General features: G+C 72.8%; 51 protein-coding genes (2 of these 51 running past the window's edge). 33 read left to right on the plus strand and 18 right to left on the minus strand.

The window, feature by feature from the left end; translation table 11 throughout:
• Positions 1-720, minus strand: partial view of a lipase family protein gene (locus AB0C17_RS20685; protein WP_357479900.1) — the 5' portion only. 663 nt of this gene lie to the left of the window's left edge; 720 of the gene's 1,383 nt are visible here — the first part of the coding sequence; it begins with the start codon at positions 718-720; the stop codon falls past the left edge of the window.
• A gap of 180 nt (positions 721-900) precedes the next feature.
• On the opposite strand from AB0C17_RS20685, the gene ung reads away from it, so the two are divergent.
• The 7 genes from ung to AB0C17_RS20720 all read left to right on the plus strand — a co-directional run bounded on the left by ung (position 901) and on the right by AB0C17_RS20720 (position 7,695).
• Positions 901-1,593: a uracil-DNA glycosylase gene (gene ung, locus AB0C17_RS20690; RefSeq protein ID WP_357479903.1), complete on the plus strand. Its 693-nt coding sequence runs from the start codon at positions 901-903 to the stop codon at positions 1,591-1,593.
• A gap of 117 nt (positions 1,594-1,710) precedes the next feature.
• Positions 1,711-2,388: a tRNA (adenosine(37)-N6)-threonylcarbamoyltransferase complex dimerization subunit type 1 TsaB gene (gene tsaB, locus AB0C17_RS20695; protein WP_357389047.1), complete on the plus strand. Its 678-nt coding sequence runs from the start codon at positions 1,711-1,713 to the stop codon at positions 2,386-2,388.
• On the plus strand, positions 2,385-2,828 hold the full coding sequence (gene rimI / locus AB0C17_RS20700; RefSeq protein WP_357479906.1) for a ribosomal protein S18-alanine N-acetyltransferase: 444 nt from the start codon (positions 2,385-2,387) through the stop codon (positions 2,826-2,828). The genes tsaB and rimI overlap by 4 nt, the downstream gene beginning before the upstream one ends.
• 5 nt (positions 2,829-2,833) lie before the next feature.
• On the plus strand, positions 2,834-3,880 hold the full coding sequence (tsaD, locus tag AB0C17_RS20705; protein WP_357479909.1) for a tRNA (adenosine(37)-N6)-threonylcarbamoyltransferase complex transferase subunit TsaD: 1,047 nt from the start codon (positions 2,834-2,836) through the stop codon (positions 3,878-3,880).
• A gap of 17 nt (positions 3,881-3,897) precedes the next feature.
• Positions 3,898-4,152, plus strand: a complete 255-nt coding sequence (locus AB0C17_RS20710; RefSeq protein ID WP_357389053.1) for a hypothetical protein — start codon at positions 3,898-3,900, stop codon at positions 4,150-4,152.
• 70 nt (positions 4,153-4,222) lie between these two features.
• On the plus strand, positions 4,223-5,929 hold the full coding sequence (locus tag AB0C17_RS20715; protein ID WP_357479913.1) for an ABC transporter ATP-binding protein: 1,707 nt from the start codon (positions 4,223-4,225) through the stop codon (positions 5,927-5,929).
• On the plus strand, positions 5,926-7,695 hold the full coding sequence (locus AB0C17_RS20720) for an ABC transporter ATP-binding protein (RefSeq protein WP_357479916.1): 1,770 nt from the start codon (positions 5,926-5,928) through the stop codon (positions 7,693-7,695). The genes AB0C17_RS20715 and AB0C17_RS20720 overlap by 4 nt, the downstream gene beginning before the upstream one ends.
• Positions 7,696-7,746: 51 nt before the next feature.
• Here the strand turns inward: AB0C17_RS20720 and AB0C17_RS20725 are convergent, their stop codons facing one another.
• The 7 genes from AB0C17_RS20725 to AB0C17_RS20755 all read right to left on the minus strand — a co-directional run bounded on the left by AB0C17_RS20725 (position 7,747) and on the right by AB0C17_RS20755 (position 15,037).
• Complete coding sequence (locus AB0C17_RS20725) at positions 7,747-8,484, minus strand: DUF4142 domain-containing protein (protein ID WP_357471960.1); 738 nt, start codon at positions 8,482-8,484, stop codon at positions 7,747-7,749.
• A 100-nt stretch (positions 8,485-8,584) separates the two neighbouring features.
• Complete coding sequence (locus AB0C17_RS20730; protein WP_357479919.1) at positions 8,585-9,760, minus strand: ROK family protein; 1,176 nt, start codon at positions 9,758-9,760, stop codon at positions 8,585-8,587.
• A 28-nt stretch (positions 9,761-9,788) separates the two neighbouring features.
• On the minus strand, positions 9,789-11,048 hold the full coding sequence (locus AB0C17_RS20735; RefSeq protein ID WP_357471966.1) for an ABC transporter permease: 1,260 nt from the start codon (positions 11,046-11,048) through the stop codon (positions 9,789-9,791).
• A complete protein-coding gene (locus AB0C17_RS20740; protein WP_357389065.1) occupies positions 11,045-11,854 on the minus strand; it encodes an ATP-binding cassette domain-containing protein in 810 nt (269 codons plus the stop codon). The genes AB0C17_RS20735 and AB0C17_RS20740 overlap by 4 nt, the downstream gene beginning before the upstream one ends.
• Before the next feature lie 109 nt (positions 11,855-11,963).
• Positions 11,964-13,067, minus strand: coding sequence for a substrate-binding domain-containing protein (locus AB0C17_RS20745; protein WP_357389067.1), 1,104 nt, complete (start codon positions 13,065-13,067; stop codon positions 11,964-11,966).
• A gap of 203 nt (positions 13,068-13,270) precedes the next feature.
• Positions 13,271-13,750 (minus strand): Cys-tRNA(Pro) deacylase, encoded by a 480-nt coding sequence (gene ybaK / locus AB0C17_RS20750; protein WP_357389069.1) that lies wholly within the window; start codon positions 13,748-13,750, stop codon positions 13,271-13,273.
• Between the two features lie 54 nt (positions 13,751-13,804).
• Entirely contained in the window at positions 13,805-15,037 is a 1,233-nt protein-coding gene (locus AB0C17_RS20755; RefSeq protein WP_357479922.1) for a methyltransferase domain-containing protein, read from the minus strand.
• A gap of 254 nt (positions 15,038-15,291) precedes the next feature.
• Between AB0C17_RS20755 and groES the strand changes: the two genes are divergently transcribed.
• The 3 genes from groES to AB0C17_RS20770 all read left to right on the plus strand — a co-directional run bounded on the left by groES (position 15,292) and on the right by AB0C17_RS20770 (position 19,171).
• Positions 15,292-15,606, plus strand: coding sequence for a co-chaperone GroES (groES, locus tag AB0C17_RS20760; protein ID WP_018222648.1), 315 nt, complete (start codon positions 15,292-15,294; stop codon positions 15,604-15,606).
• A 70-nt stretch (positions 15,607-15,676) separates the two neighbouring features.
• Positions 15,677-17,320 (plus strand): chaperonin GroEL, encoded by a 1,644-nt coding sequence (groL, locus tag AB0C17_RS20765; protein WP_318335674.1) that lies wholly within the window; start codon positions 15,677-15,679, stop codon positions 17,318-17,320.
• A gap of 123 nt (positions 17,321-17,443) precedes the next feature.
• Complete coding sequence (locus AB0C17_RS20770; RefSeq protein WP_357479925.1) at positions 17,444-19,171, plus strand: molybdopterin-dependent oxidoreductase; 1,728 nt, start codon at positions 17,444-17,446, stop codon at positions 19,169-19,171.
• A 185-nt stretch (positions 19,172-19,356) separates the two neighbouring features.
• On the opposite strand, the gene AB0C17_RS20775 is transcribed toward AB0C17_RS20770, so the two are convergent.
• A complete protein-coding gene (locus AB0C17_RS20775; protein ID WP_357388882.1) occupies positions 19,357-19,740 on the minus strand; it encodes a WhiB family transcriptional regulator in 384 nt (127 codons plus the stop codon).
• Between the two features lie 252 nt (positions 19,741-19,992).
• On the opposite strand from AB0C17_RS20775, the gene AB0C17_RS20780 reads away from it, so the two are divergent.
• Entirely contained in the window at positions 19,993-20,811 is an 819-nt protein-coding gene (locus tag AB0C17_RS20780; RefSeq protein WP_357479928.1) for a response regulator transcription factor, read from the plus strand.
• An 18-nt stretch (positions 20,812-20,829) separates the two neighbouring features.
• Here the strand turns inward: AB0C17_RS20780 and AB0C17_RS20785 are convergent, their stop codons facing one another.
• Positions 20,830-21,234, minus strand: coding sequence for a DUF5319 domain-containing protein (locus AB0C17_RS20785; RefSeq protein ID WP_357471978.1), 405 nt, complete (start codon positions 21,232-21,234; stop codon positions 20,830-20,832).
• 197 nt (positions 21,235-21,431) lie between these two features.
• On the opposite strand from AB0C17_RS20785, the gene guaB reads away from it, so the two are divergent.
• The 4 genes from guaB (at position 21,432) to AB0C17_RS20805 (ending at position 27,185) form a co-directional block, all read left to right on the plus strand.
• Positions 21,432-22,994, plus strand: coding sequence for an IMP dehydrogenase (guaB, locus tag AB0C17_RS20790; protein WP_357388876.1), 1,563 nt, complete (start codon positions 21,432-21,434; stop codon positions 22,992-22,994).
• Positions 22,995-23,025: 31 nt separating this feature from the next.
• Complete coding sequence (locus AB0C17_RS20795) at positions 23,026-24,144, plus strand: GuaB3 family IMP dehydrogenase-related protein (RefSeq protein WP_357388874.1); 1,119 nt, start codon at positions 23,026-23,028, stop codon at positions 24,142-24,144.
• A gap of 97 nt (positions 24,145-24,241) precedes the next feature.
• Positions 24,242-25,636 (plus strand): M1 family metallopeptidase, encoded by a 1,395-nt coding sequence (locus tag AB0C17_RS20800; protein ID WP_357479931.1) that lies wholly within the window; start codon positions 24,242-24,244, stop codon positions 25,634-25,636.
• Positions 25,637-25,727: 91 nt separating this feature from the next.
• Positions 25,728-27,185: a M1 family metallopeptidase gene (locus tag AB0C17_RS20805; protein WP_357479934.1), complete on the plus strand. Its 1,458-nt coding sequence runs from the start codon at positions 25,728-25,730 to the stop codon at positions 27,183-27,185.
• A gap of 4 nt (positions 27,186-27,189) precedes the next feature.
• On the opposite strand, the gene AB0C17_RS20810 is transcribed toward AB0C17_RS20805, so the two are convergent.
• Positions 27,190-28,296, minus strand: coding sequence for an LCP family protein (locus AB0C17_RS20810; protein ID WP_357479937.1), 1,107 nt, complete (start codon positions 28,294-28,296; stop codon positions 27,190-27,192).
• Between the two features lie 139 nt (positions 28,297-28,435).
• Here AB0C17_RS20810 and AB0C17_RS20815 point away from each other — a divergent pair, with 139 nt between their 5' ends.
• Positions 28,436-30,118: a GMC family oxidoreductase gene (locus tag AB0C17_RS20815; protein WP_357479940.1), complete on the plus strand. Its 1,683-nt coding sequence runs from the start codon at positions 28,436-28,438 to the stop codon at positions 30,116-30,118.
• Positions 30,119-30,237: 119 nt separating this feature from the next.
• Positions 30,238-31,794, plus strand: a complete 1,557-nt coding sequence (gene guaA / locus AB0C17_RS20820; protein ID WP_357388864.1) for a glutamine-hydrolyzing GMP synthase — start codon at positions 30,238-30,240, stop codon at positions 31,792-31,794.
• A 6-nt stretch (positions 31,795-31,800) separates the two neighbouring features.
• Here the strand turns inward: guaA and AB0C17_RS20825 are convergent, their stop codons facing one another.
• Positions 31,801-32,172: a PspC domain-containing protein gene (locus AB0C17_RS20825; RefSeq protein WP_357388862.1), complete on the minus strand. Its 372-nt coding sequence runs from the start codon at positions 32,170-32,172 to the stop codon at positions 31,801-31,803.
• A gap of 144 nt (positions 32,173-32,316) precedes the next feature.
• On the opposite strand from AB0C17_RS20825, the gene AB0C17_RS20830 reads away from it, so the two are divergent.
• From AB0C17_RS20830 to AB0C17_RS20840, 3 genes are all read left to right on the plus strand, one after another.
• Positions 32,317-33,264 carry an NUDIX domain-containing protein gene (locus AB0C17_RS20830; protein ID WP_013288532.1) on the plus strand — a complete coding sequence of 316 codons (948 nt, stop codon included), beginning with the start codon at positions 32,317-32,319 and terminating at the stop codon, positions 33,262-33,264.
• Positions 33,265-33,380: 116 nt separating this feature from the next.
• On the plus strand, positions 33,381-34,292 hold the full coding sequence (locus AB0C17_RS20835) for an NUDIX domain-containing protein (RefSeq protein ID WP_357388860.1): 912 nt from the start codon (positions 33,381-33,383) through the stop codon (positions 34,290-34,292).
• 345 nt (positions 34,293-34,637) lie between these two features.
• On the plus strand, positions 34,638-35,552 hold the full coding sequence (locus tag AB0C17_RS20840; RefSeq protein ID WP_357388858.1) for a CDP-alcohol phosphatidyltransferase family protein: 915 nt from the start codon (positions 34,638-34,640) through the stop codon (positions 35,550-35,552).
• A 57-nt stretch (positions 35,553-35,609) separates the two neighbouring features.
• Here AB0C17_RS20840 and AB0C17_RS20845 read toward each other — a convergent pair whose 3' ends face one another.
• From AB0C17_RS20845 to AB0C17_RS20855, 3 genes are all read right to left on the minus strand, one after another.
• Positions 35,610-36,857, minus strand: a complete 1,248-nt coding sequence (locus AB0C17_RS20845; protein WP_357388856.1) for a phosphatidylserine decarboxylase — start codon at positions 36,855-36,857, stop codon at positions 35,610-35,612.
• Positions 36,858-37,011: 154 nt separating this feature from the next.
• Complete coding sequence (locus AB0C17_RS20850) at positions 37,012-37,431, minus strand: hypothetical protein (RefSeq protein WP_357388891.1); 420 nt, start codon at positions 37,429-37,431, stop codon at positions 37,012-37,014.
• Positions 37,428-39,353: a PspC domain-containing protein gene (locus tag AB0C17_RS20855; protein ID WP_357479942.1), complete on the minus strand. Its 1,926-nt coding sequence runs from the start codon at positions 39,351-39,353 to the stop codon at positions 37,428-37,430. The genes AB0C17_RS20850 and AB0C17_RS20855 overlap by 4 nt, the downstream gene beginning before the upstream one ends.
• A gap of 176 nt (positions 39,354-39,529) precedes the next feature.
• On the opposite strand from AB0C17_RS20855, the gene AB0C17_RS20860 reads away from it, so the two are divergent.
• The 7 genes from AB0C17_RS20860 (at position 39,530) to AB0C17_RS20890 (ending at position 47,879) form a co-directional block, all read left to right on the plus strand.
• A complete protein-coding gene (locus AB0C17_RS20860; protein WP_357388889.1) occupies positions 39,530-40,780 on the plus strand; it encodes a PspC domain-containing protein in 1,251 nt (416 codons plus the stop codon).
• Between the two features lies 1 nt (position 40,781).
• Entirely contained in the window at positions 40,782-41,459 is a 678-nt protein-coding gene (locus AB0C17_RS20865) for a response regulator transcription factor (RefSeq protein WP_357388852.1), read from the plus strand.
• 583 nt (positions 41,460-42,042) lie between these two features.
• Positions 42,043-43,686 carry an ABC transporter substrate-binding protein gene (locus AB0C17_RS20870; protein WP_357388850.1) on the plus strand — a complete coding sequence of 548 codons (1,644 nt, stop codon included), beginning with the start codon at positions 42,043-42,045 and terminating at the stop codon, positions 43,684-43,686.
• 144 nt (positions 43,687-43,830) lie between these two features.
• The gene (locus AB0C17_RS20875; protein WP_357388848.1) at positions 43,831-44,757 is read left to right on the plus strand and encodes an ABC transporter permease; all 927 of its coding nucleotides are present in this window, start codon (positions 43,831-43,833) and stop codon (positions 44,755-44,757) included.
• 75 nt (positions 44,758-44,832) lie between these two features.
• Positions 44,833-45,816, plus strand: coding sequence for an ABC transporter permease (locus tag AB0C17_RS20880; protein ID WP_357388846.1), 984 nt, complete (start codon positions 44,833-44,835; stop codon positions 45,814-45,816).
• Between the two features lie 25 nt (positions 45,817-45,841).
• Entirely contained in the window at positions 45,842-46,870 is a 1,029-nt protein-coding gene (locus AB0C17_RS20885) for an ABC transporter ATP-binding protein (RefSeq protein WP_357388887.1), read from the plus strand.
• Complete coding sequence (locus tag AB0C17_RS20890) at positions 46,863-47,879, plus strand: dipeptide ABC transporter ATP-binding protein (protein ID WP_357388844.1); 1,017 nt, start codon at positions 46,863-46,865, stop codon at positions 47,877-47,879. Before AB0C17_RS20885 ends, AB0C17_RS20890 begins: the two co-directional genes overlap by 8 nt.
• Before the next feature lie 85 nt (positions 47,880-47,964).
• Here AB0C17_RS20890 and AB0C17_RS20895 read toward each other — a convergent pair whose 3' ends face one another.
• Complete coding sequence (locus AB0C17_RS20895) at positions 47,965-48,318, minus strand: chorismate mutase (protein ID WP_357388842.1); 354 nt, start codon at positions 48,316-48,318, stop codon at positions 47,965-47,967.
• 289 nt (positions 48,319-48,607) lie between these two features.
• Here AB0C17_RS20895 and pcrA point away from each other — a divergent pair, with 289 nt between their 5' ends.
• The 3 genes from pcrA (at position 48,608) to AB0C17_RS20910 (ending at position 53,073) form a co-directional block, all read left to right on the plus strand.
• Positions 48,608-51,001, plus strand: a complete 2,394-nt coding sequence (pcrA, locus tag AB0C17_RS20900; RefSeq protein ID WP_357388840.1) for a DNA helicase PcrA — start codon at positions 48,608-48,610, stop codon at positions 50,999-51,001.
• A gap of 105 nt (positions 51,002-51,106) precedes the next feature.
• Entirely contained in the window at positions 51,107-51,637 is a 531-nt protein-coding gene (locus AB0C17_RS20905; RefSeq protein ID WP_357388838.1) for a SigE family RNA polymerase sigma factor, read from the plus strand.
• The gene (locus tag AB0C17_RS20910) at positions 51,634-53,073 is read left to right on the plus strand and encodes a hypothetical protein (protein ID WP_357388836.1); all 1,440 of its coding nucleotides are present in this window, start codon (positions 51,634-51,636) and stop codon (positions 53,071-53,073) included. Before AB0C17_RS20905 ends, AB0C17_RS20910 begins: the two co-directional genes overlap by 4 nt.
• Before the next feature lie 58 nt (positions 53,074-53,131).
• On the opposite strand, the gene AB0C17_RS20915 is transcribed toward AB0C17_RS20910, so the two are convergent.
• Both AB0C17_RS20915 and AB0C17_RS20920 read right to left on the minus strand, forming a co-directional pair.
• Positions 53,132-53,899 carry a M23 family metallopeptidase gene (locus AB0C17_RS20915; RefSeq protein WP_357479947.1) on the minus strand — a complete coding sequence of 256 codons (768 nt, stop codon included), beginning with the start codon at positions 53,897-53,899 and terminating at the stop codon, positions 53,132-53,134.
• A gap of 250 nt (positions 53,900-54,149) precedes the next feature.
• Positions 54,150-54,860 carry a M23 family metallopeptidase gene (locus tag AB0C17_RS20920; RefSeq protein ID WP_357388832.1) on the minus strand — a complete coding sequence of 237 codons (711 nt, stop codon included), beginning with the start codon at positions 54,858-54,860 and terminating at the stop codon, positions 54,150-54,152.
• A gap of 404 nt (positions 54,861-55,264) precedes the next feature.
• On the opposite strand from AB0C17_RS20920, the gene AB0C17_RS20925 reads away from it, so the two are divergent.
• The 3 genes from AB0C17_RS20925 to sucD form a co-directional block, all read left to right on the plus strand.
• On the plus strand, positions 55,265-55,669 hold the full coding sequence (locus AB0C17_RS20925; RefSeq protein WP_091426178.1) for a cobalamin B12-binding domain-containing protein: 405 nt from the start codon (positions 55,265-55,267) through the stop codon (positions 55,667-55,669).
• Between the two features lie 437 nt (positions 55,670-56,106).
• Positions 56,107-57,285 carry an ADP-forming succinate--CoA ligase subunit beta gene (sucC, locus tag AB0C17_RS20930; RefSeq protein ID WP_210896351.1) on the plus strand — a complete coding sequence of 393 codons (1,179 nt, stop codon included), beginning with the start codon at positions 56,107-56,109 and terminating at the stop codon, positions 57,283-57,285.
• 2 nt (positions 57,286-57,287) lie between these two features.
• Positions 57,288-57,294, plus strand: the 5' end (the start) of a protein-coding gene (gene sucD, locus AB0C17_RS20935) for a succinate--CoA ligase subunit alpha (RefSeq protein ID WP_210896349.1). Its footprint extends 881 nt past the window's final position; 7 of the gene's 888 nt are visible here — the first part of the coding sequence; it begins with the start codon at positions 57,288-57,290; its stop codon lies off the right edge, out of view.

Consider the following 57,294-nt stretch of genomic DNA (forward strand, 5'->3'; position numbering starts at 1 on the left):
CTGGCTGTAGCCGTACAGGCCGACCCGGGACCGGTCGGTGACCGACGCGCCCGGCACGGCCCGGGCGGCGCGGGCCGCGTCGAGCAGGGCGCGTCCCTCGTCGAGCCGGTTGACGTAGGTGTGCAGCCGGTCGGTTGCGCCCAGACCGACGTAGTCGGTGACCACGACGGCGGCGCCGGTGGCGAGCAGGCGGTAGACGGCCAGCGCCTCGTAGCCGACGGACAGGGTGTCGCCGGTGAGCGTGAGCGGGTGTTGCAGGGCGAACGAGGGCGCGCACTGGTCGCCCTGCCCCATGGTGCCGGAGGCGAGGGCCACCAGCGGACGCGGCCCGGTGCCCCGCCACTGCGCCCACGGTTCGATGTAGGCGCCGGTCACGCCGACGGCCTGGCCGTTGGAGTCGGTGGACCGGTACATCAGCCGGGTGGCCGTGCCGGGCATCGGGCGGCCGTCGAGCCCGGGGATGCTCAGGCCGAGCGGCAGCGGCTCGGTGCGGATCAGCGTGCCGTTCGTGGTGGGCAGGTCGGCGGGCGGTTGGTAGAAGGCCGGGATCGTCACGCCTCGGGAGACCACCGGCGTGGCGCCGTCGGCCGCCGCGGGGACGCCGGATCCGGCCAGGTAGGTGGCTACCGCCGCGGCGACGGCCAGCATCCGGAGGCCGACGGTGCGGCGAGGGGAGAGGGCTGCGGAGGGCGTACGGGGACGGGTGTTTCTGCTGCTCACGGGCACTCCTAGCAAGCATCGATGGTGGTGGATGCAAGCTAACAGTGGTGGTGTGGCGTAAGTAACTTGCCGGTAGGTTACGCTCCGGTAACTTTTCCCGCCAGTGCCCGGCCCCGCCGCCGCCGGGGAGTGTCGGTCGAGGCTGGTATGAAGAGGGCGACCGACTAGGAGAGGTTGCCGATGCCCGACGCCCCCACCCTGGACCTGCCGGCCCTGCTGCCGGAGGACTGGCGTGCCGTGCTCACCCCCCACCTCGACCCGGCCCGCACCGCGGCGCTGGCCGAGTTCGTCGCCCGGGAGTACGCGACAGCCACGGTCTTCCCGCCGCTGGAGGACCTGTTCTCCGCCTACCGGCTGTGCGGGCCGGCCGACACCCGGGTGCTGATCCTCGGGCAGGACCCGTACCACAAGGCGGGCCAGGCGCACGGGCTGAGCTTCAGCGTGCGCGAGGGGGTGGCGGTGCCGCCGTCGCTGCGCAACGTCTTCAAGGAACTGGGCGAGGACCTGGGCGTACCGAAGCCGCGCAACGGCAACCTCGACGGCTGGGCCGCGCAGGGCGTCCTGCTTCTCAACTCGGTCCTGACCGTTCGGCAGGCCACGCCCGGCTCGCACGCCAACCGGGGCTGGGAGGAGTTCACCGACGCCACCATCCGGGCGCTCGACGGGCTCGACCAGCGCGTGGTCTTCCTGCTCTGGGGCGGCTACGCCCGCAAGAAGGCGGCGCTGGTGACCAACCCGCGGCACGTGGTGCTGGAGGCCGGGCACCCGAGCCCGATGAACCCGCGCGGCTTCCTCGGCAGCCGCCCGTTCAGCGCGGCGAACAAGGCGCTGGCCGACGCGGGGCTGCCCACCATCGACTGGGAGCGCTCATGACCCAGAGGCACAAGGCTCTCACCTCTTCTCTTTGATGCGGGGCGCTACGCACCGTGACCGGGCGCGCGGCGAGGGCGTGCCGGAGGCGGGCGGGGCGGACGGCTAGGCTGGCTTACCGTGCTCGTACTCGTGGTGGACTCCTCGACGCCCGCGGTGACCGCGGCGCTGGCCGAGGTCTCGGCGGACGGCGTCGCGGTCCGCGCGTCCCGGTGCACTGTCGACGCCCGCGCCCACGGCGAGCTGCTCGCGCCGCAGGTCGACGCCGTCCTGGCGGACGTCGGCGCGCGTCCCGCCGACCTGGCCGCGATCGTCGCCGGTCTCGGCCCCGGCCCGTTCACCGGACTGCGGGTCGGGCTGGTCACCGCCGCCACCATGGGCCAGGTGCTCGGCGTGCCCACGTACGGTGTCTGCTCGCTGGACGGGATCGGCCACCCGGCGGCCGCCGGCGAGCCGGTGCTGGCGGCGAGCGACGCGCGGCGCCGGGAGATCTACTGGGCCGTCTACGACGGCACCGGCCGGCGCCTGGCCGGGCCGGAGGTGGCGGCCCCGGCGGTGGTCGCGGAGCGGGCGCGCGACCTGGCCGTCACCGTCGCGGTCGGCGACGGCGCGCACCGGTACGCCGAGGTGCTCGGACTGCCGGTACGCGACGAGCCGCGCTACCCGGACCCGCTGGCGCTGGCCCGTCTCGCCGCGCCGCGGATCCGCGCGGGCGCGCCCGGCGAGACGCTCACCCCGCTCTACCTGCGCCGCCCGGACGCGGTCGCGGCCACCGGCCACAAGCCGGTCCTGCCATGAGGCTGGGCCGGTTCCGCTGGTGGCACATCGACGAGGTGCTGCCCATCGAGGCGGACCTCTTCGGCGCCGAGCAGTGGTCGGCGGCGATGTTCTGGAACGAGCTCGCCAACGGGCACTTCTACCTGGTCGCCACCGACGACGACGGCGCCGTGCTCGGCTACGCCGGGCTGGCCGTGTCCCCGCCCGACGAGGCGTGGGTGCAGAACGTCGCGGTCCGCCGGGACGCGCACCGCCGGGGGATCGGCCGGCTGCTGCTGGAGGCGCTGCTCGCCGAGGCGTCCCGGCGCGGCGTCCGCAGCACGCTGCTGGAGGTCGCTGCCGACAACGCGCCCGCCCAACGGCTCTACGCCACCTACGGGTTCGAGCCGATCGGCGTACGGCGCGGCTACTACCAACCGAGCAACACCGACGCGCTGGTCATGCAGCGCAACGAGGACTGACGCGCATGGCTGACGAACCCCTGATCCTCGGCATCGAGACCTCCTGCGACGAGACCGGCGTGGGCATCGTGCGCGGGCACACGCTGCTCGCCGACGCGCTGGCCTCCAGCGTCGAGGAGCACGCCCGGTTCGGCGGCGTGGTGCCCGAGGTGGCCAGCCGCGCCCACCTGGAGGCCATCGTGCCGACAATGGACCGGGCGCTGCGCGAAGCCGGCGTCACCATCGCCGACATCGACGCCATCGCGGTGACCTCCGGGCCGGGACTGGCCGGCGCGCTGCTCGTCGGGGTCGCCGCCGCCAAGGGGTACGCGGTGGCGGCGGAGAAGCCGGTGTACGGCGTGAACCACCTCGCCGCGCACGTGGCTGTGGACACGCTCGAACACGGCCCGCTGCCCGAGCCCGCGATCGCGCTGCTGGTCTCCGGCGGGCACTCCTCGCTGCTGCGTGTCGACGACCTGGCCCGTGACGTCGTACCGCTGGGCGCCACCATCGACGACGCGGCGGGGGAGGCGTTCGACAAGGTGGCCCGGCTGCTCGGGCTGCCGTTCCCCGGCGGGCCGTACATCGACCGCGAGGCGCGGGCCGGCGACCCGGCGGCGATCGCCTTCCCGCGCGGGCTGACCGCCGCGAAGGACCTGGCCGGGCACCGGTACGACTTCTCCTTCTCCGGCCTGAAGACGGCTGTGGCCCGCTGGGTGGAGGCGCGGCAGCGGGCCGGTGAGCCGGTGCCGGTCGCCGACGTGGCCGCGTCCTTCCAGGAGGCGGTCTGCGACGTGCTGGTCGGCAAGGCGATCGACGCCTGCCGCAGCAGCGGCATCGACACGCTGGTGATCGGCGGTGGCGTGGCGGCCAACTCCCGGCTGCGGGCGATGGCCGAACAGCGGGCCGGCCGGCACGGCATCCGGGTGCGTACGCCCCGGCCGAAGCTCTGCACGGACAACGGCGCGATGGTGGCCGCGCTCGGCTCCCACCTGGTCGCCGCGGGCGTCGCGCCGAGCCGGCTGGACCTGCCGGCCGACTCGGCGATGCCGCTGACAGTGGTCAGTGTGTGAGCGGGGAGGGGACCGACATGATCGTCCGGATGTGGGAGGCGAAGGCCGAGTCGTACGGCTTCGCCGAGTTGATCACCTGGGTCTGCGAGACCGCGCTGCCTGATTTCGAGCACGACCCCATGCACGTCTCCAGCGAGGTGTTCTCCTCCACGGACCACCGGCTTGTGGTCATCTCCAAGTGGCGGAACAACCCCCGTGAGCTGCCCGAGCCGCCAGCCCGGCTGATCGCGCGCCCGCCGCACAGCTGGGACTTCACCCAGGTGGACCGCTGACGCGAGGGTCGTCACGGCGGCCGGAATTGGTTGGCGCCCGGGCCGTCCCGGCACCTAGCGTCGGTGGGTCATGCGCTTCTCACCGGCCGGTGATCCCGGCACCCCCGACGCGCGGTCGGCCACCCGGTATCTCGTGTGGCTCGCCGGGCAGCACCCCGTCTTCTTCGGCGCCGGTCTCGCGCTCGGCGTGATCTGGATGCTGGCCCAGGCGCTGGTGCCGGCCGTGCTCGGCCGCGCCGTGGAGGCCGGCCTGGCCCAACGCGATCCGGACGCGCTGGTGCGCTGGAGTCTGGTCCTGCTCGGGCTGGGCCTGGTGCAGGCCGTCGCCGGGATCCTGCGCCACCGCTGCGCGGTGCACAACTGGCTCGGCGCCGCCTACCGCACGGTGCAGGTCACAGTGGACGCCACCAACCGGCTCGGCGCCGCGCTGCCCCGGCGGGTCGCGGCCGGCGAGGTGGTGAGCATCGGCACCGCCGACATCGAGCACATCGGCAGCGCCATCGACATCACCGCCCGGGGCGTCGGCTCGGTGGTCGGCATCGTCACCGTCGCGGTGATCCTGCTCAGCGCCTCCCCGGCGCTCGGTCTCGTGGTGGTGCTCGGGGTGCCACTGCTGATGGCGCTCGTGGCGTTGCTGATCCGCCCGTTGCACAGGCAGCAGGCCGCGTACCGGGACTCCACCGGCCGGCTCACCGCCCGGGCCGCGGACATCGTCTCCGGCCTGCGCGTGCTGCGCGGTGTCGGCGGCGAGCCGGTGCTCTCCGAGCGCTACCGGCAACGGTCGCAGGCGTTGCGCGCGGACGGGCTGCGGGTGGCCCGCGTCGAGTCGCTGTTGCAGGCCGCGCAGATCCTGCTGCCCGGCGTCTTCGTGGTGCTGGTGACCTGGCTGGGCGCCCGGTTCGCGCTGCGCGGCGAGATCAGCGCCGGCGAGCTGGTCTCGTTCTACGGCTACACCGCGTTCCTGGTCAGCCCGCTGCGCAACCTGACCGAGGCGGCCGACAAGCTGACCCGCGGGCACGTGGCGGCCCGCCGGGTGGTCCGGTTGCTGCGGCTCGCGCCGGAGTTCACCGACCCGGCCACCCCGGTGCCGGTGCCGGCCGGGCCGGGCGAGCTGGCGGACGTTCGGTCCGGGCTGGTGTTGCGACCGGGCCGGCTCACCGCGCTGGCCGCCGCCACCCCGCAGGACGCCACCGAGATCGCCGACCGCCTCGGCCGGTACGCCGACGGGGACGTCACGCTGCACGGCGTACCGCTGCGGGAGGTGGCGCTGGCGACGGTGCGCGAGCGGATCCTGGTGGCCGACAACGACGCGCAGCTGTTCAGCGGCGTGCTGCGCACGGAGCTGGACCCGCACGACCGGGCCGGGCCCGGGGTGGTGGAGGCGGCGCTGGCCGCGGCGAGCGCCACCGACATCGTCGAGGCGCTGCCCGGCGGCCTGGACAGCGAGGTGGCCGAACGCGGCCGGGAGTTCTCCGGCGGGCAGCGGCAACGCCTGCGGCTGGCCCGCGCGCTCGTCGCCGACCCGGAGACGTTGATCCTGGTCGAGCCGACCAGTGCGGTGGACGCGCACACCGAGGCGCGCGTCGCCGAACGGCTCGGCGCGGCCCGCCACGGCCGCACCACGCTCGTCTGCACCACGAGCCCACTGGTGCTCGGTCACGCCGACCACGTCGTCTTCGTGGAGGACGGCAAGGTCGTCGCCGAGGGCCGGCACGAGGAACTGCTCGCCACCGAGCCGCGCTACGCCGCCACGGTGAGCCGGGAGGAAGACCGATGAGCAACGCGCTGCCCGTCGCCGACGGCGCCCAGGTCCGCCGGTACGCGCGGGAGCTGATCCGCCGTCACCCGCGCGGCCTGGCCGCCGTGCTCGGCCTGCACGCGCTCGCCGCCGGGGCCGGGCTCGTCACCCCGCGCCTGCTCGGTGACCTGGTGCAGGGGATCTCCCAGGGCATCGCCGCGACGACCGTGGACCGGGTCGTGGCGGCGATCGCCGCGTTCGTGGTGGTGCAGGCGGTGCTGGTCCGCTTCGCGCACCTGGCCTCCGCCCGGCTCGGTGAGCGGGTGCTCGCCGAGCTGCGGGAGGAGTTCGTCGACCGGGTGCTCGCGCTGCCGCTCGCCACAGTGGAGCGGGCCGGCACCGGGGACCTGCTCACCCGCACCTCGCGGGACGTCGCCGCGCTGTCCCGCACGGTCCGGTTCGCCGGGCCGGAGACGCTCATCGCGGCGCTCACAGTGCTGCTGATCCTCGGTGCGCTGGTGCTGACCGGCCCGCTGCTGGCGCTGCCCAGCCTGCTGTCGGTGCCGGTGCTGTGGGCCGGCACGCGCTGGTACCTGCGCCGCGCGCCGCAGGGCTACCTGCGGGAGAACGCCGCCTACTCGGACATCACCGACGGGATCAGCGAGACGGTCGAGGGGGCGCGGACCACCGAGGCGTTGCGGCAGGCGGCCCGCCGCCGGGCTCGCGGCGACGCGGACATCCGCCGGTCGTACGCGGCCGAGCGTTACACGCTCTACCTGCGGACCGTGTTCTGGCCGGTGGCCGAGTTCGGCTACCTGGTGCCGATGGTGGCGACCCTGCTCATCGGCGGCTGGTTCCACCTGAAGGGCTGGGCCACCCTCGGCCAGGTCACCGCAGCCACGCTCTACGCCCAGCAGCTCACCGACCCGATCGAGCGGCTGCTCGGCTGGCTGGACGAGTTCCAGGTCGGCGGCGCGTCGCTGGCCCGGCTGCTCGGGGTGGCCGCCGAGCCGGACGAGCGCGCCAAGGCATTCGCCACGCCGGACGAGCGCGCCGCCGCTCCGGGCAGTGCGGGCGGCGCGGGCCGGCTCGCCGCGCACGACGTCCGGTACGCGTACCGCCCGGGGCACGACGTGCTGCACGGCGTGACGCTGGAACCCCGGCCGGGGGAGCGGCTGGCGATGGTCGGCCCGTCCGGTGCGGGCAAGTCGACGCTGGGCCGGCTGCTGGCGGGTGTGCACGCGCCGAGCGCCGGCGCGGTGACGGTGGACGGCCGTCCGCTCGCCGGCATGCCCCTGGCCGAGCTGCGTACCCACGTCGCGCTGGTCAGTCAGGAGCACCACGTGTTCATCGGCACGCTCGCCGACAACGTGGCGATGGTCCGGCCGGACGCCGACCCGGCGCGGGTACGCGCGGCGCTGGCCGCCGTCGACGCGCTGGACTGGGCGCTGGCTCTGCCGGACGGGCTGGACACGCCGGTCGGCGCGGACGGCCACCCGCTCACCCCCGCGCAGGCGCAGCAGCTCGCGCTGGCCCGGCTGGTGCTCGCCGACCCGCACACGCTGGTGCTGGACGAGGCCACCTCGCTGATCGACCCGCGGGCGGCCCGGGCCCTGGAACGGTCGCTGTCGGCGGTGCTGCACGGCCGTACCGTCATCGCCATCGCGCACCGGCTCTTCTCCGCGCACGACGCGGACCGCGTGGCGGTTGTCGCCGACGGCCGGATCACCGAGCTGGGCTCACACGACGAACTGGTCGCGGCCGGTGGCTCGTACGCCGCGCTGTGGCGGTCCTGGCACGGCTGAGGACGCGCGACGGGCCCCGGCGGACGTGCCGGGGCCCGTTCGGCGGCCGGTTCAGGAGCGGCGGGCCAGCCGCCAGGTCGCGTACCCGCCGGTGCCGAGCGCGACCAGGAACACCGCCCACACCACCCCGGTGCCGACCTGGAGCCCACCGCCGCTGCCCACGTTGGCCTGGGCGGCGGCGACGAGCGAGTCGCTCTGCGCGGGCGGCAGCGCGGCCGGCGGCAACTGCTGCCAGCGCACCAGCCCGGTGCTCTCCAGCATGGTCATGTGGTCGTTGACGAACGTGTTGGCGTCCTCGGCCAGCTTGCGCACGATCGGGTCGCGGGTGCTGGCCCGGACCGCGCCGATCACCGGGAAGATCTTGCCGTGGGCGACCCGCAGCCGGGTGACGAAGATCTGGTCGAACCGGGCGCCGGTGGCGTTCTGCATCTCGGTCAGCCACCCCTTCTGCTCGGCCGTCGGATCCGTCGGCAGGGTGGCGCCGAGCTTGTTGGCCGCCTCGACCACCAGCTGGTCCAGCTGCGCGTGCTGCTTGGCGATCTCCGCGCCGACCTCGCGTACCCGGGCGGACTGGCCCTTCTCGGCCGCCATCTGCCCGGCCGGCATCTCCCACAACCCGGCCAGCCGTACGCCGTTGAGCAGCGTCATGTCGGCGGCGTTCATCTGCACGCCGGGGTTGGGCGCGGCCTGCGCCGTCCCGGGAACGACGCCGATCCCCGCGCCCAGCGCGGCGAGCAGCAGTACCACCCGGTGCGCCAGCTTGCGGCGTGCGGATTCCAGCGATGCCATGGTTGCGGTGCCTCCTCGGTCCGGACCGGTACGCGGGGTGTGGTGGACGGCCGCGCAAGCCGGCCGCCCGTCCGCACACTGGTACGGATCGGCGGGCCGATCAGTTCAGCGGGTCGGCGAGGAGTCGTTCGAACGCCAGCTCGGCGGCGCCGATCAGCGCCGCGTCGTCACCGAGCTTCGGGGTACGCAGCCGCACGTGTTCCAGGCACGCGGGCAGCCCGTTGGAGTTGAGCCGGCTGCGCACCTGCGCGGCGGAGGCCAGGTAGAGGTCGCGCATGGTGCCGCCGAAGATCACCATCTCCGGGTTGAAGATGTTCACCAGGTTCGCCACGCCGAAGCCGAGCCAGTCGCCGGCCTGCCGTACCGCGGTCTGGGCGCGGGCGTCGCCCCGGTCGGCCGCGTCGAAGAGGGCGAGCAGGGCGTCCCGGCCGCGCGCCTCGGACCGGCCGGCGGCGCGCAGCAGCCCGTGCTCGCCGATCGCGGTCTCCCAGCAGCCGCGCCGGCCGCAGTCGCAGCGCACCCCGTCGCGGACCACCACCATGTGGCCGACCTCGCCGCCGTAGCCGCCGTGCCCGGTCAGCCGCCGGCCCCCGGCGATGATGCCTGCGCCCACGCCGACGTCGCCGTAGATGTAGATGACGTTGTCGCAGCCGACCGCCGCGCCTCGGGCGTGCTCGGCGTACGCGGCCACGTCGGCCACGTTCCCGACCGTGATCGGTACGTCTATCCCCAGCTCGACGGCGAGCGCCGCACCGATCGGCTCGTCCACCCAGCCGGTGGTCGGGCTGAGCCGGACCAGCCCGTCGTCGCGGCGGACCATGCCGCACACCGCCACCCCGGCGCCCACGCAGACCGCGTCCGGGGGCACCGACTGGTGCATCTCCTTGACCGCGCCGGCGAGCAGCGGGGCGGCCTCCCCGGCGACCAGGCTGCGCGGCCGGTCCATCTCCCGGCGGTCGAGCACCTCACCGCCGAGCCCGACCCGCGCGGCCCGCAGCCGGTCCACCTCGACGCTGTACGCGTACGCGTAGACCCGCTCCGACTCGGGCCGGACGACGAGTGACGGTCGTCCGGCCCGGCCGGTCTCCTTCGGCGTCCCCTCGCTGACCAGACCGGCGCCGGCCAGGTCGGCGGTCAGCGCGCCGATGGTGCTGCGGTTGAGTCCGAGCGCGGTGGTCAGCTCGGCCCGGGTGGTGGCCCCGTGTACGTGCACGTAGCGGAGCAACGCGCCCAGGTTCTGCCGACGGATCTCGTCCTGACTGGGTCCTGCGCGCATTGCCACTGCCATGGTGTCGATGACCGGATCAGCGGGTACCGGTCGCGGCCGAACGTCGCCGGGACAGCGCGTCGACGCCGGCGGCGAGGAGCAGCACCAGGCCGGTGAAGATGAACTTCAGCCCGGAGCTGAGGTCGAGCAGTCCCATACCGTTGATGATGACAGCCACCACCGCGCCACCCAGCACCGCGTTGATCATGCGACCTTTGCCTCCGAAGAGGCTGGTTCCGCCGATGACCGCCGCGCCGACGGCGTAGAGGAGCACGTTGCTGCCACCGGTGTTGGGGTCGACCGAACGGTCTCGGCTGGCGGCGATGATGCCGCCGACCGCGGCCATGCCCGAGCAGATCACGAACGCCGAGATCTTGAGCCGGTCCACGTTGATGCCGGCCCGCCGCGCCGCCTCGGCGTTGCCGCCGACCGCGTAGAGGTGCCGGCCGTAGGCCGTCCGGTTGAGTACGAACGTCCAGAACACCAGCAGGAGCGCGACGATCGGCACGACCACCGGCATGCCCTTGTTCGACGTGATCAGCGGGTTGATGCTGCGCTCCTGGTTGAGCACGTAGACCGCGAGCACGATCAGCAGCGCCAGCCCGCCGATCCGGGCGCCGATCACGGCCGTCGGCTCGGTCACCAGGCCCCGGGAGACCCGGTTGCGGTGGCGCAGCAGCTGGGCGACGGCGTAGCCGACGATCGCGACGGCGGCCAGCAGCCAGCCGACGGCCGGCGAGATGCGGCCGTTCTCGATGCCGACGATCACGTCGTCGCTGATCGAGATGTTGCTGCCCTCCTTCATCAGCAGCAGCACCACGCCCTGGAAGGCGAGGAAGCCGGCCAGCGTCACCACGAAGGACGGGATTCCCACTTTCGCGACCAGGAACCCGAGGATCAGGCCGATCAGCACGCCGGTGAGCAGGGCCGCGAGGACGGCGACGTACCACGGGTAACCGAGCACGCTGACCACGTTCGCCAGGATTCCGGCGCAGACGCCGCTGGCGAAGCCGGCGGAGAGGTCGATCTCGCCGAGCAGGAGCACGAAGATCAGCCCCATGGCGATCACGGTGACCGCCGCGCCCTGGGTGAAGAGGTTGGCGAAGTTCCCCGCGGAGAAGAACACCGGGCGCACGATGGTGAACACCACACAGAGCACGACGAGGCCGCTGACCGCGGGCAGGGCGCCCAGGTCGCCGCCGCGTACCCGGGCGAGGTAGTTGCGGACGTGGTCGCCGACGGAGGGTGCGGGCGTGACGGCGGCCGGCCCCTCCTTCTTCACGGCGGTGGCGGTCATCGGAGGGCTCCCGAGGTTGCGTCGGCGGATTCGGTGCCGTTGCCCGGCTCGGTGGTGAGACCGAGGTTGCCGGACCGGCCCGCGGTGATCAGCTCGACCACCTGCGAGTGGGTGATGTCGGTGGTCTTGACCTGGGCGACCATCTGGCCGAGGTAGAGCGCGGCGATCCGGTCGGAGACGGCGAAGACGTCGTTCATGTTGTGCGAGATGAGCACCACGGCCAGGCCGTTGTCGGCCAGCCGGCGGACCAGTTCCAGCACCTGGGCGGTCTGCGCGACGCCGAGCGCGGCGGTCGGCTCGTCCAGGATGACGAGCCGGCTGTTCCAGAGCACGGCCTTGGCGATGGCGACGGTCTGCCGCTGGCCGCCGGAGAGGCTGGCCACGTGCTGGCGCAGCGACTTCACGGTGCGCACGCTCAGTCCGGCGAGCGTCTCGGCGGCCATCTGCTCCATGGTCGGCTCGTCGAGCACGATGCCGCTGCGCTTCTCCCGGCCGAGGAACATGTTCTGCACGATGTCGAGGTTGTCGCAGAGCGCGAGGTCCTGGTAGACCACCTCGATCCCGAGGTCGGCGGCGTCGCGGGGGCTGTTGATGGTCACCGGCCGGCCGTCGAAGAGGAACTCGCCGGCGTCGGTGGGGTGGATACCGCTGATGCACTTGACCAGGGTCGACTTGCCGGCGCCGTTGTCGCCGACGAGGGCGGTCACCTCGCCCGGGTGCGCGGCGAAGGCGACGTCGCGCAGCACCTGGACGGGACCGAAGCTCTTGTCGATCCCGCGTAGCTCCAGCAGGGGGGTTGCGGACACGGGGTTCTCCTTTGGGCGGAGGGAGGTCTCGGATCCCGTCCGGCGCGGGCGCCGCCCGGCACGGGTTCCCCCGTACCGGGCGTCGCTTGAGCCGGGTGGGTCAGCTGGGTCAGCTCACGCCGGCGTCGGTGCAGAGCTTGGCGAAGGCGCCGGTGCAGAGCTCTTCCTTGGTGACGTAGCCGTCGGCCACCACGTCCTTGACGTTGTCCTTGTAGATGGCCTTGGGCTCCAGCAGCACGGACGGGACGTCCCGCTTGCCCTCCGGGTCCTTGACCGTCTGGCCGGTGTCCTTGCGCTCGCCCTTGGCGAGTGCGATGGCCAGGTCGGCGGCGGCGTCCGCCTCCTTCTTGACCGCCTTGTAGACGGTCATGCACTGGTCACCGGCGAGGATGTTCTGCAGGCCCTGGACCGTGGCGTCCTGGCCGGTCACCGGCACCTTGCCGTTGAGCTGGTTCTTCTTCAGTACGGAGATGGCCGCGTTGCCCAGGCCGTCGTTGGCGGCCAGGACGCCGTCGATCTTGCCCTTCTCCTGGGTGAGCATCTGCTCGAAGATCACGCCGGCCTGCGCGTTGTCCCAGTCCGGGACGTTCTGGTCCGGGCCCTTCGTGTACTCACCCGCGTCGAACTTCGGCTTGAGGATCGAGTCGTAGCCGTTCTTGAACAGGGTGGCGTTGTTGTCGGTCTGGGAGCCGTTCAGGTAGGCGATCTTCGGCTTCTGCGCGCCCTTGTCGGTGAGGCACTTGCTCAGTCCCTCGCCCTGGAGCTTGCCGACCGCCTCGTTGTCGAAGCTGACGTAGTACTGGGCCGAGCCGCCCAGCGTCAGCCGGTCGTAGTCGATAGTGGCCACGCCCTGCGACTTGGCCTTCTCCAGCACGGCCTTGCCGGTGCCGGAGTCCAGGTTGACGATCATGAGCGCGGTGACGCCGCTGGTCAGCATGCCGTCGGCGATGGTGGAGAAGGCGGACTTGTCGCCCTGGGCGTTCTGGATCGTGTAGTCGACGCCGGCGGCCTTGAAGGCCGCCTCCAGGTACTTGCGGTCCGCGCCCTCCCAGCGGGCGGAGGACTTGCTGTCCGGCAGGATCACGCCGATCTTCGGCTTCTTGGCGTTGGAGCCGCCGGCCTCGTTCGAGGAGCCGCCGTCGTCGCCGCAGGCGGCCATGCTGCCGGTCGCGAGGAGACCGACGGCCGCGAAGGTGAGGAAGCCCTTGCGCATGTGCAGGGTCCTTTCGGAGGTGGGGGAGTGGTGATGTTTTGTTGTGCCCGGCAACGTATTCCCCGTCACCCATGTGCCGCAAGACTGCCGAGGTCAGAAGTTTGTTGGCGGCGGTAACAATTCAGCAACGCGGTTGTCACCCGCGAGACACCGCCGGGAGGGGTGCGCCGGGAACGCTCCCACACGCACCGTCACGCGCCCGCTCAGACGGCGGCGATCGATGCCGTCGCCGCCCCGGTGAGCGCCACCAGATCCGTCGGCGCGAGCTGCACCTGGAGGCCGCGCCGCCCCGCCGAGACGTACACCGTCGGGTGTGCCAGCGCGGAGGCGTCGATGACCGTCGGTAGCCGCTTGCGCTGCGCGAGCGGACTGATCCCGCCGCGCACGTATCCGGTCGCCCGCTCGGCCACGGCCCGGTCCGCCATCGTCGCCCGCTTGCCGCCGGCCGCGGCGGCGAGCGCCTTCAGGTCCAGCTCACCGGTCACCGGCACCACCGCCACGGTCAGCCCGCCGTCGACCTCGGTGACGAGCGACTTGAACACCCGCTCCGGCGCCACCCCGAGCGCGGCGGCGACGAGCGCGCCGTAGTTCGGCGCGTCCGGCGAGACGTCGTAGGTGTGGGTGCTGTGCGCGATCTTCCGCTTGCTCAGCAACGCGATCGCCGGAGTGCCAGGGCCAGCCACCGGCTCAAGCTAGCCCGGCCGGGGGCCGGGCGCGAGCCGAAACCGCGTGCCGGGTCAGCCGCCGGCCGGAACCGGCCGGCAGACGAGCACTGTGGGGTCGCCCGCGACCCGGGTCAGCGTCAGGCCGGCCGCCTCGTCGCCGGACAGCCGCAGGTCACGGCGCAGCTTCTCCGGCTCCAGCGCCGACCCGCGCTTGCGGATCTCCACCCGGCCGACCCGCCGCTCCCGCAGCAGGGCGCGCAGCCGCTTCAACGAGAACGGCAGCACGTCGGTGATCTCCATACAGCGGGCGAACGGGGTGGGCCGGGCCTCGTCGGCGTACAGGTAGGCGATCGACGGGTCGGCGAGCGTGGCGTCCAGGTCGGTGGCCAGCTCGGCGACCAGGTGGGCGCGGACCACCGCCGGGTCCGGGTCGTACAGGAAGCGCCGGACCGGCCCCACCTCCGCCTCGGCCGCGCCGGTGCCGGTGAGGTGATAGGAAGGGACCCTTTTACTACCGGAGGCGTTAAGAAGGGGCCCTTCCTTCTCGCGCAGCAGGGTGGCTCGGCGGGGGACGCCGGCCAGCTCGCCGCACCAGAGCGCGGCCTCGACCAGGTCGCCGTCCACGCTCACCCACTCCGCCTCGGCGGCGGCCGGGATCAGCGCGTGGTCCAGCCCGGGCGCCACCTTGACCACTGTGCGCGGCACCCGCGCGGCCAGGCCGGTGACGAAGTCCCACGGTGGCGAGTAGGCGTTCGGGTCGAACACGCGCCGCCCGGTGCCGGCCCGCCGCCGCGCCGGATCGCAGAACACGGCGTCGACACCCGTCACGTCGAAGGCCGTGGCGTCGCCGCACTCGACAGTCACCAGGCCGGCGAGCCCGGCCGCCTCGGCGTTCGCGGCGGCCATCGCGGCGGTCAGCGGGTCGGCCTCCACCGCGTACACCCGGATGCCGGCGCGGCCCGCGGCGAGCGCGTCGGCGCCCAGGCCGCACCCCAGGTCGGCGAGCGTGGTCACGCCCGCGGCCCGCAGCCGCGCGGCCCGCCGGTCGGCGACCGCGCGGCGGGTGGCCTGCTCCAGTCCCGCCCGGGTGAGGAACATCCCGGCGGCGGCCGGGCCGAACTTGCCCGCCGCCCGGCGGCGCAGCTCCGCCTGGGTGAGCGCGGCGGCGGCGAGGTCGCCCGGGATCCCGGCCGAGCGCAGCGCGGCCGCCGCCGCCAGCGGGTCGCCGCCGGCCACCCGCCCGGCCGCGGCGAGCGCCGCCGACCCCTCGGGGGTACGCAGCACGGCGAGCTGGTCGAGATCCACGCGCCCATTCTCCCGGGCCGGTTCCGGCGCGACACGGAGGGCGACGCGTTGGCACTCTCCTTGACGGAGTGCTAGCCGAGGAATAACCTGCGATTAGCACTCTCACCCTGAGGGTGCCAACGCCCGAGCCTCGTGCCCGGGGGTTGAGCGCCAGGCGGACCGGCACCCGCGACGACGGCCCCGCCCGGTGGCATGTGGCAGATTGACGCTGGTCGGCGTGCCGGCCGGCAACGACACCAAGTACCCGGGAGGGTATGCCCGTGACTACCGCGACCAAGGTTGCGATCAAGCCGCTCGAGGACCGCATCGTGGTCCAGGCGAACGAGGCCGAGACCACCACCGCCTCGGGCATCGTGATCCCCGACACCGCCAAGGAGAAGCCGCAGGAGGGCACCGTCCTCGCTGTCGGCCCGGGCCGGATCGACGACAAGGGCAACCGCGTGCCGATCGACGTGAAGGTCGGCGACACCGTCCTCTACTCGAAGTACGGCGGCACCGAGGTCAAGTACGCCGGCGAGGAGTACCTGGTGCTCTCCGCCCGCGACGTCCTCGCGGTCATCGAGAAGTAAGCAACCGATCAGTGTCGTTGCCCCGGTCCGGCTCGCCGGGCCGGGGCAACGTCGCTTCGAAGGGATACTGATGGCGAAGATCCTCAGCTTCTCGGACGATGCCCGGCACCTGCTCGAGCACGGTGTCAACGCCCTCGCGGACGCGGTGAAGGTCACCCTCGGCCCGCGCGGGCGCAACGTCGTCCTGGACAAGAAGTTCGGTGCGCCCACGATCACCAACGACGGCGTGACCATCGCCAAGGAGATCGAGCTCACCAACCCGTACGAGAACCTCGGCGCGCAGCTGGTCAAGGAGGTGGCGACCAAGACCAACGACGTCGCCGGCGACGGGACCACCACCGCCACCGTGCTGGCCCAGGCCATGGTCCGCGAGGGCCTGCGCAACGTGGCCGCCGGCACCAACCCGACCGGCCTGAAGCGGGGCATCGACGCGGCGGCCGCCAAGGTCTCCGAGGCGCTGCTCGGCAAGGCCGTCGAGGTCTCCAGCAAGGAGTCGATCGCGCACGTCGCCACCGTCTCCGCGCAGGACGCCGCGATCGGCGAGCTGATCGCCGAGGCGATGGAGAAGGTCGGCCGCGACGGCGTCATCACCGTCGAGGAGGGCTCCGCGCTCACCACCGAGCTGGAGGTGACCGAGGGTCTCCAGTTCGACAAGGGCTTCATCTCCCCGAACTTCGTCACCGACCTGGAGGCGCAGGAGGCGGTCCTGGAGGACCCGTACATCCTGATCACCACCCAGAAGATCTCGGCGATCGAGGAGCTGCTGCCGCTGCTGGAGAAGGTCCTCCAGAACAACAAGCCGCTGCTCATCGTCGCCGAGGACGTCGAGGGCCAGGCCCTGTCGACGCTCGTGGTCAACGCGCTGCGCAAGACCGTCAAGGTCTGCGCGGTCAAGGCCCCCGGCTTCGGCGACCGCCGCAAGGCGATGCTCCAGGACATGGCGATCCTGACCGGCGCCGAGCTGGTCGCCCCGGAGCTGGGCTACAAGCTCGACCAGGTCGGCCTGGAGGTGCTCGGCACCGCCCGGCGCGTCGTGGTCGACAAGGAGAACACCACAGTCGTCGACGGTGGCGGCCAGGCCGCCGAGGTCGCCGACCGGGTCGCGCAGATCCGCAAGGAGATCGAGGCCTCCGACTCCGAGTGGGACCGGGAGAAGCTGGCCGAGCGGCTGGCGAAGCTCTCCGGCGGCATCGCTGTGATCAAGGTCGGCGCGGCCACCGAGGTCGAGATGAAGGAGCGCAAGCACCGCATCGAGGACGCCATCGCCGCGACCAAGGCCGCGGTCGAGGAGGGCACGGTCCCGGGTGGCGGCGCCGCCCTGGCCCAGATCCTGCCGGCGCTCGACGACGACCTGGGCTTCACCGGTGACGAGAAGGTCGGCGTCTCGATCGTGCGCAAGTCGCTGGTCGAGCCGCTGCGCTGGATCGCCCAGAACGCCGGCCACGACGGCTACGTCGTGGTGCAGAAGGTCGTCGGCCAGGACTGGGGCCACGGCCTCGACGCCGCCACCGGCGAGTACGTCGACCTGGCCAAGTCCGGCATCATCGACCCGGTGAAGGTGACCCGCAACGCGGTCAGCAACGCCGCCTCGATCGCCGGCCTGCTGCTCACCACCGAGAGCCTCGTGGTGGAGAAGCCGGCCGAGCCGGAGCCGGCCGCCGGTGGGCACGGCCACTCGCACGGCCACGGCCACCAGCACGGCCCGGGCTTCTGACCCGAGCAGTACGGCCCGACGTCAGGGCACACCGCCGACAGGTGGTGTGCCCTGACGCGTATGTCCTTACGGAACGCTGACGGAATTGGCAGCCGCACCGGCGGGTCGATCAGACTGGGTGCCGTGAGCACCCTCTCCCGCCGCCGCGCGGCGCTGGCCGGTGTCGTCGCCGCCGTGGTGGCACTCGGCACCGCCGAACCCGTGGCGGTCCTGACCGGTCCCCGGTCCGCTCCGCTCGTCGCCGTCGGCGGACTCGTCGTGGACCTGGTGCCCGAGTCGCTCAAGCAGTTCGCCATCGACGTCTTCGGCACGTACGACAAGATCGCCCTGCTGGTCGGTACGGCGCTGCTGCTGGCCGCCTTCGGGGCGCTGCTCGGCCTGGCGGCGGTCCGGCGCCTGGCGATCGGCCTGGCCGGCATCGCCGCGTTCGCCGTGCTCGGCGTCGCCGCCGCGCTGACCCGAGCCGGCGCGGACGCGTTCGACGCGCTGCCCTCCCTGGTCGGCGGCGGCCTGGGCGCGCTGACCCTCCGGGCGTTCGTGGCCGGTCCGCTGGGCGCCGAACCGGCGGATCGGAAGCGACCGGGACGCGACCGGTCCGACGCCGCGCGACGCGGCCGGGCCGAGACCGGACCGGCGGAACGCGACGGGGGCGAGCCGGCGGAGGGCGACCGGGTACCTGTACCTCGCGCCACGCCGCCGTCCGCGCCGCCTCCGGCGGTCGCCGCGCTCGCCCGCGAAGCAGGGACCCCGGGTGGCTGGGAGCCGGTGCGGCACGACGACGACGCGGAGTCGCGGCGGCGGTTCCTGCGCGGTGCCGGGCTGCTCACCGGCGCGGCTGCGGTGGCCGGGCTGGGCGGGCACTGGCTGGCCGGCCGGCGCGGCGTGTCGGCGGCCCGGGAGGCGGTGACGCTGCCCGCCCCTGCCGCGCCCGCCCCGCCGGTGCCGGCCGGAGCGGACCTGTCGCTGCCCCGGCTCGCGCCGTACGTCACGCCGAACCGCGAGTTCTACCGGATCGACACGGCGCTCGTGGTGCCGCAGGTCGACCCGGTCACCTGGCGGCTGCGCGTCCACGGGCGGGTGCGCAACCCGATCGAGCTGAGCTTCGACGACCTGCTGGCCCGCCCGATGGTGGAGCGGTACGTGACGCTCGCCTGCGTCTCCAACGAGGTGGGCGGCGACCTGATCGGCAACGCGCGCTGGCTCGGCGTACCGATCAGGGAACTGCTCGACGAGGCCGGCCCGGAGGAGGGCGCGGACCAGGTGGTGGGCCGCGCGGTGGACGGCTGGACCTGCGGCACGCCCACCTCGGTGCTGCGCGACGGGCGGGACGCGCTGCTCGCGGTCGGCATGAACGGTGAGCCGCTGCCGGTCCAGCACGGCTTCCCGGTGCGGATGGTGGTGCCCGGCCTCTACGGGTACGTCTCGGCCTGCAAGTGGGTGACCGAGCTGGAGCTGACCAGTTTCGCCGACTACGACGCGTACTGGGTACCGCGCGGCTGGTCGGCGCAGGGCCCGATCAAGACGCAGTCCCGGATCGACACGCCCCGGCCGCGCAGCCGCCCGGCGGCCGGCCCGGTGACAGTTGCCGGTGTGGCGTGGGCGCAGCACCGCGGCATCGGCCGCGTCGAGGTACGCGTGGACGGCGGCCCCTGGCAGGAGGCGACGCTGGCGCCGGCGGTGTCTGCGGACACCTGGGTGCAGTGGTCCTGGCGGTGGGACGCGACGCCGGGGGAGCACACGCTCCAGGTGCGGGCGAGTGACTCGACCGGTGAGACCCAGACGGAGCAGCGCGCCCCGGTCGCCCCGGACGGCGCGACCGGCTGGCACACCGTCAAGGTCACGGTCACCTGACCACCGTTGCCCCGCCCTCGAAAGAGATCTTGGAAGGAAATGGCCCTCATAGGGGCCCGAATCTTCCAAGATCTACGGGTGTCTTGACGTGAGAGACGCGCTTGAGGCGGGCGGGCTGCCGGGCGGGGCGAGACGACGCCGCGCCCCGGGGTCCGGGGCGCGGCGTCGGGGGATCGTGATCCGGGTCAGGCGACCTTGCGCTGGTCCGGCACGGCGGTGTTGTGCGGCCGGCCGAGGCGAGCCTCCAGCCGGGGGATGTCCACCTTGGTCTGGCGGCGGTCGGCCAGGTCCTCCCAGCCGAGCGCGAGCAGCCGCAGCCGCTCCGACTCGCTGAACCCGCCCCAGACGCCGTACGGCTCGCGGACGGAGAGCGCGTGGGCGGCGCACTCGGCGCGTACCGGGCAGGCGCGGCAGACGGACTTCGCGCCCATCTCGCGGCGCATCCGGGAGGAGCCGCGCTCGCCGTCCGGGTGGAAGAACTGCGCGCTGTCGCGGCCACGGCAGGCCCCGAGCCGCTGCCAGTCCCAGAGCTCGTCGATCGGTCCAGGCAGCCTACGTACGTTCGACATCAGCACCCCTCCTCCCGCGCGGCACCGCGGAGAATGTTCGTGGCCAGCTACCGGGCGGCGGTCCGCGCGGGATGCCGGTTCCGGATGAACCCCTCGGTACCCGAGCGGTCCGCGCCTCACACATCTGTGATCGAAAAGCTCGGACAGTCGGCGTCATATGCCCCATCTGTCGGAAAAGTTCGGATGATTGCCCGGAACCCCCTCCCGAGCCCACCTCCGCATGGTCTGCTCTGAGTCGGAGAGGAGACCACTGTGCGTAGTGTTCTTGTGTGCGTTCGGACACCATTGGCGGCCCAGCATCTGACCTCCGCGGCGGCGCGGCTCGGGCTGTCCGGCGTCGTCCGGACGGCCGTCTCCGATCCGGAGGTGATGCTGCGGCTCGCCGAGCGTCCGGTGGACGTGGTGCTCGCCGACACCGCGCTGACCCGCCCGGACAGCGCCGGCTTCGTCAGGCGGGTGCTCGCTCGCGCCCCGCAGGCGGCGGTGCTGCTGCTCGGCGCCGAGGAGTCGGAGTCGGCGGCGGCCACCATCAGCGCCGGAGCGCGGGGTCTGATCCAGAACGCCGACCACGACCTGACCAGCGCGGTGGCCAAGGCGCTGCTGCTGCTCTCCGCCCCCGGCCGGAGCAACAGGCACCGGGTGGCGGACACCGCCCGGGACGCGGCGGCGGTGGGCGGCCCGACCCGGTCGGCGGCGCCGGGGCGTACCCCGGGTGGGCCCGGCTGGCCGGCGACGGCGCCGGTGGACGCGGCGGGCCTGCCCACCGTGGTGCCCGTGCAACGGGGTGAGGACCCGGACGACCCCGCGGCGGCCGACGGCGCGGACGCGTCCCGGCCGGGTGCGGCCCAGCGGCCGGCGCGGACGCCGCGCAGCGCGATCGGGCTCACCGAGCGGGAGCTTCAGGTGCTGCTTGGCATGGCCGAGGGCAAGAGCAACGCGGAGATCGGGCGGGAGCTGTTCGTCTCCGAGGACACGGTCAAGACGCACGCCCGGCGGCTGTTCCGCAAGCTCGGCGCGCGCGACCGGGCGCACGCCGTGGCCGCCGGCTTCCGGGCCGGCCTGGTGGCCTGACCGCCCGGACGGCGGCGCTCAGCCCTCGGTGGACTCGTCGGTGCCCTCGGTGAGCGTGTCGTGCACGCCGTCGGCGTAGCCACGGGCGTAGTCCCAGCTCACGTAGTGATCCGGATCCGGGTCGTAGGCCGGCTCGTGCACCCGGGGACGCCCGGAGTTGAGCAGGTGGCGCAGGTTGCCGCGGAGCAGGTCCCAGTCGAAGTAGTGCGGCTCGCGGCAGTCCTCGCACTCGATCACCAGGCCGCGCACGCCGATCGGCTGGAGCAACGCCTGGTAGATCTCCAGATCGGCGAGATCCTCCAGCACGTCCTGGCGCTCGACCTCGGTCAGCGGGTCGAGCGCGTCGTCGTCGCCGGGATCGTGCAGGCCGGCAGCCGGATCGGCCGGGTCGCCGTTGAACGGGTCGATGGGCTCGTCGTGCACCCCCTCACCGTAGACCCCGAGCCGCCGGAAAGCCCGCCCCAGCCCGTGCTGTGGCCCGGCCTACCCTGGGGCCCGCCGCTGCCCGGGCCGGGACGGGTAGGTGGGTACGATGAGGCGACGCGCCGTCACCAGGCGCCTGCCGGTGCCCCCGCGCGCCGCCTCGCTGCAGCCCGTTCGACCAGCTCAGGGGAGCAATCGTGGAGAATTCGCCCAGCACCGAGATCCCGGCCGGCACCGACGGCGGGGAGCTGGGTGGCCATCTGCCCGAGCTGCCGGCCGGTTCGGCCCGGGTGGTGCCGCTCGGGCTGACCTTCGACGACGTGCTGCTCCAGCCGGGCGAGTCGGACGTCGTGCCCAGCCGCGTCAACACCCGCACCCGCCTCACCCGCAACATCGAGCTGACCGTGCCGCTGCTGTCCAGCGCGATGGACACGGTCACCGAGGCGCGGATGGCCATCGCCATGGCCCGCCAGGGCGGCATCGGCGTGCTGCACCGCAACCTCTCGGTCGACGACCAGGCGCTCCAGGTCGACCTGGTGAAGCGTTCCGAGTCCGGCATGATCACCAACCCGGTGACCGCCAGCCCGGACGACACGCTGCGCGAGGTCGACGCGCTCTGCGGGCGCTACCGCATCTCCGGCGTCCCGGTGGTGGACGGGGAGGGCCAGCTCGTCGGCATCGTCACCAACCGCGACATGCGGTTCGTCTCCGACCCGGCCACGCCGGTGCGCGAGATCATGACCCGTACGCCGCTGATCACCGCCCCGGTCGGCGTGAGCAAGGACGACGCGCTCGGCCTGCTGCGCCAGCACAAGATCGAGAAGCTGCCGATCGTGGACGCGGGCGGCAAGCTTCGCGGCCTGATCACGGTGAAGGACTTCACCAAGAGCGAGCAGTACCCGAACGCCACCAAGGACGACGCGGGCCGGCTGCGGGTCGCCGCCGCGGTGGGCGTGGGTGAGGACGGCTACAAGCGGGCCCGCGCGCTCGTCGACGCCGGTGTGGACGTGGTCATCGTGGACACCGCGCACGGCCACCAGCGCGCCGTGCTGGAGATGGTCGCCCGGCTCAAGCGGGACGTGAGCATCGACATCGTGGGCGGCAACATCGCCACGTACGCGGGCGCGAAGGCGCTCGTCGAGGCCGGCGCCGACGGTGTGAAGGTGGGCGTCGGCCCGGGCGCCATCTGCACCACCCGGATCGTGGCCGGAGTGGGCGTACCGCAGATCACCGCGATCATGGAGGCGGCCCGCGCCGCCCGCCCGGCCGGCGTGCCGGTGATCGGCGACGGCGGCATCCAATACTCCGGCGACATCGCCAAGGCGCTCGTCGCCGGCGCGGACACGGTGATGCTCGGCAGCCTGCTCGCAGGCTGCGAGGAGAGCCCCGGCGAGCTGATCTTCATCAACGGCAAGCAGTACAAGGCGTACCGGGGGATGGGCTCGCTCGGCGCGATGCAGTCGCGCGGCCAGGCCAAGTCCTACTCCAAGGACCGCTACTTCCAGCAGGACGTGCTCGCCGAGGACAAGCTTGTCCCGGAGGGCGTCGAGGGCCAGGTGCCCTACCGGGGGCCGCTGTCCGCCGTCGCCCACCAGCTCACCGGCGGGCTGCGCGCCGCGATGGGGTACGTCGGCGCGGAGAGCATCCCGGAGCTGCACCGGCGTGGCCAGCTCATCCGGATCACCGCGGCCGGGCTCAAGGAGAGCCACCCGCACGACATCCAGATGACCGTCGAGGCGCCCAACTACCACTCCCGCTGACCCACCACCCCCAAACCACCTGGAGTCCCCCATGCGTGACGTGGTCGAGATCGGGCTGGGCAAGACCGCGCAGCGCGGTTACCACCTGGACGACATCGCCATCGTGCCGAGCCGCCGCACCCGGGACGTCGACGACGTCTCCACCGGGTGGCAGCTCGACGCGTACCAGTTCGGCATCCCGTGCGTCGCGCACCCCTCGGACGCGACCATGAGCCCCGCCTCGGCGGTCCGGCTCGGCCAGCTCGGCGGCCTCGGCGTCCTGAACGTCGAGGGCCTCTGGACCCGGTACGAGAACCCGGCGAAGATCCTGGAGGAGCTGGCCGGTCTCGGCGAGGACGCGCGGGCGACCAAGCGCCTCCAGGAGGTCTACGCCGAGCCGATCCGCCCCGACCTGATCGCCGAGCGGGTGCGTGAGCTGCGTGAGGGCGGCAGCACGGTGGCGGTGCGGGTCTCCCCGCAGCACACCCTGGCGCTCGCCCCGGTGATCCTCGACGCCGGGGTGGACATCCTGGTCATCCAGGGCACGCTCGTCTCGGCCGAGCACGTCTCCACCACCGACGAGCCGCTGAACCTCAAGGAGTTCATCGCCGACCTGGACCTGCCTGTCGTCGTCGGCGGCTGCACCGACTACAAGACCGCGCTGCACCTGATGCGTACCGGCGCGGCCGGCGTGATCGTGGGCATCGGCGGCGACGACTGGTCGACCACCGAGTCGGTGCTCGGCATCCGGGTGCCGATGGCCACCGCGATCGCCGACGCCGCCGCGGCCCGCCGCGACTACCTGGACGAGACCGGCGGCCGGTACGTGCACCTGATCGCCGACGGCGACATGCAGACCTCCGGCGACATCGCGAAGGCGCTCGGCTGCGGCGCGGACGCGGTGATGCTCGGCGAGCCGCTGTCGCTCTGCGAGGAGGCCCCGGCCGGCGGTGCCTGGTGGCACTCCGCGGCCAGCCACCCGTCGCTGCCCCGTGGCGCGTTCGAGGTGGCCGGCGAGCCGCTCGGCTCGATGGAGAAGCTGCTGTTCGGCCCGGCCGACGAGCCGGACGGCCAGCTCAACCTCTTCGGCGGCCTGCGCCGCGCGATGGCCAAGTGCGGCTACCGCGACCTGAAGGAGTTCCAGAAGGTCGGGCTGGTCCTCGACCGCTGAGCACCATCGAGCACCACTGAGCACCGCGCGGCGGCGCGGGCGGCGGCGCGGACGTGTTCCGGCCCTGCCCGCGCCGTCGCGCGTCTAGGCTCGCCGGGTGAGACGCGGGCGGGTCTGGGCGGCGGGGCTGGCGGCGGCGCTCGCGCTGAGCGGGTGCACCGGGGGTGGCGACGAGGGCGGGTTCCGGCCGGGCGCGGCGGACGCCGGTGACCCGTACGTGCCGGGGGCCGGCAACGGCGGCTACGACGTCGGCCACTACGCGCTGGACGTGCGCTACGACCCGGCAGGCGACAAGCTCACCGGCACCGCCACGCTGACCGTCACCGCCACCCGGGCGCTGTCCCGGTTCCAGCTCGACCTGGCCGGGCTCGGCGTCGAGCGGGTGCGGGTGGACGGCGAGGCGGCGAAGCACCGCCACGACGGCGCCGAGCTGATCGTGACTCCGCCGCGCGGGCTGCCGTCGGGCAAGCGGTTCACCGTCGAGGTGACGTACGGCGGGGTGCCGCAGCCGCTGCCGAACGCCGAACTCGGTGACGGCGGCTTCCACGCCACACCGGACGGCGCGATAGCGCTCGGCCAGCCGGAGTCGGCGAGCACCTGGTACCCGGTGAACGACCACCCGTCGGACAAGGCCACCTACGACCTCGCGGTCACCGTGCCGGACGGCCTCGCCGCGCTGTCCAACGGCGTGCCGGCGGGCCGGACGTCCAGCGGCGGCTGGACCACCTGGCGCTGGTCGGAGCGCGCGCCGATGGCCAGCTACCTGAGCACGCTGGTGATCGGCGACTACCGGGTCAGCAGCGGCACCCACGCCGGGAAGCCGCTCGTCACCGCCGTCGCCGCGAGCCTGCCCGCCGACGGGCCGGCCGCCGCGTCGGTGGCCCGCACCGGTGAGGTCGCCGACTTCCTGGCCGAGCGCTTCGGCCCGTACCCGTTCGAGGCGTACGGCGGCGTGGTGGTCGCCGACGAACGCATCAGGTACGCGCTGGAGACGCAGAGCCGGCCGGTCTACGGGCCGGCGTTCTTCCGCGACGGCCTGCCGAACACCGAGGTGGTCGCGCACGAGCTGGCGCACCAGTGGTTCGGCGACAGCGTCTCGGTGGCCCGGTGGAGCGACATCTGGCTCAACGAGGGCTTCGCCACGTACGCCGAATGGCTCTGGGATGAGCACGACGGCGGGCGGACCGTGGCGCAGACGGTGACCGAGCGCTACGCGGCCACCGACTGGTCCAAGCCCACAGTCGACCCGGGCCCGGCCGGGATGTTCGGCGACGCGGTCTACCAGCGCGGTGCGCTCGCCGTGCACGCGCTGCGCCGCGCGGTGGGCGACGAGACGTTCTACCGGGTGCTGCGCGGCTGGCTGGCGCAGCACCGCGACGGCAACGTCACCACCGCCGACTTCGTCGGGTACGCCGAACGCACGTCCGGGCGGCCGTTGCGGGCGCTGCTCGACGCCTGGCTGGTCGGTGGCACGCCGCCGGGACTGCCGTGACGAACGCGTGACCGCCGCTGGGTAGGCTGCCGCGGTCGGAGCGGCCCGTGGGCGGGGGCCGCCGAACGGGCCCCCGGGAGGGATCGAGGCGATGACGCGGCGCGGCGCACGACGACGGCTCGGGTTGCTGGTCTGCGGCACGGTGCTGGTGGCCGGCTGCGGTTCGGCCGAGCCGGACCCGGGTCCCGCGACCCCGGCCGGCCCCGCGCCGGCGACCTCGCGCAGCTTCGCGCCGGGCGGGGCCGGCGCCGGCGATCCGAACTTCCCGAGCTACGGCAACGGCGGGTACGACGTCGCGCACTACACGGTGAAGGTGCGTTACGACCCGGAGACGGACAAGCTGAGCGGCACCACCACGCTTCGGGCCACCGCGACCGCCGACCTGTCCGCGTTCAACCTGGACCTGGCCGGGCTGACCGTCCGGTCGGTGACAGTGGACGGCGCCGCCGCCCGGCACAGCCGTACCGCCGACGAGCTGGTGGTCACCCCGGCCGTCGGGCTGACCTCCGGAAACGGGTTCACCGCCGAGATCCGGTACGACGGCCGGCCGGAGGCGCTGCGCACCGAGTCGCTGGGCGAGGGCGGCTGGCTGCACACCGCCGACGGGGCGATCGCGCTCGGGCAGCCGGAGTCGGCGAGCACCTGGTTCCCGGTCAACGACCACCCGTCGGACAAGGCCACATACGACATGGAGATCACCGTCCCGAAGGGACTGACGGCGATCTCCAACGGCGTGCCGAAGGGGAGGACGACAAGCGGCGACTGGACCACCTGGAAGTGGTCGGAGACCGCGCCGACGGCCAGTTACCTGACCATGGTGGCGATCGGGAAGTTCCGGATCACCACCGCGCGGCACAAGGGGCGGCCGGTCTACAGCGCGGTCACCACGCAGGTGGCGCAGGGCGCGCCGGACCGGTCCATCGCGCGCACCGTCGAGGTCGCCGACTACCTGGAGAGCGTCTTCGGGCCGTACCCGTTCGAGGCGTACGGCGGCGTGGTGATCGCCGACGAGCGCATCCGGTACGCGCTGGAGACGCAGAGCCGTCCGGTCTACTCGGCCACCTTCTTCCGGCAGGGCGACAACACCGGCGTGGTCGCGCACGAGCTGGCCCACCAGTGGTACGGCAACAGCGTGTCGATCCAGCGCTGGCAGGACATCTGGCTCAACGAGGGGCTGGCCACGTACGCCGAGTGGCTGTGGGCCGAGCACGTCGGCTCGACCACCGTGCAGCGCACGTTCGAGCAGAAGTACGCGAACGCCGGCGGGCCGGTGTGGCGTACGCCGCCGGGCAAGCCGGGAGTGGCCGGCCTGTTCAGCAGCTCGGTCTACGACCGGGGCGGGATGACAGTGCACGCGCTGCGGGTGGCGGTGGGCGACGTGGCGTTCTTCGCCGTCCTGCGCACCTGGGCGGCGGAGCGGAAGAACGGCAACGCCACCACCGCCGACTTCGTGGCGCTGGCCGAGCGGATCTCCGGCAAGAAGCTGGCCAAGGTCTTCGACCCGTGGCTGTACGGCACCGAGCGTCCGCCCGCCCCGAAGCCGCTGTAGGGCGTCAGTTCCGCACGCGCAGCGACGGGTGGGCGGCCAGGAACGCGTCGGCCCGCCCGCCGCGCAGCGCGGTGAGGAAGTCGCGGCCGAGCGGCTTGAGCTGCTCACCCCGGTACGCGCCGCCGCCGCCCACCCCGGCGCCGGGCAGCACGACGAGCGTGAGCCGGTCCGCCGGCAGGCCACCCAGGGCGTACGCGAAGTCGATCAGTTTCCGGCCGCCCCCGGCGTACACCAGGGTCCTGCCCAGCGCGGCCACCACCTGCTCGACCCGCTGCGGATCGCGGGCCGTGCCCTGGTCGAGGATCTTGCGGGCCAGCGCCCGGAGCAGTTGCTGCTGGTGCCGCTGGCGGGTGTAGTCGCCGCCCGCGGTGTAGCGCTGCCGCGCGTAGTCGAGCGCCTGCCAGCCGGTCAGGTGCCGGGTGCCCTTCTCGTAGACCATCTGCGGCCCGGTGTAGCCGCCGCCGCTCAGGGTCCGCATGGTGCCGTCCGGGCGGCGGTGCCGGGACTCGACCCGCTGGTCGACGTAGAGGTCCACGCCGCCGAGCGTGTCCACCAGCTTGTCGAAGCCGCCGAACGTGATCACCGCGCCGGCGTCGATGCGCAGGCCGGTGTAGCGGGAGACGGTGGTGCGCAGCAGCTCGTACCCCTGGGCGGTGCTGGGGTTGCCCTTGTCGCCCGGCACCCGGCTGCCGTAGCTCATCGCGTGGGTGAGCTTGGTCCGGCCGCCCGGGTAGCGGGCCTTCGGGTAGGCGGGGATGTCCACCACCAGGTCCCGGGGGAGCGAGAACAGGTACGCCCGGTCCAGCCCGGCCGGTACGTGCAGCAGCAGCACGGCGTCGGCGTGCGGTTCCCAGCCGGGGATGCTGACCCGGGTGTCGACGCCGACGAGCAGCAGGTTGAGCGGGCCCTTCAGGTCGGCGCCGGGCGGCGGCGTCGGGCTGGCGGTCGTCGGGACGGGCGTGGGTGAGGCCGGGGTCGGGGACGGGGTGGTCGGGCCGGCGACCGGTGCGGCGGGACGGTTCGCGACGAGCCGGGTGGTCACCACCGCTCCGGTGGCCACCAGCAGCGCCGCCACCAGTACGGCCAGGCCCAGCAGGCGTCGTCTCGTCACGTTCGTTCCTCCCCGTGGATTCGACGCGCCAGGTGGGCCCACGGGTTGCAACGGCGGGAATCCCGGCGATCGAGCGCTCTGCATGATGTGCGAAAAAGCCTCGTTGGCGCTATAGCTACCGGTCGGTAATGATGCGTCCATGCGCTACGACGTGGTCGTCATCGGTTCCGGGTTCGGCGGCAGCGTCACCGCGCTGCGGCTGGCCGAGAAGGGTTACTCGGTAGGGGTCCTGGAGGCCGGGCGGCGTTTCGCCGACGACGAGTTCCCCCGTACCTCCTGGCGGGCGCGGCGGTTCCTCTGGGCGCCCCGGCTCGGCTGCTTCGGGCTCCAGCGGATCACGCTGCTGCGCTCGGCCGACCGCAAGGCCGGGGGCGGCGTGCTGGTGCTCTCCGGCGCCGGGGTCGGCGGTGGGTCACTCGTCTACGCGAACACGCTCTACGAGCCGCTGGACGCGTTCTACACCGACCCGCAGTGGCGGGACATCACCGACTGGCGCGACGAGCTGGCCCGCCACTACGACCAGGCGAAGCGGATGCTCGGCGTCACCACGTACCCGATCGACACCCGCGCGGACCAGGCCGTCCGCGCGGTGGCCGAGCGCATGGGGGTGGCGCACACCTACCACCCGACGCCGGTCGGCGTGCACATCGGGCGTCCCGGCGAGCGGGTGGCCGACCCGTACTTCGGCGGGGCCGGGCCGGAGCGCACCGGCTGCAACCACTGCGGTTCGTGCATGACCGGCTGCCGGCACGGCGCCAAGAACACGCTGGTGAAGAACTACCTCTGGCTGGCCGAACGGCTCGGCGTGCGGGTGCACCCGCTGACCACCGTGACCGCCGTCCGCCCGGACCCGGCCGGCGGCTACGCGGTGCACACCGAGCGCACCGGCGCGTGGCTGCGCAAGCGGCGCGAGGTGATCCACGCCGACCAGGTGGTCTTCGCGGCCGGCGCGCTCGGCACCCAGCGGCTGCTGCACAAGATGAAGGCGACCGGCGCGCTGCCGGCGCTCTCGCCCCGGCTGGGCGAGCTGACCCGGACCAACTCCGAGGCCATCCTCGGCGCCTCGGTGGCGCCCGGCTCGGCCCGCCGGCGCGGCCTCGACTTCACCGAGGGCGTGGCGATCACCAGCTCGTTCCACCCCGACCCGCAGACCCACATCGAGCCGGTCCGCTACGGCAAGGGCTCCAACGCGATGGGCCTGCTCCAGTCGCTGCTCGTCGACGGCGGTCCCCACCGGGTCCGGCGCTGGCTGGGCAGCATCGTCCGGCAGCCCGTGCTGGCGGCACGGATGCTGTCGGTACGCCGCTGGTCCGAGCGCACCGTCATCGCGCTCGTCATGCAGTCGGTCGACAACTCGCTGACCACCCGCTACCGCAGGGGCCGGCTGGTCTCCGGCCCCGGCCACGGCGAGCCCAACCCGACCTGGATCCCGGCCGGCAACACGGCGGCCCGGCTGCTCGCCGAGGAGATCGGCGGCACCCCCGGCGGTGCGGTCACCGAGCCGTTCAACATCCCGGTGACCGCGCACATCCTCGGCGGCGCGGTGATCGGCGCCACCCCGGACGAGGGGGTCGTCGACCCGTGGCACCGGGTGTACGGCCACCCGGGGCTGCACGTGGTGGACGGCGCGGCGGTCTCGGCGAACCTGGGCGTCAACCCGTCGCTGACGATCACCGCGCAGGCCGAGCGGGCCATGTCGTACTGGCCCAACAAGGGCGAGGCGGACCCGCGCCCGGCGCCCGGGTCGGCGTACACCCGGGTGGCGCCGGTCGCGCCGCGGCGCCCCGCCGTCCCCGCCCACGCCCCCGCCGCCCTGCGGTGAAAGGAAGGGCCCCTTCTTAACGCCTCCTGTAGAGGAAGGGCCCCCTGTTAACACATGCATCCCGCCACATCGCCGGGGCGCGTCCGGCGGTCCCGTGACTGTCGGTAGGCTTTGCGCACATGAGCACGCCTCGCCCCGTCCTCGTGGTGGACTTCGGAGCCCAGTACGCCCAGCTCATCGCGCGCCGTGTCCGCGAGGCGAAGGTCTACTCGGAGATCGTCCCGCATTCCATGCCGGTGTCCGAGATGCTGGCGAAGAACCCGGCCGCGATCATCCTGTCCGGCGGCCCGGCCAGCGTCTACGCTCCGGACGCGCCGCAGATCGACGCCGGGATGTTCGACGCCGGGGTTCCGGTCTTCGGCATCTGCTACGGCTTCCAGGCCATGGCCCAGGCGCTCGGCGGCACCGTCGCGCGCACCGGCAACCGCGAGTACGGCGGCACCCCGCTGCGCCCGCGCCTGACCGAGCCCGGCGTGCTGCTGCGTGACCTGCCCGCCGACCTGCCGGTCTGGATGAGCCACGGCGACTGCGTCACCGAGGCCCCGGAGGGCTTCACCGTCACCGCCGAGTCGGCGGGCGCGCCGGTCGCCGCGTTCGAGGACGTGGCCGGCCGCCGGGCCGGCGTGCAGTTCCACCCCGAGGTCGGGCACACCGCGCACGGCCAGGAGATGCTCACCCGCTTCCTGTACGACATCGCCGGCATCGAACCGACGTGGACGCCGTCGAACATCATCGACGAGCAGGTCGCCCGGATCCGCGAGCAGATCGGCGACAAGGAGGTCATCTGCGGTCTCTCCGGCGGCGTCGACTCGGCGGTCGCCGCCGCGCTCGTGCACCGCGCCGTGGGCGACCAGCTCACCTGCGTGTTCGTGGACCACGGCCTGCTGCGCGCCGGTGAGGCCGAGCAGGTCGAGAAGGACTACGTCGCCGCCACCGGCATCAAGCTCAAGGTGGTCGACGCCCGGGAAAGGTTCCTCGGCGCGCTCGCCGGGGTCACCGACCCGGAGCAGAAGCGCAAGATCATCGGTCGGGAGTTCATCCGGGTCTTCGAGGCCGCCGCCCGGGAGATCGCCGCGCACGGCGACGTGGAATACCTGGTGCAGGGCACGCTCTACCCGGACGTGGTGGAGTCCGGCGGCGGCACCGGCACCGCCAACATCAAGAGCCACCACAACGTCGGCGGCCTGCCCGAGGACCTGAAGTTCTCGCTGGTCGAGCCGCTGCGCACGCTGTTCAAGGACGAGGTCCGCACGATCGGCCTGGAGCTGGGACTGCCCGAGGCGATGGTGTGGCGGCACCCGTTCCCAGGCCCGGGCCTGGCCATCCGGATCATCGGCGCGGTCGACGAGGAGCGTCTCGCCGTGCTCCGCAAGGCCGACCTGATCGCCCGGCAGGAGCTGACCTCGGCCGGCCTGGACCGGGGCGTCTGGCAGTTCCCGGTGGTGCTGCTGGCCGACGTGCGCAGCGTCGGGGTGCAGGGCGACGGGCGCACCTACGGTCACCCGGTGGTGCTGCGCCCGGTCTCCAGCGAGGACGCGATGACCGCCGACTGGTCGCGGCTGCCCTACGACGTGGTGGCCCGGATCTCCACCCGGATCACAAACGAGGTCGCCGAGGTCAACCGCGTGGTCCTGGACGTGACGAGCAAGCCGCCGGGCACCATCGAGTGGGAGTGACGGGGCTCAGGCCGCCGGCGGTGTCTGCGGTCCGGCGTCCGGCCGCGCCTGCGGTCCGGCCTCGGGCCGTGGCACCTGCGGCGTAGTCGGCGCCTGCGTAGTCGGCGGGACCGGCGGCCAGCCCGGCGCGGTGCCCGGCGGGTGCGGCCAGGCGGGGGCGCCGGCCGGCTCCTCGGGCATCAGGAACCACATGATCGGGTACGCGAGCGCGGCGAGCCCGCCGGTGAGCACCGTGGCGGCTGCGAAGATCACCCGGATCAGCGTGGGGTCGGCGGCGAAGTAGCGGCCGAGGCCGCTCGCCACCCCGGCGATCATGCGGTCGCTGACCGGTCGGCGGAGCTGCTTGTACGGGGCCTGGGAGGGGTTCGGGAAGGTCATGTGTCAACGGTCCCGCGCGCTGTGGCGGGCGACCTCGGTGACCGCCCGGACGCTTACCCTGAACCGTCCCTGAGACGCCAGCCGAGAGTCAGGAATCTGACTCTTTTCGATCCCGGTAACCCGCTCCGGGGAGAATTTGCTCCCGTGACCACCTCGCTGGAGCCGCTCCGCAGGATCGCGGCATACGCAGTTTGTGCTGATTCAAACGGCCGAGTGTTGCTGGTCCGCGCATCGGAGCGCTCCGGCACCCCCGGCACCTGGTCGCTCCCGGGAGGCGCGGTCGACCACGGTGAGGACCCCAAACACACAGTCGTACGGGAGACCGCTGCCGAGACCGGGCTCTCGGTGGCTGTGGCCGGTCTCCAGGACGTGCTCGCCGACATGCGGGCGCTGCCCGAGCGGCACATCACGATCCACACCGACCGGCTGCTCTACACCGTCTCGGTACGCGGCGGGACGCTCACCGAGCGGGTCGACCGCCCGACCGACCTGGCCCGCTGGTTCACCCTCGACGAGGCCCGGGAACTGCCGCTGCGGTCGTTCACCGCACGTGCCCTGGGCCTGCCCACCTCCACCGACGACATCGTGCCGGAGGAGGTGCCCGAGTTCCCCTCCTTCTACGCCGTACCCGGCCCGGACGGGTTGCACCGGGCGCAGCGCTTCGCCGCGTACGCGGTGGTGACCGACCCGGAGGAGCGCGTGCTGCTGACCCGGGTCTCCGACGGCTACCCGGGCGCCGGCTGCTGGCACCTGCCCGGTGGCGGCACCGACTACGGCGAGCAGCCGGGCGCGGCGCTGATCCGGGAACTCGTCGAGGAGACCGGCCAGACCGGCCGCCTGGTCGAGCTGCTCGGCGTGGCCAGCCACCGGGACGCCGCCTCGCTCGGCCCGGAGGGCTACCCGATCGACTGGCACGGCGTACGCGCGTTCTACCGGGTGGTCGTCGACCAGCCCGCGCCACCCACGGTGGCCGACATCGGCGGCTCCACCTGCGAGGCCCGCTGGTTCCGCCGCGAGGAACTGGGCGCCCTCCCCACCGACCGCCTCACCGAGGTGACGGCCGAAGCGGTCCAGGCCGCCCACCTCCTCTGACCCCCGGCCCCTCCGGGCCCCCACCCCGGCGATCATGAGGTTGACGGGGCGAGATGTCCGCCTCGGTACCGCTAACCTCATGATCGACGGGGTGGGGCGCGGGGGAGGGGTGGGCTGTGGAGCAGCGGCGGCGGATCGGGGCCTACGGGGTGCTGCGGGACTCCGAGGGGCGGGTGTTGCTGGCGCGCGGCTCGGCGCGGTGCCCGTACCCGGGGGTGTGGCAGTTGCCCGGCGGCGGCGTCGAGCACGCGGAACACCCGGCCGACACCGTGGTACGCGAGTTCGCCGAGGAGACCGGCCTGACCGTGGCGCCCGGTGCGATCCGGGCCGCGGTGGCCGACGTGACCCCGTTCCGCACCGAGACCGTCGCGATGCACACCGACCGGCTGATCTTCGAGGTCGAGGCGCGGGGCGGGCGGCTGCGGCCCGAGCCGGCCGGTGGCACCGACGAGGTGGGCTGGTTCACGCCCGAGGAGGCCGCCGCCCGGCTGCTGATGCCGTTCACCGCCGAGCTGCTCGGCCTGCCGGTGACGCCACTGCCGGCCGGCATGCCCCGGGGGCTGCCCGTCGACCCGGCCGGGCCGGCCGCCGACCGACGGCAGCGCTTCGCCGCGTACGGGCTGGTCACCGACCCCGCCGGCCGGGTGCTGCTCACCATGATCGCCGACGGCTACCCGGGCGCGGGTCAGTGGCACCTGCCCGGCGGCGGCACCGACCACGGTGAGCAGCCGGCCGCCGGTCTGCTGCGCGAGCTGGTCGAGGAGGCCGGGCAGCTGGGCCGGGTGGTCGACCTGATCGCCGTGGACAACCTGCACAACCCGGGCGCGCTCGGTCCGGAGCGGCGCCCGCTGGACTGGCACGGCGTCCGGGTGATCTACCGGGTACGCGTGGACGCGCCGACCGAGGCGGTGGTGACCGAGCTGGCCGGTGGCTCGACCGCGCGGGCGGCCTGGTTCGCCCCGGAGCAGGTCACGGCCCTGCGGATGACCGACGTGGCGGCCCGCGCCACCGGCCGGAGGGTGAGCTGAATCGCTCGCCGAGCCGCCCTTGGTGACCTCCGGTACAGTCAGGAGTAAGGGTTGACACCGAAAACGGGCGATGAAGCCCGAGATGGGAATGATTGAGCGGTTCGCGCGGTTACGCCAGATATAACTACCGCCGGCAGCTATCGCCAAGCCCCTGTCCCCTGTGCAATGGTGTACTCCGCAAAAGGGCTGCCGGATCCGAAAGGTCCGGCACGAGACAGCCGGACACCCGCCCCGCCGAGGGCGGCCAGCCGATCCGGTGATGGAGGAAACGTGCCGAGAGCCCCATGGCGCCGGCGTCGTACGACTGACAGTCCGCGCCCCGCAGGGCGTCGCTGGGCGGGCCGGTTGCGCCGCAGCAGCACGTTCGCCCGCCAGGTGCTGCTGGTCCGAGTGGGCCGCCGGGACGGCATGGCCGTCTCGGGGACCGACCGGGTCACCCCCGACCACCGCTACGCCGATCGCCAGCGCCTGCGCTACGGCCGGCTCGACACCGAGATCGAGGCGGTACGCCCGGTCAGCCCGGCGCTCGCCCCGGCCGCCCCGGTCGACGACGAGGCCTCGGCGATGTCGATCCCGCTCCTGCCGGGTGAGCGCACCGCCGCCCGCCGGGCCAAGTTCGCGCTCGTCAACGCGTGCACGCTGAGCAGCCTCATGCTCGGCATGCTGGCCATCTTCCTGGCCATGCGCGGTGACGTGCAGATCGCCGCGATCTGCCTGATCGCCTGCGTCGCGTTCGACGGCCTCGACGGTGCGCTGGCCCGCAAGCTCGGCGTGGCCAGCCCGTTCGGCGCGCAGATGGACTCGCTCGCCGACATGTGCTCGTTCGGCCTTGCCGCGCCGGTAGTGGTCTACGCCTCGCTGGCCGGTTCGGCGCCCCCGGCGGCCGCCGCGGTCTCCTGTGCGCTCGTCGCCGCCTGCGCGGCGATCCGGCTCGCCCGGTTCAACGTCTCGCCGAAGGACGGCCGCTTCTTCTGCGGCGTGCCGACCACCATGGCGGCAGCAGTGCTGGCCCTGACCGTGGCCATCGGCGTGCCGGTCCCCGGCCTGGTCATGGTGGCCGGCGTGGCGCTGCTCGCCTTCGCCATGGTGTCCAGCTTCCCGTACGCCAAGCTCGCCCGGCTGCTGAGGCTGCCGCCGTGGCTCTGGCTGGCTCCGGTGGTGGGTGCGCTCGTCGACATCCGGCTCACGTTCGCCCTCGTGGTGGTGGGCTACCTGGTCAGCGGCCCGCTGCTCTGGCTGCACCAGCGCCGTACCGCCTGACCCGAGAACGACAGAAGGGGCGCCGCGAGAGCGGCGCCCCTTCTTCGTGTGCCGCGCTCAGCGCCAGCGGGCGATCACCGTGGCGCCGCCGACCACCTTGTCACCCGGGCCGACGAGCGGGTCCGCGGCGTCGGCCGGCAGGTAGACGTCGGTACGCGAGCCGAACCGGATCAGGCCGAAGCGCTCCCCCCGGGCCAGCAGCGAGCCGACCGGCGCCCGCTGCACGATCCGGCGGGCGATCAGCCCGGTGCGCTGCGCGACCACCACCGTGCCGTGGTCGGTGTCCAGCACCGTGTACGCGGCCACGTTGTGCTCGGCGTCCGGCTTCATGGCGTTGACGAACCCGCCGTCGGCGACGAAGTAGTCGACCACCTTGCCGGCCACCGGGGCGCGGTTGACGTGCACGTCCAGCACCGACAGGAAGACCGCGATCCGCAGCCACTCGCCGTCACCGAAGCGCTCGTCCTGAAGGCGCTGCACGGACAGCACCTGACCGTCCGCCGAGGCCACCACCGCCGACGGGTCCTCCGGCACGTCCCGCTCCGGGTCCCGGAAGAACGCGGCCACCGGCGCGGCGGCCAGCGCCGGCAGCAGCCAGAGCTTCGACTTCGGCCGCGCGGCCCGGGCCAGGGCGGCCAGGCCGAGCGTGATGCCCGCGGCGGCCACGCCGTTCGAGTCGATGTGCATGCCCCGGGTCAGCGGCACGCTCGACGGCCGGTACGCCGGGGACAGCGAGGCCGCGAGCGCGACCGGCGCCGGGCTGAAGCGCAGGTGGTGCACGCGTACCGGCGGGGTGTTGCGCAGCACCAGGTCGGTGCGTACGCCGTGCAGCACGCCCTGCCGGTCCAGCTCGCCGTCGGCGCCCTCGGTGCGGAACAGCGGCGCGGCGACGCTCAGCACCGCGCCCTCGGCGAGGTACTTCACCAACCCGTCGACGGCGGCGCGCGCCTCGTCCGCGGTGCCGGTGAACGGCTCGGCGACGATCACCACCGCGGCGGCGTCCGCCTCGGCGAGCGTGTCGGCCACGCGTACCCGGTCGGCGACCCAGCGGCCCTGCGCCGTGACGTGTTCGCGCAGCGCCGCCACGGCGGCGCCCTCCGCCGGCACCACAGTCAGCCGGTCGCCGGGGAGCAGCGCCTCGATCGCGGCGGCCAGCACCGCGGACTCCGGGGTCGCACCGACCAGCAGGCCGGCCTTCGGGTCGTTACGCCGGGCGAACTCGCTGACGAGCGTGCGGGCGGCGCGCTCGCCGATGCGGACCGCACCGGAGGGACCGGTGACGCGCACGGCGGGGGACTGGGTCATGTCGGACGGGCTCCTGACGAGATAGCGAACGGACGGGGCGGCTCCGGCGACCCGACCGGCGGCTCCGGCGAGTCGGGGGCGCGGGCCGGCCGGCGGAGGCGAGATCTCCGCCGACCAGCATAGGCCGCGTCCGAAGGGCGCCGCAGTGGCGCGGTCAGGCCGGATCCTCCGGCGTACGGCGCTGCCGAACCGGTTCGTCGGCCGGTTCGTCGAGCGGCGGCAGTTCGCGGGTGGCCGGCTCGGCGGGGTCGGTGGTCGCCTCGGTGGCCCATTCGTCGGCGCCGTCGGTCGTCGCCGTGCCACCGGCCGTCGCCGTGCCACCGGCCGGGGAACCGTACGGCGCGGCGACGGTGACCTCCGGTGCGGGCGGCGGGGCGGGCTGCTCCGGGGCGCGGCCCGAGCGCAGCGCGCCGATCAGCCCGAGCAGTCCGATCACCACCAGCCCGCCGGCCAGGAACCAGCCGACCGGCGGTACGGCGAGGCCGAGGATCCGGGCCAGCAGCCACCAGACGGACAGGCCGAGGAAGAGGAGTCCGAAAGCGAGCGACACGAGGTCGGTACGGTGCGCCTTCACCGGGTCACCTCCAGCTTGCCGGCGTTCACGTGGACGAAGAGGCGTAGCTTGCCGCCACCGGGACCGTCGGGGCCGGCGTCGGTGGTCTCCCACTGACGACCGCCGAGCCCGCCGCTGCGCCGGCCGAAGACGGTGGCGTCACCGGCGTTCACGTCGGCCACCGTGGTCACGTCGACGTTCGGCGGTACGACCACCGTCGCGTTGCCGAGGTTCACGTCGACTGTCACCTGGACGTCCTGCTTGTCGAAGTCGATACCGCGCAGGTCGAGCGTCGCGTCACCGAGGTTGTTCTCGTACCGGCTCGCCAGGTCGCGCAGGTCGGTCGGGGCCCAGGTGACGTTGCCGTCGATGCCGCGTACCCGGTCGTAGGACTCGGCGACGGTGGCGATGCCGAGCGCCGCCGCGGTCACCAGGCCCAGCGCGATCAGCCAGCGGGCCCGGCCGAACCAGGTGCCGACGAGCAGGCCGAGGCCGATGGTCGCGAGCACGGCGGCGAAGTAGCCGGCGGCGCCGACCGGGAAGACGTCGAGCAGGTCGAGCATGGCCACCACGCCGAGCGCCAGGAAGATCAGCGAGAACGTGACCGCGCCGAGCGCCGAGCGCTCTTTGGGCCGCTTCGGCGGCCGCGGCGGCCGGACCGGTGGCGGGACGGGCGGGCCGGGCGGTGATCCGGCGTAGGGGCCGTGCGGGGCGAACGGCGGCCGGTAGCCGCCGGGCGGCAGCGGCGCGCCCACCGGCGCGGGCGGCGGCACGGCGGCCGGCTCGTCCAGCCGGGAGCCCGCGTCCCGCGCGCCCGGCCAGGCCGGGTTCCCGCCGTATGTGGGCCAGGAGGCGGTGTCGGCGACCGCGCCGGTCACGTGCCGCATCGAGACGGTCGTCGGCTCGGCCGGGGCCGGCCGGGTGCCCGCAGCGGCGGGCCAGCCCGGCGCGGGCAGCGTCGGGTAGCCGGTCGCGGGCCCGGAGAAGCTCGCCGGGTTGCCCGGCTCGTGCTCCGCGCCGGACGTCACGGGGTTGTCCGGCTCAGAGGCGCCCGGCGTCGGGTAGTCGGGCTCGGCGGCGGGCACCGGCGGGTGGCCGGGCTCGGGCGCGGGCGGGTACCCCGGCTCGGGGCGGCGGGCCGGCGGGTAGCCGGGCTCCGGTTGGGTGGCGGGCAGGACAGCGCCGGGCAGGCCGGTGGCGGGCGCCACGCCGGGGCGTGCCGGCGGCACGGCCGGCCCGGCGGGCGCGCCGGTCCACGGCGCCGCGGGGGGAGCCGCGGGCCATGTACCCGGCGCCGGGGCCTGCGGTGCGGGCCAGGCCACCGGCGGCACCGGACCCGGCGGGGGACCGTGCGGCGGCGCCGGCTGAGCCGGGCGCTGCGCCGGGCCGCGCTGGTCGCGGTTGAGCAGGAGCGCGCCGCCGATCAGGATCACCGCGCCGAGCAGGATCGCCCGGAACCCGTCGGTCACGACGTAGGCGAAGCCGAGCGCCACCACGATGCTGAGCACGATCACCGTGATCGGCGACATGCTGGACCGGCCCCGGCCGAGCATGGCCTCCAGCGGCGAGGCGGTGTCGCCCTCGCCGGGGACGATGAGCCAGCCGGCGATGTACACGATGATGCCGATGCCGCCGAAGAAGCCGAGCACGGCCAGCAGCACGCGCCACAGCACCGGGTCGGTGTTCGTGGCCCGGCCGATGGCGGCGCACACCCCGGCCAGGTAGCGGCCCTGGCGAGGGCGTACCAGGCCGTACCGGGTGGTGAAGCCGGCGGCGCCGGGCGGTGGGGCGTACCCACCGGGTGGCGGACCGGCGAACGGCGTGCCGCCGCCGGGCGGTGGTGCCGCCTGGTCGGTGGTGGGCGCCGCTCCCGGCGGGGGCGGCGGCGGGGCGTCCTGTGCTGCCGCCCAGGGGCGGGGCGGACGGGCAGCGTCCTCGTTCATGGCTTCGATACTGCTGCCCCGGCCGCCCGAACAGCCTCCGGACCCGACCCTGACCCCACCCTGAGATCCGCGGCCGGTGAAACTCCGGGGCGTCCCCGTGGTCCGGGGCGTCGCCGCCGTGTGACGATCTGAGCGTCGGCGCCGCCGCCACATCCGCCTCGACCTGGGAGTCTCCGATCAGCAGCACCCCCGCACCGCACGCCCCGCGCCTCTACCGGGCCACCGAGCACCGGCTGGCCGCCGGGGTGGCCGCGGGCATCGCCGAGCACCTGGGCATCCCGGTGCTGCGGGTCCGCGTGGCGTTCATGGTGCTGCTCGGGTTGAGTGGTCTCGGACTGCTGCTCTACGCCGCCTTCTGGGCGGTGGTCCCGCCCCGCCCCGGCGACACCGCCGCCCCGCCCCGCCGCGACCTCGCCCAGTTGCTGCCGTTCGTGGTGATCGGCCTCGGCGTGCTGCTGCTCCAGGTGGTCGCGTTCAACTCGGTGGGCGCGGCCGGCACCGCCGGCTGGCTGGTGGCGATCATCGCGGTCGGCGCGGGCGTCATCTGGCACCAGGCCGCCCCGGAGCGCCGCCGGCAGTGGGGCGACTCCGCGGTGCCCTGGCTGGGCGCGGTGGTGGAGGAGAGCGACAGGCGCGCGTTCGTGCTGCGCTTCATCGGCGGCGGCGTGCTCGTCGCGGTCGGCATCATCGGCGTGGCGGCCGTCTACTCGCCGTCGCAGAACTTCGACGCGGTGCTCAACGGCGTGATCTTCGCGTTGGTCGGGCTGGCCGGCGTGGGCGTGGTCACCGGTCCGGTGCTCTGGCGCACCTGGAACCAGCTGCGATCCGAGCGGGAGGGCCGCATCCGGGAGCAGGAGCGCGCCGAACTGGCCGCGATGGTGCACGACCAGGTGCTGCACACGCTGGCCCTGATCCAGCGCAACGCCAGCGACGTCAAGACGGTGCAGCGGCTGGCCCGGGGTCAGGAGCGCTCGCTGCGCAACTGGCTCTACAAGCCGACCGCGTCGCCCACCGAGCGCTTCGCGGCCGCGCTGGAGCAGGCCGCCGCCGAGGTGGAGGACACCTTCGCCATCACCGTCGAGGTGGTGGTGGTCGGCGACCGGGAGACCGACGAGCGGGTGGGCGCGATAGTGGCCGCCGCCCGGGAGGCCCTGGTCAACGCGGCCCGGCACGCCGGTGTGCAGACCGTGTCGCTGTACGCCGAGGTGGAGCCGGAGCAGGTGAGCGTGTTCGTCCGGGACCGGGGCAAGGGCTTCGACCCGGATACCGTGGAGAATCACCGGCACGGCGTCCGGGGCTCGATCATCGGACGGATGAAGCGGCACGGCGGCCGGGCGGAGATCCGGTCCGAGCCGGGGGAAGGGACCGAGGTCCGGCTGATCCTGCCGATCAGCGGCTCCGGCCCCACGGCGGAAAGGGACAGGTGACATGTCCGAGCAGGAACCGGTCGAGGGTACGACGCCGCGCGGGCCGCTGCGGGTGTTCCTCGTCGACGACCACGCGATGTTCCGGGCCGGCGTCCGCGCCGAGCTGGGCGCACGGGTGGATGTGGTCGGCGAGGCCAGCTCGGTGGCCGAGGCGGTGACCCGGATCGCGGCCACCGCGCCGGACGTGGTGCTGCTCGACGTGCACATGCCCGACGGCGGTGGCCGCGCGGTGCTGGAGGCGATGCGGCGTACCCACCCGCAGGTGCGGTTCCTGGCGTTGAGCGTCTCCGACGCCGCCGAGGACGTGATCGGCCTGATCCGCGCCGGCGCGCGGGGGTACGTCACGAAGACGATCTCGCCGGAGGAGCTGACCGACGCGATCCGCCGGGTGGCCGACGGCGACGCGGTTTTCAGTCCGCGGCTGGCCGGGTTCGTGCTGGACGCGTTCGCCTCCCGGCCGGACGCGCCGGTGGCCGACCCCGAGCTGGACCAGCTCACCAACCGCGAGCGCGAGGTGCTGCGGCTGCTCGCCCGGGGGTACGCGTACAAGGAGATCGCCAAGGAGCTGTACATCTCGATCAAGACGGTCGAGACGCACGTCTCCAACGTGTTGCGCAAGCTCCAGATGTCGAACCGGTACGAGTTGTCCCGCTGGGCCGCCGACCGCCGGCTGGTCTAGGACCGGCTGCCGCCCGGGGGCGGGGCCTCGGCGGCCTCGTACCCCGGGGTGGTCGTGTCGACCGCTCAGTCGGCATGACATCATCCGGACGGACAGAAAACGCGACAGTCGTACGCCCACCAGGAACGTCCGCGCCGGCGCGGCGAACGTCACAGCTCCCCTGCCGTAGGGACACCCGTCGACCTCTTGCTGCCCGTTCTGCCTGTTCAGGGCCCTATCGTCCGCACACTTTGTGATCTTTTCTCAAGTATCGGCAACGTGGCGACCAACTAACGGCTTGATAACGGCACCTTCACGGAAAGGGCCGGTTGGTGTCACAGTGGCAGCACCTCACCCCCCGGTGTGAGGCACTTCGTCGGGCCCGTCGAACACGTGACGCCGTCTTTCGCGCCGCCGCGTGGTCGCCGACCCTGCGCGGTGCCTCGTCCAGGGTGTGGCGCCCGGCGGATCGGTACCCCTGGGGTGTCCCGAATTCCTCTGCGGTAAACCGGTGTCCTGCGGTTCGGGCCGCCGGTGGTGTCACCCCCCAAGACGTGCGTGAAACTCACGACGGAACCAGGTTAGAAAGAGGAGGCCCCTCGGAATGAGAGTCTCGAAGCGGGCGAGCGGCGCGCTCGCGGTGGGCGCGGCATTCGCGCTCGTCGCGTCCGGCTGCTCCAGCGGGAACAACGACGGTGGCGACGCCGGCGCCAGCAAGGACGGCGCGATCGTCATCGACGGCACCCAGCCGGAGAACCCCCTGGTTCCGGCGAACACCACCGAGACCGGTGGTGGCAAGGTCATCGACTGGGTGTGGAGCGGCCTGGTCGAGTACCCCAACAACGGTGGGGCGCCGCAGAACCTGCTCGCCGAGTCGATCGACACGACCGACTCGAAGGTCTTCAAGATCAAGATCAAGCAGAACACCAAGTTCCACGACGGCACCACCGTCAAGGCCGAGAGCTTCGTCAAGGCCTGGAACTGGGCGGCGTACGGCCCGAACGGCGCGCAGAACGCCTCCTTCTTCTCCGACATCCAGGGCTTCGACGACGTCTACACCGAGGACCCGGACGGCCCGGAGGGCCCGCAGAAGGCTCCGGAGCCCAAGGCCAAGGACATGTCCGGCCTGAAGGTCGTCGACGACTGGAACTTCGAGGTCACGCTCTCCGCGCCGACCTCTGTGTTCCCGACCAAGCTCGGCTACAGCGCCTTCATGCCGCTGCCGGACGCGTTCTTCTCGTCCACCCCGGCTGACTTCGGCAAGAAGCCGATCGGTAACGGCCCGGTCAAGCTCGTCTCCTGGCAGGACGACGTCGAGATCAAGCTGACCCGCTTCGACGACTACAGCCTGCGCGACAAGATGAAGATCAAGGACGTCACCGTCAAGATCTACCAGGACGACACGGCGGCGTACAACGACCTGCTCGCCGGCAACCTGGACTTCCAGCAGCAGGTTCCGGTCTCCGCGCTGGCCGGTGAGAAGTGGAAGACCGACCTGGGCGAGCGGGCCATGCCGACGACCACCCCGTCGACCGGCATCATCGCCTTCCCGATCTACGACAAGCGCTTCCAGAACCCGAAGCTGCGCAAGGCGATCTCGCTGTCCATCGACCGGCAGTCGATCACCGACAAGATCTTCTTCGGTAACCGCAAGCCGGCCGACAGCTGGGCCAACCCGCTGACCCCGGGTGCCGAGCCGAAGAACTGCACCGCCTGCAAGTTCGACGTGGCCCAGGCCAAGCAGCTCCTCACCGAGGCCGGTGGCTTCCAGGGCAAGCTGACCCTGTCGTACAACGCGGACGCCAGCCACAAGGAGTGGATGGAGGCCGTCGCCCAGCAGATCAAGACCAACCTGGGCATCGACGCGGTCGCGGTCGGCGTGCCGACCTTCGCGGTCTTCCGCGCCAACATCAACGCCTACAAGATGACCGGCGCCTACCGGGCCGGCTGGCAGCAGGACTACCCGGACGTCGAGAACTGGATCAACCCGCTCTACGTCACCGGTGGTTCCTCCAACGACGGCAAGTACAGCAACCCCGAGGTGGACCGTCTCGCCAAGGAGGCCTCCGCGGCCCCCAGCATCGAGGAGGCCCACAAGAAGTTCGCTGAGGCCGTCAAGCTGATCGACCAGGACGTCCCCTCCATGCCGATCTACTTCGGTGGCCAGCAGTCCGGCTACTCGGAGAAGATCAAGAAGCTGGAGCTGTCCAACGTCGGTGAGCTCGACATCACCTCGGTCGAGCTCTGATCCGAACGGTCTGACCCCGGGTCGGGCTCGCCTACCGGTGAGCCCGACCCGGGGCCGTTCCGCGAGGGGGTGTACAACGAACCCCTCGCACGTTGTCGCCGCCGCGCCGGCCTACCCGGCGCTCCCTGTCTGGAGGACCACCCCATGGGCCGTTATCTCTTGAGACGGCTGCTGCAACTCGTACCGGTGTTCATCGGCACGACGTTCCTGATCTACTGGCTCGTCTGGTCAGTGCCCGGTGACCCCTTCGCCGGCAAGTGCGGCGACCGCGGTTGCCCGCCGAACTACCGGGCCATGATGGTCGAGAAGTACCATCTCGACGACTCGATCTGGGTGCAGTACGCCAGCTACATGAAGAACCTTCTGCAGGGTGACTTCGGTATCACGTTCAGCGGTCGCGAGATCAGCGACATCATCGCCACGTCGTACCCGAACACCCTGAAGCTGGCGGTGGTCGCCCTCACCATCGAGGCCGTGATCGGTCTCGGTGCGGGCATCCTGACCGGTCTGCGGCGCAACGGCTTCCTGGACAACCTGGTCCTGGTCTCCACGCTCTTCCTGATCGCCCTGCCGGTCTTCGTCATCGGCTTCGTGCTTCAGTGGCTGCTCGGCGTCAAGTGGGGCATCATCAACCCGACCGTCTCCAACGAGATGCGGTTCAGCGAACTGATCGTGCCCGGGTTCGTGCTCGGCAGCGCGTCGATGGCGTACGTGGCGCGGGTGGCCCGGACGAGCATCGCCGAGAACCGGCGTGCCGACTACGTCCGTACCGCGATCGCCAAGGGCCTGCCCATGCGCCGCGTGGTCGGCGTGCACCTGCTGCGCAACTCGCTCATCCCGGTGGTCACCCTGCTCGGCACCGACCTCGGTGCGCTGATGGGTGGCGCGATCGTGACCGAGGGCATCTTCGGCATCAACGGCATCGGCCGGCAGGTGCTCCGCTCGATCGTCACGAAGGAGAGCGCTACCGTTGTGGGGATCGTGGTGGTGTTGGTGCTTGTCTATCTCGTCATGAACCTGGTGGTCGACCTGCTCTACGCCGCCCTCGACCCGAGGATCCGCTATGAGTGACCGCCGCAGCGAACGAATCGTCCCAGCAGTCTGCGCGGGTAACCACGCCCGCGCCGAGCGCAACGAGGTGCGGGCATGAGTGACCCGAGTTCCGCGTCGATCGTGACGACGCCGCCCGCGACCATGCCCACCGAGGCCGGGTCGGGCGCACCCACCGACGCCGGTCTGCCCGAGAGCGCCAAGCAGCAGAAGCCCCGTGGCCTGCTCGGCGACGCCTGGATCGACCTGCGTCGCAAGCCGCTGTTCTGGATCTCGGCGACGTTCATCCTGCTGTTCATCCTGATGGCCGCCGTCCCGTCGCTGTTCACCTCCGGCGACGCGGTGAACGGCGCGCTGGAGCGCAGCCGGGTCGAGCCGTCCTCCTCCGCCTGGTTCGGCTACGACGTGCAGGGCCGCGACGTCTACGCCCGGGTCATCTACGGCGCCCGCGCCTCGATCGTGGTCGCTGTGGTCTCCACCCTCCTGACGCTGTTCGTCGGTGGCGCCATGGGCATCATCGCCGGCTACCGCGGCGGCTGGGTGGACGCGGTGCTGTCCCGGATCGCGGACATCTTCTTCGGCCTGCCGTTCGTGCTCGGCTCGATCGTCATCCTGACCACGTTCAACGGGTCCGGCACCGACAACGGCGAGTGGACGATCATGGGCCTGGTGATCCTGTCCCTGAGCGTGCTGACCTGGCCGGTGGTGATGCGGCTGATGCGCTCCTCGGTGCTCTCCACCAAGGAGGCCGACTACATCGTCGCGGCCCGTGCCCTGGGCGCGAGCACCGGCCGGATCATCCTCAAGCACCTGCTGCCGAACTGCCTGGCGCCGCTGCTGGTCTACGGCACGATCCTGGTGGGCTCGTTCATCGGCGCGGAGGCCACGCTCTCGTTCCTCGGCATCGGCCTGAAGAACCCGGTGGTTTCCTGGGGCATCATGATCAGCGAGGCGCAGAACTACATCCGGGTCTCGCCGTTCCTGCTGTTCTTCCCCGCCGCGTTCCTCGTCACCGCCGTGCTGAGCTTCGTCATGCTCGGCGAGGCGGTCCGCGAGGCCCTCGACCCGAAGCTCCGATAGGGGAACTGAGTTGTCCGACATTCTCGTGTCCGAGCAGTCCGCGCCGGGCGCCGACGGATCCGGCCGCCCCTCGGGCCGCCTGCTCGAGGTCGACGACCTTCGGGTGGAGTTCCGCACCCGGGACGGCGTCGCCAAGGTCATCAACGGAGTCACGTACCACGTCGACGCGGGGGAGACCCTCGCCGTGCTCGGCGAGTCCGGCTCCGGCAAGAGCGTCACCGCGCAGACCATCATGGGCATCCTGGACACCCCGCCCGGGTTCGTCACCGGCGGCGAGGTCCGCTTCCACGGCAAGGACATGCTCAAGCAGTCCGCCGAGCAGCGGCGACGGATCCGTGGCGAGGGCATCGCCATGATCTTCCAGGACTCGCTCTCCGCCCTCAACCCGGTTTTCACGGTCGGCTTCCAGATCGCCGAGCAGTTCCGCGTCCGGCGCGGCATGAGCCGCTCGGACGCCAAGAAGCGCGCGATCGAGATGCTCGACCAGGTGAAGATCCCCAACGCCAAGGGCCGGTTCAGCAACTACCCGCACCAGTTCTCCGGCGGTATGCGGCAGCGCGCCATGATCGCCATGTCGCTGGCGCTGGACCCCGAGGTGCTGATCGCCGACGAGCCGACCACCGCGCTGGACGTGACGGTGCAGGCCCAGATCATGGACCTGCTCGGCGAACTGCAGCGCGAGCGGCAGATGGGCATGATCCTGATCACCCACGACCTCGGCGTGGTCGCCGACGTCGCGGACCGGATCGCGGTCATGTACGCCGGCCGGATCGTCGAGGAAGCCGACGTCTACGAGCTGTACCGCAAGCCGGCGCACCCGTACACGCTGGGCCTGCTCAACTCGATCCCCCGGATGGACGAGAAGGGCCAGGAGCTCCGCACCATCAAGGGCCTCCCGCCGAACCTGATGAACATTCCGCCGGGCTGCGCGTTCAACCCGCGTTGCCCGATGGCGCAGCCGGTGTGCCGGGAGAAGGTCCCGCCGCTGCTGCAACTGGGCAACGGCCGGGCCAGCGCCTGCCACTTCGCCGAGGAGCTGGTGAACCGTGACTGAGAACATCATCGAGGTTCGTGACCTGGTCAAGCACTACCCGGTGACCCGGGGCGTGGTGTTCAAGAAGACCATCGGCCAGGTCAAGGCCGTCGACGGCGTCTCCTTCGAACTCAAGGCCGGCGAGACGCTCGGCGTGGTCGGCGAGTCCGGCTGCGGCAAGTCGACGCTCGCCCGGGTGCTGATGAACCTGGAGAAGCCGACCTCCGGTCAGGTCCTCTACAAGGGCCAGGACATCTCGAAGCTCTCCGGCGGCGCGCTGCGGCGACTGCGCCGGCAGATCCAGCTCGTGATGCAGGACCCGTACACCTCGCTGAATCCCCGGATGACAGTGGGTGACCTGATCGGCGAGCCGTTCGAGATCCACCCCGAGGTGGCCCCGCGCGGCAGCCGGCGCAGCAAGGTCAAGGAGCTGCTCGACCTGGTCGGCCTCAACCCGGAGCACATCAACAGGTACCCGCACCAGTTCTCCGGCGGTCAGCGGCAGCGCATCGGCATCGCCCGGGCGCTGGCGCTGCGGCCCGAGGTGATCGTCTGCGACGAGCCGGTGTCGGCCCTGGACGTCTCGATCCAGGCCCAGGTGATGAACCTGCTGGAGAAGCTCCAGGCCGAGTTCGGGTTGTCGTACGTCTTCATCGCCCACGACCTGTCCGTGGTGCGGCACCTGTCCGACCGGGTCGCCGTGATGTACCTGGGCAAGATGGTGGAGATCGGCACCGAGGACGAGATCTACGAGCGGCCGACCCACCCGTACACCCAGGCTCTGCTGTCGGCGGTGCCGGTGCCGGACCCGACCGTGCGGGAGAGCAAGGCGATCATCCGGCTCCAGGGCGACGTGCCGTCGCCGGTCAGCCCGCCCTCGGGCTGCCGGTTCCGCACGCGGTGCTGGAAGGCGCAGGACGTCTGCGCCCAGGAGGTGCCGCTGCTGGAGATCCGGCCGGGCTCGGACCACCCGAGCGCCTGCCACTTCGCGGAGAAGCGGGAGATCGTCGTCACCCACGAGGTGGCCTGATCCGTTCCGGACCGCCTGCCGGCGTCAACTCGACGCCGGCAGGCGGTTCGTCGTCTCCACGGCCGTCACGGCGTCCGCGCGGCCGTCACAGCGGGCCGCGGCCGGCGCGCAGCAGCAGGAGCGCGAGCTGCGTGCCGTCGGCGCCGAGCTCGGCCCGGAACCGCTCCAGGATCTCCCGCTCGCGGGAGAGCACCAGCCGGGTGCCGCCGGACGCCATCCGGGTCGCGCCGACCTCCTGGGAGAGCGCGGCCCGCTCCTGCCAGAGCGCGATGAGCGTACGGTCGATCTCGTCGATCCGCCGCCGGATCTCGCCGATCCGTTCCGCCGCCGCCGTGTCGTCGGTGCCGGTCCGGGCCGCGGCGGCCCCGGTCGGGTCGCCGCCGGCCGGCCGGTCGTGCCGCGCCAGGCTGCCGCTGGGCTCCACCACGTCAGTCATCATCGTCGTCCCTCTCGGGGCTCGGGCCCGGTACCCGGATCCCGGAACGAAAAACGCCCCGGGCTCTGGGGAGCCCGGGGCGTTTCGTAGGTCAGTGATCAGGCGCGACCCACGGCTGCCGGACTCCCGGTGCCGTAGTAAAAGGAGAAGCGCTGATCGAACACGCGTCGAGTATGCCGACCACCCGGGCGGGCGCGCAAGAAGACGCACCAACAGGTGAGACGTGCCGGTGTGCGCCGACCGGCGGCGCGGGCGGGGAAGTGTCCGCCGGGCGGCATAGACTCGGGCTGCGATGCATCCTCTCTTCGACATTCCCGCGTCCCCACCCGCGCCGGAGTCCCGGCCGACCCCGTCGCGCCGTCCCGGGGGCCCCGGGCCGGACCCGGGCGCCCTCCTCGACGGCCTGAACGGCCCTCAGCGGGACGCCGTGACCCACGCCGGCTCTCCGCTGCTGATCGTGGCCGGTGCCGGCTCCGGCAAGACCCGGGTGCTCACCAACCGGATCGCCTACCTGCTCGCCGCCCGCGACGCGCATCCCGGCGAGATCATCGCGATCACGTTCACGAACAAGGCCGCCGGTGAGATGAAGGAGCGGGTGGCCGCGCTGGTCGGCCCGCGTGCCCGGCTCATGTGGGTCTCGACGTTCCACTCGGCCTGCGTACGCATCCTGCGGGCCGAGCACGAGCACGCCGGCCTGAAGTCGACGTTCTCGATCTACGACGCGGACGACTCGCGCCGGTTGATGCAGATGGTCGCCCGCGAGCTGGATCTGGACCCGAAGCGCTACCCGGCCCGGGGTCTGGCCGCACAGGTGTCGAACCTGAAGAACGAGCTGGTCGACCCGGAGGAGTTCGCCGGCCGGGCCAAGGGGCCCAACGAGCGGGCGCTGGCCGAGGCGTACACGCTCTACCAGCGGCGGCTGCGCGAGGCACACGCGCTGGACTTCGACGACCTGATCATGACGACGGTGCACCTGCTCCAGTCGCACCCGCACGTGGCGGAGAGCTACCGGCGCCGGTTCCGGCACGTGCTCGTCGACGAATACCAGGACACCAACCACGCCCAGTACGTGCTGATCAAGGAGCTGGTCTCCGGGACCGAGGGGATCCCGCCGGCCGAGCTGTGCGTGGTCGGCGACGCCGACCAGTCAATCTACGCGTTCCGGGGCGCGACCATCCGCAACATCCTGGAGTTCGAGCGGGACTTCACCGACGCCCGCACGATCCTGCTGGAGCAGAACTACCGCTCCACCCAGACCATTCTCAACGCCGCGAACGCGGTGATCGACCGCAACACCTCCCGCAAGCCGAAGCGGCTGTGGAGCGACGCCGGGTCCGGCGAGCAGATCGTCGGGTACGTCGCCGACACCGAGCACGCCGAGGCCGACTGGGTGGCGCGGGAGATCGACCGGCTGGTCGACGACGGCGAGACCCGCCCGGGCGACGTGGCGGTCTTCTACCGCACGAACGCCATGTCCCGGGTGTTCGAGGAGGTGTTCATCCGGGTCGGCCTGCCCTACAAAGTGGTCGGCGGGGTGCGCTTCTACGAGCGCAAGGAGGTCCGCGACGCGCTCGCCTACCTGCGTGCCGTGGTGAACGACGACGACACGGTCAGCCTGCGCCGGATCCTCAACACCCCGCGCCGGGGCATCGGCGAGCGGGCCGAGGCGTGCGTGGAGGCGCTGGCCGCGCGGGACCGCATCTCCTTCGGCGCCGCGCTGCGCCGGGCCAAGGACGCGCCGGGCATCTCCACCCGGGCGGCGAACGGCATCGCCGAGTTCGTCGCGCTGCTCGACGCGGCGCGGGAGCTGGCCGGCACCGGCACCCCGGAGGAGGTGCTGGAGGCGGTGCTGACCCGCTCGGGCTACCTGGCCGAGCTGGAGGAGAGCCTCGACCCGCAGGACGCCGGCCGGGTGGACAACCTCCAGGAACTGGTGAGCGTCGCCCGGGAGTACACCGAGCGGATCGAGGCGCTCGGCGCCGACGACGAGCGGGCCACCCTGGCCGGTTTCCTGGAGCAGGTGGCGCTCGTCGCCGACGCCGACCAGATCCCGTCCGACGACCCGGACCATCAGGGCGTGGTCACCCTCATGACCCTGCACACCGCGAAGGGGCTGGAGTTCCCGGTGGTCTTCCTGACCGGCCTGGAGGACGGCGTCTTCCCGCACCTGCGCTCGCTCGGCGACACGCGCGAGCTGGAGGAGGAGCGGCGGCTGGCGTACGTGGGCATCACCCGGGCCCGCCAGCGCCTCTACCTGTCCCGCGCGGTGACCCGGTCGGCCTGGGGCGCGCCCGCGTACAACCCGCCGTCACGGTTCCTCGAGGAGCTGCCGCCGGAGCTGGTCCGCTGGGAGCGCACCGAGGGGTCGTACACCTCGTGGGGTGGCGGGGGCGGCGGCGTCGGCGGCCGGGCGGACCGGCTGGGCCGCGGCGGCTTCGCCGGTGGCACGCCCAAGGCGACCGAGCTGGCCAAGCGGCTGGGCGTGGACGCGAGCCGCCTGGCCACCGCCAGCGAGCTGAAGCAGGCCCCGAAGGTCTCGGCCGGCGACCGGGTCAACCACCAGCGGTACGGCCTGGGTCGGGTGCTGGCGGTGGAGGGGGCCGGGCCGGGCGCCCGGGCGCAGATCGACTTCGGCGACCAGACCATGTGGCTGGTGCTGCGGCACGCCCCGATCGACAAGCTCTGAGCGCTGGGCGTTCGTAGCCCGACGGCACTCAACCCCGCAGGTCTCCGTTCGCGTCTTCCTCTGCGTCCGCTCGTGGACGCGAGACGGATGCGACCTGGAGGTGGCGTGAGTCGCGACGAGGACGACGAACAGTTCCGGCTGTTCGTACAGGAACAGTGGGTGAGGCTGCTCCGGGCGGCCTACCTGCTGACCGGCGACCGGGGGACGGCCGAGGACCTGGTGCAGTCTGCGCTGGAGAAGACCCATCGGCGCTGGGGAAGGGTACTGCGCCGGGATGCGCCCGAGGTCTACGTACGCCGGGTGATGGTCAACACGGCGATCTCCTGGCGACGGCGGCGTCGGCCGCTGGAGGTGCCGCTGCTGGCCTCCGACACCACACTGACGCCGGACGAGTACGCGCAGGTGGAGCAGCGACGGTTGCTGCTCACCGCGCTGCGCCGGCTGCCGCCCAGGACCCAGGCGGTTCTGGTGCTGCGCTACTTCGAGGACCTCAGTGAGGCGGACACCGCTCGGGTTCTCGGCTGCTCCGTCGGCTCGGTGAAGAGCCAGGCGTCGCGCGGGCTGGCCCGGCTGCGGGTCGAGTTCGCCCCGCCCGCCCCTGCGTCCCCGGTACGGCTCCAGGAGGATCCGGCATGACCGAGAACTTCGCCCGTTCGACGCTCGGTCCCGCGCTGTGCCAGGCCGCGCACGGTGTCGGCGTACCCGAGGACCCGTGGCCGGGGTTCGCCCGGCGCGAGCGACGGCATCGGCGCAACCGGCTGATCCGGGCGGCTGTGGCAGCGGTCGTGGCCGCGCTCGTCGGGGTCCAGGCCAACGTGGTGCCCCTCCCGGGCTGGGCGCCCGGCATCGCTGTCGCCGCCGCCCCGGCGGCGCTGCTCGACGCGCCGCCCCGGGGCGCGCTCGCCGGCGACCGGGCCTGGCTGGACACGTTACGGGAGCGGATCAGCGCCGATCCGGCGATGGGCCGCCCCACCGCACTGGGCGGCTCGAAGGCGGACGGCTTCTGGAAGGTCGGGGATCGCGACCGGATTCGTCTGCTCTACGGCAGTGACCGGCCGGGCCGCCGGGTCGCACTGGTGGCGGTGCCGCTGCGGTTCGGCCTGCTCACCAAGGAGACGCTGGTCTGGTACGCGGGCCCGGCCGGGGCCGACGCCGCGCAGATGCGCTACGCCGGTCACAGCGAGGCCGCCGACGACCCGGTCATGACGCTGATGCAGGCCGGTCCGGACGGGGGCGGGTTCGCGGTCGTCGTCGGGCCCCCGGGCTCGACTGTGACGATCAGTGGCGACCCCCGGTACACGACGAGGGGAACGCTGGAGTACGAGGACATCGCGCGGGCAGACGGCAGCGGGGCCGGGTTCGCCGTCCTGCCTCCCGGGCCGCTGCGGCACGAACCCGTCGTCCGGGTCGGCGGCGACAACCATGTGCTCTTCCAGGGCGGTCTGGGCGGCGGCCCGTACGCCGGGATCGACCCGACCGGGCGGGAGATGGACGTCCTGCTCACCGCCGCCCGGCGGGGCGCCCGAGGCACGCCGATGGCCGACGCCGACCTGCGCGACGTCGCCGGATGGGCGCTCCTCGACAGCCGCCTTCCGGTGGCCGGGACGACGGTACGGGTGCTGTGGTCGGGCACCGAGGGTGGCCGGCCTGCCGCGCTGCTCACCGTGCAGCCCGCAGGCGGCGGGGTGATCGCGTACGCGATGCGCGGCGACCACCGCACCGGCTGGGGGACCGACCTGCGGCTGCTGCTGCCGGCCGAGGGGGCCGACCGGCGGCCGATCGGCTGGCGGATCCGGGCCGACGACGGCACCCGTCCGCCCACCGGCCAGGTGCGGGTGATCGCCCCGCCGGACGCGGCCCGGGTCACGGTCACGGTCGGCGGCGCACCTCCGGTCGCCGTCGCGCTCGACGCGTCGAAGGCGGGCACCACGCGGGTACCGCCGGACCAGCCGGCCACCCTCACCGCGTACGCCACCGACGGCAGCGCCCTCGGCGCCACTCCGGTGCCGCCGGTCGAGACGGACATGTCGGGCCTGCCCGGGGACAGCCCGGCCACCCGGGTGACCCCCTGACGAAACGAAGGCGTGGCCGAGCCGTCTCCGGCTCGGCCACGCCGATGGATCACCCGCGTCAGCAGGCCACGCTGATGCCCCGGGCACGCAGGAACGGCGCCGGGTCGATCTGGCTCCACATCGCGCCCTGGTGCACCTCGAAGTGCAGGTGCGGGCCGGTGGAGTCGCCGGTGGAGCCCTCGTAGCCGATGACCTGGCCGGCGGTGACCTTGTCGCCCACGCCGACGGCGAGCCGGCTCTGGTGGGCGTAGTGGGTCAGGTAGCCGTTGTGGTGGTCGATGAAGACCGAGATGCCGTACCCGTCGCCCACGTCACCGGCCTTGACCACGGTGCCCGCCGCGGCGGCGTGGATCGGCGTGCCGGCCGGCATGGCGAAGTCGATGCCGGCGTGCTGGGTGCCCCAGCGGGGCCCGTAGCAGGACGTGACGGCGGCACCCTTCATCGGGATGACCCAGGTCGGCTTCTTCGCCGCTGTCGTCTTCTTGGGCTTCGGCTTCGGCTTCGCGGCCGCCGTCTTCTTCGGTGCCGGGGTGGTCGCGCTCGCGCTCGGGCTCGGCGACGGGCTGGCCGGTACGGCGGACGGGGTGACCGGCTCACGGGCCGAGCGGTCGGCGCGGGCGGCGTCGTCGGCGCGGGCCGCTACGCCGAGGTCGACGGCGGCCGGCCTCGGGTCGGACGGGGCGGTGGTGACGACCACGCCTCCGATGCCGAGGCCGAGCAGGGCCACCGCGCCGGTGACCACGTAGACGGCACGCCGGGCGGGGCGCCGGTGCCGGGCGGGAGCGTTGTCCGGGGTGGGGCTGCTGTGCTGCACGGGATCCTTCATCGGTTCGAGGGGCACGTGACCTCGAAATACTGGTGTCGGCGCAGCTCGCAGCGGGTATCGGGGGTGCGGAGGCGGTGGCACGGGTCGTCGCGGCGCGTCCGGTTTCCCGCCGCGCGACCGGTTCGGTCGAAGAGACGATCTTCGACCGGCGTGGTCCCGCTCACACTCGCGGATGTGACGTGGGAGACATCGGCACAGACGAAACCGCCCGGACCGTGCGGTCCGGGCGGTTAAGAGGCGTTACGGAGCGTCAGGAAGCGGCTGCGTCGCTGTAGAACTCTTCGAGTTCGAGCTGAATGTTCACTCCGCGATCCTTCAGGTATGCCACCGGGTCCTGCGGCTGGCCCTTGACATGGATCTCGAGGTGCAGGTGGGAGCCGTAGGAGTGGCCGGTGTTGCCGACCAGGCCGAGCTGGTCGCCGGCCTTCACCTCCTGGCCTTCCTTGACCGTCACGGCGGAGGAGTGGCCGTAGATGGCCTCGCTGCCGTCGGCGTGCTCGACGATGACGGCGTAGCCGTAGCCGCCGAACCAGCCGGCCTTGGTGACGGTTCCGGCGTGGATCGCCTTGTAGGGCGTGCCCTCCGGGGCGACCAGGTCGACGCCGGTGTGCAGCTTGCCCCAGCGCATGCCGTAGGGGGACTTGAAGTCGTAGCCGTGCAGAGGCAGGAGCCAGGGGTCCTGCTCGGCGGCCTTGCTGTCGGAGCGGTCGGAGCGGGAGGCGGTGTCCGCGCTCTTGCCGCGGTCGGCGGCGTCCTGGCTGGCGACCGAGGCCTGCCGCAGCTCGTCGAGGACCGACGGGTTGACGCTCTTGGCGTCGGGGAGGGCGTTCGCGCCGATGGCGACGATGCCGGCACCGACGAACGCGGTGGTGACCACCGCGGCGTAGCGGCTCCGCGGGGGGGTGGGTACGCGGCGGCGGCCGCGATATCGATCGGGCTCAGACGACAGGCGCTGGCGCACGCACACCCTCCGTTGTCGGGGATCCGATGCGACTCCGGACCGCTCGGTGAAGCTCGGTTGAATCTCCGGTGTCGCGTCGTCACCCGTCCGTGGACTTGATGACAACCGTGGACACGTTAGCCAACCGCCACTCCTGTCACAAGCCGAAGCGCCGAAATGCCGATTCGTTATGTCCAAATCTATCCGGCCTTGTTATATCTCGTGCCGCCGGTCGGATGGCCTGCCGACTGCCCATTCGTCGCGGACAGTGACCGAACGGCGGAGGTGTCCGGCTTTCCGCATGCGAGCCTGGGCAGTAGAGGGGCGGGACCGGTTGTGGGACGGATCAGGCCCGGCTTCCCGCCTCCCGGCCGGGCGGGTTACCGTTCGTTCAGGTCAGGAGTGCCGGTGAAAGGTGTGCGCAGATGAGCTCTCGTATCCGGGTCGTCGTCGCGAAGCCCGGCCTGGACGGCCACGACCGTGGGGCGAAGGTGGTCGCCCGCGCCCTGCGTGACGCGGGCATGGAGGTCATCTACACCGGCCTGCACCAGACGCCCGAGCAGATCGTCGAGACCGCCATCCAGGAGGACGCGGACGCGGTCGGCCTGTCGGTGCTCTCCGGCGCGCACATGACGCTGTTCAAGCGCGTCGTGGAGCTGCTCGCCGAGCGCGACGCCACCGACATCGTGGTGTTCGGCGGCGGCATCATCCCCGAGGCCGACATCCCGGAGCTGGAGCGGCTCGGCGTCGCGAAGATCTTCACCCCGGGTGCGACCACCGGGTCGATCGTCGGGTGGGTGCGGGAGAACGTCGCCCAGCCGGTCGGCTGACCCGCCGGTCCGCGGCCCCCGCGTTCCCGGCTCCGGGCACGGGGGAGGGGCCGGACGCACCCCTCACACGCCCGGCCCCTCTATGCACGATGCCCCGCCGCCACCCCTCGACCGACAGGGCATCGGCCGCTCCCGTCGTCGCGCTTCACCAGCACGCCGACATCACACTCAACGACGCCCCCGACGGGCGGTTACGCCCCGGTCCGGACATCCCCCGTACGGCTGACGCCCGCCCGCGCCGGCGCGGCGGTGACCGGACCGGCCGGGCCCGGCCTGTGCATTACCGCACACCGCGCACCCGCTCGGTTGCCGCCCGTTCCCATCTCGTTAGGCTGCGGCAAATGGCCTGTCTCATCTGATGACAGGCGTCAAACTGATTTTCCGAAGCTGGTGGCGGCGCGACGGCGCGCCGCGGAGACGGGACGGGACGCGCAAACGTGGACCTGTACGAGTACCAGGGGCGGGACCTGTTCGAGCGGCACGGCTTGCCCGTGCTCGCCGGCGGCGTCGCCACTACCCCGGAGGAGGCCCGCGCGATCGCCGAACGCCTCGGCGGCCGGGTGGTCGTCAAGGCGCAGGTGAAGGTCGGTGGCCGCGGCAAGGCCGGCGGCGTGAAGCTGGCCGAGGGCGCGGAGGAGACGGTGGCCCGGGCCACCGACATCCTCGGCATGGACATCAAGGGTCACACCGTCCACAAGGTCATGATCACCGTGACCGCGGACGTGGCCGAGGAGTACTACTTCTCGTATCTGCTCGACCGGGCGAACCGCACCTTCCTCTGCATCGCCAGCGTGGCCGGCGGTATGGACATCGAGCAGGTGGCGGCCGAGACCCCGGATCGGGTCGTCAAGGCCCCGATCGACGCCAACACCGGCGTCGACGAGGCGAAGGCCCGGGAGATCGTCACCGCGGCCGGCTTCCCGGCCGAGATCGCCGACCAGGTCGTCGACGTCGCGGTCAAGCTGTGGCAGGCGTTCGTCGCCGAGGACGCCACGCTCGTCGAAGTGAACCCGCTGGCCACCACCAAGGACGGCAAGCTGCTGCTCCTGGACGCCAAGGTCACCCTGGACGAGAACGCCGCGTTCCGGCACCCGGACCACGAGGCCCTTGTCGACCAGGCGTCGGTGGACCCGCTGGAGCAGGCCGCCAAGGCCAAGGACCTCAACTACGTCAAGCTCGACGGCGAGGTCGGCATCATCGGCAACGGCGCGGGCCTGGTCATGTCCACGCTCGACGTGGTCGCGTACGCGGGCGAGCGGCACGGCGGCGTCAAGCCGGCCAACTTCCTCGACATCGGCGGCGGCGCGAGCGCCGAGGTGATGGCGAACGGGCTGGAGATCGTGCTGTCCGACCCGTCGGTCAAGAGCGTCTTCGTCAACGTCTTCGGCGGCATCACCGCCTGCGACGCCGTCGCCAACGGCATCGTGCAGGCGCTGGCGCTGCTGGAGCAGCGCGGCGAGAAGGCCACCAAGCCGCTCGTCGTGCGCCTCGACGGCAACAACGCCGAGGCCGGCCGGGCGATCCTCGACGGCGCGGCCAACCCGCTGATCCAGCGGGTCGACACCATGGACGGCGCGGCCGAGCGGGCCGCCGAGCTGGCAGCTGCGGGGGTCTGACAATGGCTA

It is taken from the genome of Micromonospora sp. NPDC048887, assembly GCF_040649715.1.
GTDB lineage: Bacteria > Actinomycetota > Actinomycetes > Mycobacteriales > Micromonosporaceae > Micromonospora.

Bases quoted from the DNA above. Each gene is read 5' to 3' on its own strand.
- ung (WP_357479903.1), top strand. From the start codon at position 901: ATGCCCGACGCCCCCACCCTGGACCTGCCGGCCCTGCTGCCGGAGGAC.
- rimI (WP_357479906.1), top strand. From the start codon at position 2,385: ATGAGGCTGGGCCGGTTCCGCTGGTGGCACATCGACGAGGTGCTGCCC.
- tsaD (WP_357479909.1), top strand. From the start codon at position 2,834: ATGGCTGACGAACCCCTGATCCTCGGCATCGAGACCTCCTGCGACGAG.
- AB0C17_RS20710 (WP_357389053.1), top strand. From the start codon at position 3,898: ATGATCGTCCGGATGTGGGAGGCGAAGGCCGAGTCGTACGGCTTCGCC.
- AB0C17_RS20715 (WP_357479913.1), top strand. From the start codon at position 4,223: ATGCGCTTCTCACCGGCCGGTGATCCCGGCACCCCCGACGCGCGGTCG.
- AB0C17_RS20720 (WP_357479916.1), top strand. From the start codon at position 5,926: ATGAGCAACGCGCTGCCCGTCGCCGACGGCGCCCAGGTCCGCCGGTAC.
- AB0C17_RS20725 (WP_357471960.1), bottom strand. From the start codon at position 8,484: ATGGCATCGCTGGAATCCGCACGCCGCAAGCTGGCGCACCGGGTGGTA.
- AB0C17_RS20730 (WP_357479919.1), bottom strand. From the start codon at position 9,760: ATGCGCGCAGGACCCAGTCAGGACGAGATCCGTCGGCAGAACCTGGGC.
- AB0C17_RS20735 (WP_357471966.1), bottom strand. From the start codon at position 11,048: ATGACCGCCACCGCCGTGAAGAAGGAGGGGCCGGCCGCCGTCACGCCC.
- AB0C17_RS20745 (WP_357389067.1), bottom strand. From the start codon at position 13,067: ATGCGCAAGGGCTTCCTCACCTTCGCGGCCGTCGGTCTCCTCGCGACC.
- groES (WP_018222648.1), top strand. From the start codon at position 15,292: ATGCCCGTGACTACCGCGACCAAGGTTGCGATCAAGCCGCTCGAGGAC.
- groL (WP_318335674.1), top strand. From the start codon at position 15,677: ATGGCGAAGATCCTCAGCTTCTCGGACGATGCCCGGCACCTGCTCGAG.
- AB0C17_RS20775 (WP_357388882.1), bottom strand. From the start codon at position 19,740: ATGTCGAACGTACGTAGGCTGCCTGGACCGATCGACGAGCTCTGGGAC.
- AB0C17_RS20795 (WP_357388874.1), top strand. From the start codon at position 23,026: ATGCGTGACGTGGTCGAGATCGGGCTGGGCAAGACCGCGCAGCGCGGT.
- AB0C17_RS20805 (WP_357479934.1), top strand. From the start codon at position 25,728: ATGACGCGGCGCGGCGCACGACGACGGCTCGGGTTGCTGGTCTGCGGC.
- AB0C17_RS20815 (WP_357479940.1), top strand. From the start codon at position 28,436: ATGCGCTACGACGTGGTCGTCATCGGTTCCGGGTTCGGCGGCAGCGTC.
- guaA (WP_357388864.1), top strand. From the start codon at position 30,238: ATGAGCACGCCTCGCCCCGTCCTCGTGGTGGACTTCGGAGCCCAGTAC.
- AB0C17_RS20825 (WP_357388862.1), bottom strand. From the start codon at position 32,172: ATGACCTTCCCGAACCCCTCCCAGGCCCCGTACAAGCAGCTCCGCCGA.
- AB0C17_RS20845 (WP_357388856.1), bottom strand. From the start codon at position 36,857: ATGACCCAGTCCCCCGCCGTGCGCGTCACCGGTCCCTCCGGTGCGGTC.
- AB0C17_RS20855 (WP_357479942.1), bottom strand. From the start codon at position 39,353: ATGAACGAGGACGCTGCCCGTCCGCCCCGCCCCTGGGCGGCAGCACAG.
- AB0C17_RS20865 (WP_357388852.1), top strand. From the start codon at position 40,782: ATGTCCGAGCAGGAACCGGTCGAGGGTACGACGCCGCGCGGGCCGCTG.
- AB0C17_RS20870 (WP_357388850.1), top strand. From the start codon at position 42,043: ATGAGAGTCTCGAAGCGGGCGAGCGGCGCGCTCGCGGTGGGCGCGGCA.
- AB0C17_RS20875 (WP_357388848.1), top strand. From the start codon at position 43,831: ATGGGCCGTTATCTCTTGAGACGGCTGCTGCAACTCGTACCGGTGTTC.
- AB0C17_RS20880 (WP_357388846.1), top strand. From the start codon at position 44,833: ATGAGTGACCCGAGTTCCGCGTCGATCGTGACGACGCCGCCCGCGACC.
- AB0C17_RS20895 (WP_357388842.1), bottom strand. From the start codon at position 48,318: ATGATGACTGACGTGGTGGAGCCCAGCGGCAGCCTGGCGCGGCACGAC.
- pcrA (WP_357388840.1), top strand. From the start codon at position 48,608: ATGCATCCTCTCTTCGACATTCCCGCGTCCCCACCCGCGCCGGAGTCC.
- AB0C17_RS20910 (WP_357388836.1), top strand. From the start codon at position 51,634: ATGACCGAGAACTTCGCCCGTTCGACGCTCGGTCCCGCGCTGTGCCAG.
- AB0C17_RS20915 (WP_357479947.1), bottom strand. From the start codon at position 53,899: ATGAAGGATCCCGTGCAGCACAGCAGCCCCACCCCGGACAACGCTCCC.
- AB0C17_RS20925 (WP_091426178.1), top strand. From the start codon at position 55,265: ATGAGCTCTCGTATCCGGGTCGTCGTCGCGAAGCCCGGCCTGGACGGC.